This is a genomic window from Leifsonia sp. 10N434, assembly GCF_056394405.1.
In genome coordinates this window covers 1-57,454 of the sequence record NZ_JBFTHV010000006.1, presented here as the reverse complement: position 1 = coordinate 57,454, position 57,454 = coordinate 1, and the positions used below count along the sequence as shown (strand labels likewise).

The 57,454-nt window shown below is 68.2% G+C and carries 51 protein-coding genes (1 of these 51 cut by a window edge); 16 read left to right on the top strand and 35 right to left on the bottom strand.

Annotation, left to right across the window (positions count from 1 at the left end; translation table 11 throughout):
• The 3 genes in view from AC1DB1_RS15290 to AC1DB1_RS15280 are tightly spaced (at most 48 nt apart) and all read left to right on the top strand, a layout consistent with a single transcriptional unit that may run on beyond the window.
• Positions 1-1,019: the 3' portion of an aminotransferase class III-fold pyridoxal phosphate-dependent enzyme gene (locus AC1DB1_RS15290; protein ID WP_271178071.1), read on the top strand. 319 nt of this gene lie to the left of the window's left edge; 1,019 of the gene's 1,338 nt are visible here — the last part of the coding sequence; its start codon lies off the left edge, out of view; the stop codon is at positions 1,017-1,019.
• 16 nt (positions 1,020-1,035) lie between these two features.
• Positions 1,036-1,896, top strand: coding sequence for a hypothetical protein (locus AC1DB1_RS15285; protein WP_477201414.1), 861 nt, complete (start codon positions 1,036-1,038; stop codon positions 1,894-1,896).
• Positions 1,897-1,944: 48 nt separating this feature from the next.
• Positions 1,945-2,703: a lysophospholipid acyltransferase family protein gene (locus AC1DB1_RS15280; protein ID WP_477201413.1), complete on the top strand. Its 759-nt coding sequence runs from the start codon at positions 1,945-1,947 to the stop codon at positions 2,701-2,703.
• 14 nt (positions 2,704-2,717) lie between these two features.
• On the opposite strand, the gene AC1DB1_RS15275 is transcribed toward AC1DB1_RS15280, so the two are convergent.
• Positions 2,718-3,224, bottom strand: coding sequence for a CGNR zinc finger domain-containing protein (locus tag AC1DB1_RS15275; RefSeq protein WP_477201412.1), 507 nt, complete (start codon positions 3,222-3,224; stop codon positions 2,718-2,720).
• A gap of 67 nt (positions 3,225-3,291) precedes the next feature.
• Here AC1DB1_RS15275 and AC1DB1_RS15270 point away from each other — a divergent pair, with 67 nt between their 5' ends.
• A complete protein-coding gene (locus AC1DB1_RS15270; protein WP_477201411.1) occupies positions 3,292-3,564 on the top strand; it encodes a hypothetical protein in 273 nt (90 codons plus the stop codon).
• Positions 3,565-3,655: 91 nt separating this feature from the next.
• Here AC1DB1_RS15270 and AC1DB1_RS15265 read toward each other — a convergent pair whose 3' ends face one another.
• Positions 3,656-4,129 (bottom strand): OsmC family protein, encoded by a 474-nt coding sequence (locus AC1DB1_RS15265; RefSeq protein ID WP_477201410.1) that lies wholly within the window; start codon positions 4,127-4,129, stop codon positions 3,656-3,658.
• A gap of 37 nt (positions 4,130-4,166) precedes the next feature.
• Here AC1DB1_RS15265 and gabT point away from each other — a divergent pair, with 37 nt between their 5' ends.
• Together gabT and AC1DB1_RS15255 are read left to right on the top strand one after the other, a co-directional pair.
• Positions 4,167-5,528, top strand: coding sequence for a 4-aminobutyrate--2-oxoglutarate transaminase (gabT, locus tag AC1DB1_RS15260; RefSeq protein WP_477201409.1), 1,362 nt, complete (start codon positions 4,167-4,169; stop codon positions 5,526-5,528).
• A complete protein-coding gene (locus AC1DB1_RS15255; RefSeq protein ID WP_477201408.1) occupies positions 5,525-6,523 on the top strand; it encodes an asparaginase in 999 nt (332 codons plus the stop codon). The genes gabT and AC1DB1_RS15255 overlap by 4 nt, the downstream gene beginning before the upstream one ends.
• Before the next feature lie 57 nt (positions 6,524-6,580).
• Here AC1DB1_RS15255 and AC1DB1_RS15250 read toward each other — a convergent pair whose 3' ends face one another.
• From AC1DB1_RS15250 to AC1DB1_RS15235, 4 genes are read right to left on the bottom strand one after another with little or no spacing between them, the layout of a single operon-like run.
• Positions 6,581-7,384 carry an ABC transporter permease gene (locus AC1DB1_RS15250; protein ID WP_477201407.1) on the bottom strand — a complete coding sequence of 268 codons (804 nt, stop codon included), beginning with the start codon at positions 7,382-7,384 and terminating at the stop codon, positions 6,581-6,583.
• Positions 7,381-8,304 carry an ABC transporter permease gene (locus tag AC1DB1_RS15245; RefSeq protein WP_477201406.1) on the bottom strand — a complete coding sequence of 308 codons (924 nt, stop codon included), beginning with the start codon at positions 8,302-8,304 and terminating at the stop codon, positions 7,381-7,383. The genes AC1DB1_RS15250 and AC1DB1_RS15245 overlap by 4 nt, the downstream gene beginning before the upstream one ends.
• Positions 8,305-8,306: 2 nt before the next feature.
• Positions 8,307-9,506 carry an ABC transporter ATP-binding protein gene (locus AC1DB1_RS15240; protein WP_477201405.1) on the bottom strand — a complete coding sequence of 400 codons (1,200 nt, stop codon included), beginning with the start codon at positions 9,504-9,506 and terminating at the stop codon, positions 8,307-8,309.
• The gene (locus AC1DB1_RS15235) at positions 9,506-10,717 is read right to left on the bottom strand and encodes an ABC transporter substrate-binding protein (protein WP_271178060.1); all 1,212 of its coding nucleotides are present in this window, start codon (positions 10,715-10,717) and stop codon (positions 9,506-9,508) included. Before AC1DB1_RS15235 ends, AC1DB1_RS15240 begins: the two co-directional genes overlap by 1 nt.
• 371 nt (positions 10,718-11,088) lie before the next feature.
• Between AC1DB1_RS15235 and ald the strand changes: the two genes are divergently transcribed.
• Positions 11,089-12,204 (top strand): alanine dehydrogenase, encoded by a 1,116-nt coding sequence (ald, locus tag AC1DB1_RS15230; protein WP_477201404.1) that lies wholly within the window; start codon positions 11,089-11,091, stop codon positions 12,202-12,204.
• Positions 12,205-12,244: 40 nt separating this feature from the next.
• Here the strand turns inward: ald and AC1DB1_RS15225 are convergent, their stop codons facing one another.
• From AC1DB1_RS15225 to AC1DB1_RS15180, 10 genes are all read right to left on the bottom strand, one after another.
• Positions 12,245-12,751: a hypothetical protein gene (locus tag AC1DB1_RS15225; protein ID WP_477201403.1), complete on the bottom strand. Its 507-nt coding sequence runs from the start codon at positions 12,749-12,751 to the stop codon at positions 12,245-12,247.
• A gap of 65 nt (positions 12,752-12,816) precedes the next feature.
• Positions 12,817-15,126 carry a transglutaminase-like domain-containing protein gene (locus AC1DB1_RS15220; protein WP_477201402.1) on the bottom strand — a complete coding sequence of 770 codons (2,310 nt, stop codon included), beginning with the start codon at positions 15,124-15,126 and terminating at the stop codon, positions 12,817-12,819.
• A gap of 10 nt (positions 15,127-15,136) precedes the next feature.
• Positions 15,137-16,480: a DUF58 domain-containing protein gene (locus tag AC1DB1_RS15215; protein ID WP_477201401.1), complete on the bottom strand. Its 1,344-nt coding sequence runs from the start codon at positions 16,478-16,480 to the stop codon at positions 15,137-15,139.
• Positions 16,477-17,448 (bottom strand): AAA family ATPase, encoded by a 972-nt coding sequence (locus tag AC1DB1_RS15210; protein ID WP_271178055.1) that lies wholly within the window; start codon positions 17,446-17,448, stop codon positions 16,477-16,479. The genes AC1DB1_RS15215 and AC1DB1_RS15210 overlap by 4 nt, the downstream gene beginning before the upstream one ends.
• Positions 17,449-17,541: 93 nt before the next feature.
• Entirely contained in the window at positions 17,542-23,457 is a 5,916-nt protein-coding gene (locus tag AC1DB1_RS15205; protein ID WP_477201400.1) for an Ig-like domain-containing protein, read from the bottom strand.
• Positions 23,457-24,887 (bottom strand): serine/threonine-protein kinase, encoded by a 1,431-nt coding sequence (locus AC1DB1_RS15200; RefSeq protein ID WP_271178053.1) that lies wholly within the window; start codon positions 24,885-24,887, stop codon positions 23,457-23,459. The genes AC1DB1_RS15205 and AC1DB1_RS15200 overlap by 1 nt, the downstream gene beginning before the upstream one ends.
• Before the next feature lie 189 nt (positions 24,888-25,076).
• Entirely contained in the window at positions 25,077-25,913 is an 837-nt protein-coding gene (locus AC1DB1_RS15195; RefSeq protein WP_477201399.1) for a PP2C family protein-serine/threonine phosphatase, read from the bottom strand.
• A gap of 37 nt (positions 25,914-25,950) precedes the next feature.
• Positions 25,951-27,084 carry an FHA domain-containing protein gene (locus AC1DB1_RS15190; RefSeq protein ID WP_477201398.1) on the bottom strand — a complete coding sequence of 378 codons (1,134 nt, stop codon included), beginning with the start codon at positions 27,082-27,084 and terminating at the stop codon, positions 25,951-25,953.
• A gap of 32 nt (positions 27,085-27,116) precedes the next feature.
• Entirely contained in the window at positions 27,117-28,553 is a 1,437-nt protein-coding gene (locus AC1DB1_RS15185) for an aminobutyraldehyde dehydrogenase (protein WP_477201397.1), read from the bottom strand.
• A 41-nt stretch (positions 28,554-28,594) separates the two neighbouring features.
• Positions 28,595-30,028 (bottom strand): gamma-aminobutyraldehyde dehydrogenase, encoded by a 1,434-nt coding sequence (locus AC1DB1_RS15180; protein WP_477201553.1) that lies wholly within the window; start codon positions 30,026-30,028, stop codon positions 28,595-28,597.
• 100 nt (positions 30,029-30,128) lie between these two features.
• Between AC1DB1_RS15180 and AC1DB1_RS15175 the strand changes: the two genes are divergently transcribed.
• From AC1DB1_RS15175 to AC1DB1_RS15165, 3 genes are all read left to right on the top strand, one after another.
• Entirely contained in the window at positions 30,129-30,611 is a 483-nt protein-coding gene (locus AC1DB1_RS15175; RefSeq protein WP_271178049.1) for an Lrp/AsnC family transcriptional regulator, read from the top strand.
• Positions 30,612-30,613: 2 nt separating this feature from the next.
• Positions 30,614-32,026: an aspartate aminotransferase family protein gene (locus tag AC1DB1_RS15170; protein ID WP_477201396.1), complete on the top strand. Its 1,413-nt coding sequence runs from the start codon at positions 30,614-30,616 to the stop codon at positions 32,024-32,026.
• Between the two features lie 136 nt (positions 32,027-32,162).
• Complete coding sequence (locus tag AC1DB1_RS15165; protein WP_477201395.1) at positions 32,163-33,551, top strand: NAD(P)/FAD-dependent oxidoreductase; 1,389 nt, start codon at positions 32,163-32,165, stop codon at positions 33,549-33,551.
• Positions 33,552-33,636: 85 nt separating this feature from the next.
• On the opposite strand, the gene AC1DB1_RS15160 is transcribed toward AC1DB1_RS15165, so the two are convergent.
• The 4 genes from AC1DB1_RS15160 to AC1DB1_RS15145 form a co-directional block, all read right to left on the bottom strand.
• Positions 33,637-35,622 (bottom strand): ABC transporter ATP-binding protein, encoded by a 1,986-nt coding sequence (locus AC1DB1_RS15160; RefSeq protein ID WP_477201394.1) that lies wholly within the window; start codon positions 35,620-35,622, stop codon positions 33,637-33,639.
• Positions 35,619-37,352, bottom strand: coding sequence for an ABC transporter ATP-binding protein (locus AC1DB1_RS15155; RefSeq protein WP_477201393.1), 1,734 nt, complete (start codon positions 37,350-37,352; stop codon positions 35,619-35,621). Before AC1DB1_RS15155 ends, AC1DB1_RS15160 begins: the two co-directional genes overlap by 4 nt.
• A gap of 8 nt (positions 37,353-37,360) precedes the next feature.
• Positions 37,361-38,146: a TetR/AcrR family transcriptional regulator gene (locus AC1DB1_RS15150; RefSeq protein WP_477201392.1), complete on the bottom strand. Its 786-nt coding sequence runs from the start codon at positions 38,144-38,146 to the stop codon at positions 37,361-37,363.
• 216 nt (positions 38,147-38,362) lie between these two features.
• The gene (locus tag AC1DB1_RS15145) at positions 38,363-39,325 is read right to left on the bottom strand and encodes an aldo/keto reductase (protein ID WP_271178043.1); all 963 of its coding nucleotides are present in this window, start codon (positions 39,323-39,325) and stop codon (positions 38,363-38,365) included.
• Between the two features lie 125 nt (positions 39,326-39,450).
• Between AC1DB1_RS15145 and AC1DB1_RS15140 the strand changes: the two genes are divergently transcribed.
• Positions 39,451-39,948 (top strand): methylated-DNA--[protein]-cysteine S-methyltransferase, encoded by a 498-nt coding sequence (locus AC1DB1_RS15140; protein WP_477201391.1) that lies wholly within the window; start codon positions 39,451-39,453, stop codon positions 39,946-39,948.
• Entirely contained in the window at positions 39,945-40,649 is a 705-nt protein-coding gene (locus tag AC1DB1_RS15135) for a DNA-3-methyladenine glycosylase I (protein WP_309297490.1), read from the top strand. The genes AC1DB1_RS15140 and AC1DB1_RS15135 overlap by 4 nt, the downstream gene beginning before the upstream one ends.
• A 501-nt stretch (positions 40,650-41,150) precedes the next feature.
• Here AC1DB1_RS15135 and AC1DB1_RS15130 read toward each other — a convergent pair.
• From AC1DB1_RS15130 to AC1DB1_RS15070, 13 genes are all read right to left on the bottom strand, one after another.
• Positions 41,151-41,975 carry a YaaA family protein gene (locus tag AC1DB1_RS15130; protein WP_271178041.1) on the bottom strand — a complete coding sequence of 275 codons (825 nt, stop codon included), beginning with the start codon at positions 41,973-41,975 and terminating at the stop codon, positions 41,151-41,153.
• Between the two features lies 1 nt (position 41,976).
• Positions 41,977-42,492 carry a P-loop nucleotide/nucleoside kinase family protein gene (locus AC1DB1_RS15125; RefSeq protein ID WP_271178040.1) on the bottom strand — a complete coding sequence of 172 codons (516 nt, stop codon included), beginning with the start codon at positions 42,490-42,492 and terminating at the stop codon, positions 41,977-41,979.
• Between the two features lie 43 nt (positions 42,493-42,535).
• A complete protein-coding gene (locus AC1DB1_RS15120; protein ID WP_271178039.1) occupies positions 42,536-42,796 on the bottom strand; it encodes a F0F1 ATP synthase subunit epsilon in 261 nt (86 codons plus the stop codon).
• 2 nt (positions 42,797-42,798) lie between these two features.
• Entirely contained in the window at positions 42,799-44,262 is a 1,464-nt protein-coding gene (atpD, locus tag AC1DB1_RS15115; RefSeq protein ID WP_271178038.1) for a F0F1 ATP synthase subunit beta, read from the bottom strand.
• 38 nt (positions 44,263-44,300) lie between these two features.
• Positions 44,301-45,200 carry a F0F1 ATP synthase subunit gamma gene (locus tag AC1DB1_RS15110; protein WP_271178037.1) on the bottom strand — a complete coding sequence of 300 codons (900 nt, stop codon included), beginning with the start codon at positions 45,198-45,200 and terminating at the stop codon, positions 44,301-44,303.
• Between the two features lie 45 nt (positions 45,201-45,245).
• Positions 45,246-46,883, bottom strand: a complete 1,638-nt coding sequence (gene atpA, locus AC1DB1_RS15105; protein ID WP_271178036.1) for a F0F1 ATP synthase subunit alpha — start codon at positions 46,881-46,883, stop codon at positions 45,246-45,248.
• A 67-nt stretch (positions 46,884-46,950) separates the two neighbouring features.
• Positions 46,951-47,745: a F0F1 ATP synthase subunit delta gene (locus tag AC1DB1_RS15100; protein ID WP_477201390.1), complete on the bottom strand. Its 795-nt coding sequence runs from the start codon at positions 47,743-47,745 to the stop codon at positions 46,951-46,953.
• Positions 47,745-48,296: a F0F1 ATP synthase subunit B gene (locus AC1DB1_RS15095; RefSeq protein WP_271178034.1), complete on the bottom strand. Its 552-nt coding sequence runs from the start codon at positions 48,294-48,296 to the stop codon at positions 47,745-47,747. The genes AC1DB1_RS15100 and AC1DB1_RS15095 overlap by 1 nt, the downstream gene beginning before the upstream one ends.
• Before the next feature lie 31 nt (positions 48,297-48,327).
• Positions 48,328-48,549 carry an ATP synthase F0 subunit C gene (gene atpE / locus AC1DB1_RS15090; RefSeq protein ID WP_064111451.1) on the bottom strand — a complete coding sequence of 74 codons (222 nt, stop codon included), beginning with the start codon at positions 48,547-48,549 and terminating at the stop codon, positions 48,328-48,330.
• 51 nt (positions 48,550-48,600) lie between these two features.
• Positions 48,601-49,398 carry a F0F1 ATP synthase subunit A gene (atpB, locus tag AC1DB1_RS15085; RefSeq protein WP_271178033.1) on the bottom strand — a complete coding sequence of 266 codons (798 nt, stop codon included), beginning with the start codon at positions 49,396-49,398 and terminating at the stop codon, positions 48,601-48,603.
• 175 nt (positions 49,399-49,573) lie between these two features.
• The gene (locus AC1DB1_RS15080; protein WP_477201389.1) at positions 49,574-50,083 is read right to left on the bottom strand and encodes a hypothetical protein; all 510 of its coding nucleotides are present in this window, start codon (positions 50,081-50,083) and stop codon (positions 49,574-49,576) included.
• Complete coding sequence (locus AC1DB1_RS15075) at positions 50,080-51,324, bottom strand: MraY family glycosyltransferase (protein WP_271178031.1); 1,245 nt, start codon at positions 51,322-51,324, stop codon at positions 50,080-50,082. Before AC1DB1_RS15075 ends, AC1DB1_RS15080 begins: the two co-directional genes overlap by 4 nt.
• A gap of 3 nt (positions 51,325-51,327) precedes the next feature.
• Complete coding sequence (locus AC1DB1_RS15070; RefSeq protein WP_477201388.1) at positions 51,328-52,056, bottom strand: L-threonylcarbamoyladenylate synthase; 729 nt, start codon at positions 52,054-52,056, stop codon at positions 51,328-51,330.
• A 62-nt stretch (positions 52,057-52,118) separates the two neighbouring features.
• On the opposite strand from AC1DB1_RS15070, the gene AC1DB1_RS15065 reads away from it, so the two are divergent.
• Both AC1DB1_RS15065 and AC1DB1_RS15060 read left to right on the top strand, forming a co-directional pair.
• Complete coding sequence (locus tag AC1DB1_RS15065) at positions 52,119-52,751, top strand: HAD-IA family hydrolase (RefSeq protein ID WP_271178029.1); 633 nt, start codon at positions 52,119-52,121, stop codon at positions 52,749-52,751.
• A complete protein-coding gene (locus AC1DB1_RS15060; RefSeq protein ID WP_477201387.1) occupies positions 52,751-53,365 on the top strand; it encodes an HAD-IA family hydrolase in 615 nt (204 codons plus the stop codon). Before AC1DB1_RS15065 ends, AC1DB1_RS15060 begins: the two co-directional genes overlap by 1 nt.
• Before the next feature lie 68 nt (positions 53,366-53,433).
• Here the strand turns inward: AC1DB1_RS15060 and AC1DB1_RS15055 are convergent, their stop codons facing one another.
• Both AC1DB1_RS15055 and AC1DB1_RS15050 read right to left on the bottom strand, forming a co-directional pair.
• Complete coding sequence (locus AC1DB1_RS15055; RefSeq protein WP_271178027.1) at positions 53,434-54,258, bottom strand: ABC transporter permease; 825 nt, start codon at positions 54,256-54,258, stop codon at positions 53,434-53,436.
• Positions 54,255-55,181, bottom strand: a complete 927-nt coding sequence (locus AC1DB1_RS15050; RefSeq protein WP_477201386.1) for an ATP-binding cassette domain-containing protein — start codon at positions 55,179-55,181, stop codon at positions 54,255-54,257. The genes AC1DB1_RS15055 and AC1DB1_RS15050 overlap by 4 nt, the downstream gene beginning before the upstream one ends.
• Before the next feature lie 169 nt (positions 55,182-55,350).
• On the opposite strand from AC1DB1_RS15050, the gene AC1DB1_RS15045 reads away from it, so the two are divergent.
• Together AC1DB1_RS15045 and AC1DB1_RS15040 are read left to right on the top strand one after the other, a co-directional pair.
• Positions 55,351-56,364 (top strand): TetR/AcrR family transcriptional regulator, encoded by a 1,014-nt coding sequence (locus AC1DB1_RS15045; protein WP_477201385.1) that lies wholly within the window; start codon positions 55,351-55,353, stop codon positions 56,362-56,364.
• 213 nt (positions 56,365-56,577) lie between these two features.
• Positions 56,578-57,454 (top strand): DUF222 domain-containing protein (locus AC1DB1_RS15040; protein ID WP_477201384.1); only part of this gene is annotated, 877 nt, incomplete at its 3' end.

The window sequence follows — 57,454 nt, the reverse complement described above, 5'->3', positions numbered from 1 at the left end:
TGGCCGAGAAGCTCGCCGAGATCACCCCCGGCGACTTCGACAAGCACAGCATCCTGGTCAACTCGGGAGCAGAGGCGGTCGAGAACGCCGTCAAGATCGCTCGCAAGTTCACGGGCCGGCGGGCGATCGCCACGCTCGACCACGCGTTCCACGGCCGCACCAACCTCACCATGGCGATGACCTACCGCCCGTGGCCGGAGCGCGCGGGAATGGGTCCGTTCCCCGGTGAGATCTACAGCGTGCCGATCAGCTACCCCTTCCGCGACCCGGAGGGGATGACCGGCGAAGAGGCCGCCGAGCGCACCATCGACTACATCAACACCCACATCGGCGCCACCGAGCTCGCCGCCCTGTTCGTCGAGCCGATCCAGGGCGACGGCGGCATCATCATCCCGGCTCCCGGCTACTTCAAGCGGCTCTCCGAGTTCTGCACCGAGAACGGCATCGTGTTCGTCGCCGACGAGATCCAGGCGGGCATCGGACGCACCGGCACCTGGTACTCCATCGAGCACCACGGCGTCGTCCCCGACCTGGTCACGAGCGCCAAGGGCATCGCCGGCGGCTTCCCGCTGGCCGCCGTGACCGGCCGCGCCGAGATCATGGACGCCGTTCAGCCGGGCGGCATCGGCGGCACGTTCGGCGGCAACCCCGTCTCGACGGCGGCCGCACTCGCCGTGTTCGACGTGTTCGAGCAGGAGAACCTGCTCGAGGAGGCCAAGCGCGTCGAGAAGGCCCTGTGGGCCCGGATCGGCGACTGGGCCGAGAAGTTCCCCGTGGTCGGCGAGGTGCGCGGCAAGGGCGCGATGTTCGGCATCGAGCTCGTGAAGCCGGGCACCAAGACCCCCAACCCGGATGCCCTCAAGGCCGTGCTCGCCCACGCCACGGCCAACGGTGTCATCCCGCTCGACGCGGGCAGCTGGGACAGCGTGCTCCGTCTGCTGCCGTCCGTCATCATCAGCGACGAGCTGATCGACGACGCGGCGACCGTTCTCGAAGAGGCGCTCGCGCGCGTCAGCTGAGCGCGGCGTCGAAAGAATGCGGATCAGGCGCTGGCGGCTGCTCGTCGGGGTCGTGGCGGTCGCCACGGCCCTGTCCGTGCTCCCCGCGATCGGTGTGAGCGCCGACGAGAAGGCGTCGTTCGACCCGGGCGACATCATCAGCGACGACAGCTTCTTCAATCCGAACGCGATGACAGAGGCCGATATCCAGCAGTTCCTCGACGACCGGACCTGCACTCCGAAGGACGGGGTGCCCTGCCTCGCCCGCTACCGGATGGACACGCCGGACACCCCGGCGTCGAAGGACCGCTGCACGGCGATCCGCGGCGAACGGGATGAGCGTGCGAGCAGCATCATCGCCCGCGTCGCGGCGGCCTGCACGATCAGCCCCCGGGTGCTGCTGGTGCTGCTGCAGAAGGAGCAGTCGCTGCTGACCGCGCCCAGCGCATCCGGTTATCAGAAGGCCACCGGCTACGCCTGCCCGGACACCGCGGCCTGCGACCGCAAATACTTCGGATTCTTCAACCAGGTGTACCGGGCGGCCTGGCAGTTCAGGGAGTACACGGTGCATCCCACCGACTGGCGGTATCAGGTCGGCGAGAACCGCATCCAGTTCCATCCCGACGCGACGTGCGGCACGAGCCGCGTCACGGTGGCCAACCAGGCGACGGCGAACCTCTACAACTACACGCCGTATCAGCCGAACGCGCAGACGCTGGCGCGTCCGGCCGGCAAGGGCGGCGCCTGCGCGACCTACGGCAACCTGAACTTCTCGCGCCTCTACAACCAGTGGTTCGGCTCGCCGCTCGCCGTGCGCTTCGCCGGCTGGCTGCCCTCGTGCCTCACCTACGTGGGCGGGTTCGGTTGCCCTCCGATCGCGCCATTCGGCCGGATGTGAGCGCGCACATACCCACCAGGGAATACGCACGCGACTAGTCTCGTACGCGTGACGAAGACCGAACCCGACGAGGGGCCGAACGCAGTGAAGCGTCCGGGCTTCACGTATCTGTTCGGGCGCACCGTCGTCGGCGCCATCGCCCGGCTCGTTTACCGGCCGACCGTCATCGGGCGCAAGAACGTGCCGCGCGAGGGGGCGATCATCCTCGCGAGCAACCACCTGTCGTTCATCGACAGCATCGTCATCCCGCTGATGGCGCCCCGCCGGGTGCAGTTCCTGGCGAAGTCGCACTACTTCGAGGGCACGGGCTTCAAGGGCTGGCTCTCGCGCTCCTTCTTCACCGCGATCGGCGCTGTCGGCGTCGAGCGCGGAGCCGGTCAAGCGGCGCAGGACGCCCTCGACCAGTCGAAGCGCATCCTCGACACCGGCGCTGCCTTCGCGCTCTATCCCGAAGGAACGCGCTCGCTCGACGGCCGCCTCTACAAGGGGCGGACCGGCGTCGGCTGGCTCGCGCTCACGACGGGCGCCAAGGTCGTGCCCGTCGGCCTCATCGGCACCGACCAGCTGCAGCCCGTGGGAACCAAGATCCCGCGGGTCAGGAAGTTCACCGTGGCATTCGGCGAGCCCATCGACGTCAGCCGCTACGGGCCGGCAGAGTCCGGTCGCGCTCGGCGTCAGGCCACCGACGAGATCATGGCCGCCATCCACGGCCTCACGGGCCAGGAGCTCGCGGAGAAGTACAACGAGGCTCCCCCGGCCGGCGCGGTCGAGCGCGTGAAGCGCGCCCTGCGTCCCGAGCGGCTCTAGCGGGTCTAGCGGGCTTAGCGGGCCGCTGCGTCTCGCTGCTGGTCCACCGGTTCGGCGTCGTCCTGCTTGGCGCGGTAGGTGCGCGCCTTCTGCCTGTTGCCGCAGACGCCCATGCTGCACCAGGTGCGGGAGCCGTTGCGGGACACGTCGTAGAACGCCCAGCGGCAGTCTTCCGCCCCGCACAGCTTCACGCGCCCGAACCGGCCCTGGATGCTGAGGATCAGGGACGAGGCGACCGCGGCCTCCGCTGCCGTGTGGGCCGCGAGTCCGACGCTGCGCTCTCCGCAGGTCGTCTCCAGCCCGACGGACGGGAGGTCGGCCTCTTCACCGTCGACGACGGCTCGCAGAGCATCCCGCACGCGCTTCGCCTCGGTGCGGTCGCCCGCATCCACCCCGTGCTGCTCGGCCCAGGCGCCGAATCCCGGGGCATCGTCGATCGCGTCGATGCCGTCTTCCACGTCGAGCGTGTTGAGGAAATCGACGAGCAGGTCGGCGCCCAGCTCGGGAGCATTCGTACGCATGTAACCATTGTAACTCAATAGCGGGTTACGGTAAGCTCTAACCATCAAAACAAGTTAGGTGGTTATCATGCATCCGCTCACACTGTGGCTGACGAGCATCGCCGAACTGGGCGAGCGCGAGCGCGACCGTGCGATGGAGCGCCGTCAGCGCGAGTCGCGCGACGACGAACTCACTCCCCTGGCCCGCGACGGCCGCTGGGCAGCCGCCATGCACCGCTGGGCAGAACGCTCCGCCTCGCCGGAGGTCGCGGCTCCCGCCGCCACGGCGCAAGCTCCGCTGGCGCCGATCTCCGCTGCCCCGATCTCCACGGTGCCCACGGCGCGTCTAGGCTGCGCCTGACCCACGCCCACAACAATCGAGTCCGGGAGAAATCGCCGCCGCCGCGAGGCGGACCGCGATTTCTCCCGGACTCGATTGCGTCGGCCGCCGGTCAGGCGAGGACGAGGATCTCGGGGGCGTGCTCGACGGGGAAGTTCATCGACGCGGCGATGAAGCACTTCTCGGCCGCGGGGGCGTGCAGCGCCGCGGCGAGCTCCGCCTGAGCGGGGTCAGCGACCGTGACTCTCGGGCTCAGCAGGACGCTGGTGAAATGGCCGCCGCCGTTCGAGGTCTGCTCCATGACCCCGGTCGCCGCATCCGTGTATCCGACGACCACGACGCCGGCCCGCGCCGCCTCGGCGAGGTAGCTCAGCATGTGGCACTGGCTGAGGGCGGCGAGCAGCAGCTCCTCGGGGTTCCAGCGGTCACGGTCGCCAAAGAAGACGCGGTCGGCCGACCCCTCGATCGGATGCTTGCCCTCCACCGAGACCACGTGGTCGCGCCCGTAGTCCTTGTAGCCGCTCGTGCCGCTGCCGCGGTTCCCTGTCCACTGAAGGTCGATCGCATAGCGGTGGTCGAGGTTCATTCTTCGATTCTCGCACCCCGGCTAAACTCGAGTCATCATGACTGACACTGTGAGCACCGCTGCGCCCGTTTTCTCCGTCGCGCAGGAACGTCGAATCGTCACCGCCATCCCCGGCCCGAAGTCGCAGGAACTGCACGCGCGACGCCTGGCCGTCGTGCCCGGCGGGGTGTCCTCGACCCTGCCGGTGTACATCGCCAAGGCGAACGGCGCCGTGCTCGTCGACGTCGACGGCAACCAGTTCGTCGACTTCGGCGCCGGCATCGGGGTCACGACGGTCGGCCACACCGAGACCGCCGTCGTCGAGGCCGCCGCGAGCCAGTTGCAGGACGTCATCCACACCCTCTTCACCATCACTCCGTACGAGGAGTACGTGCGGGTCGCCGAGCTGCTCGCCGAGCACACCCCCGGCGATCACGCCAAGAAGACCGTGCTCGTCAACTCGGGCGCCGAGGCGGTCGAGAACGGCGTCAAGATCGCCCGCAAGCACACCGGTCGTCGCGCCGTCGCCGTGCTGGACCACGCGTACCACGGTCGTACGAACCTCACGATGGCCATGAACTTCAAGGCCATGCCGTACGCCACCGGCTTCGGTCCGTTCGCCGGCGATGTGTACCACGCACCGAGCTCCTACCCGTACCGCGATGGGCTGAGCGGCGCGGAGGCGGCCGCACGCACGATCGGCTACCTCGAGAAGGTCATCGGCGCATCCGACCTCGCGTGCCTCGTCGTGGAGCCCATCCAGGGCGAGGGCGGCTTCATGGTCCCGGCCGACGGCTACCTCCCGGCCCTCCAGGAGTGGTGCACCGCCAACGGCGTCGTGTTCATCGCCGACGAGATCCAGAGCGGGATGGCCCGCACCGGCGCCTACTACGCCAGCGAGCACTTCGGTCTCGTCCCCGACCTCGTGCTGAGCGCGAAGGGCATCGCCGGTGGCCTGCCGCTCGCCGCCGTCACGGGACGCGCCGAGATCATGGACTCCGCCCAGCCCGGCGGTCTCGGTGGCACGTTCGGCGGCAACCCGGTCGCCGCGGCGGCCGCCATCGCCGTGTTCGAGGAGATCGAGAAGAGCTCGCTGCTCGACGAGGGCGCACGCATCGAGAAGGCGCTGAAGCCGGCGCTCTTCGAACTTCAGAAGAAGTACGACATCATCGGCGACGTGCGCGGGATCGGAGCGATGCTCGCCATCGAGCTCGTGCAGCCCGGCACCGCCTCCACGACCAAGGAGCCGAACGCCGCCGCCGTCTCGGCCATCGCCGCGTACGCGGCCGAGCAGGGGCTGCTGGTGCTCACCGCCGGAACCTGGGGCAACGTGCTCCGGTTCCTGCCCAGCCTCGCGGTCTCCGACGAACTGATCGCCGACGCCGTCTCGGTGCTCGACGACGCCTTCGCCGCCCTGTGAGCGCCGCCGTCTTCAGCGCCGCCGACGCCGTCGAGCTCGCGGTCGTCGAGCGCAGCGGTTTCGTCGAGTCGCGTCACGTCGGCTCGGCGATCGTGCTCGGACCCGACGGCTCCGTCGCCCGCTCGCTCGGGGCGCCGTCGGCGCCGGTCTTCCCGCGCTCCAGCATGAAGCCGTTCCAGGCCATCGCGATCATGGGTTCCGGGGTCTCACTCGATGGCGCCGCCGCGGTGCTGGCCACCGCGAGCCACGCCGGCACCCCCGCCCACCTCTCGGTCGTCCGCGGACTGCTCGCCCAGGCCCAGCTGCCGGAGAGCACGCTCAAGTGCCCGAGCGACTGGCCGCTCGACTCGGCGTCGCGCGACGACGTCATCCGGGCGGCCGAGCACCGGCAGCCGATCTACATGAACTGCTCCGGCAAGCATGCGGCGATGCTGCTGGCCTGCGTCGTGAACGGCTGGCCCACCGAGAGCTACCTCGACCCGCAGCATCCGATGCAGCAGCAGGTGCGCGACGTCGTCGAGCGCCTCACCGGAGACAAGGTCGTGGCGACCGGCGTCGACGGATGCGGTGCTCCCGTCCACGCGATGGCGCTCTCGACGCTCGCCCGTGGCATCCAGCGCATCGCCACCGCCTCCGACGGTTCGCCCTTCGCCCTGTACCGCAACGCCGCGCTGCTGAAGAATGCCGTGCTGGCCAACGGCTGGGCGATCGACGGCCCCGGCCGCGCGAACACCGTGGTGATCGACGAGCTCGGCGTCTTCGCCAAGCTCGGGGCCGAGGGTGTCATGGTCATGGCCGCGCCCGACGGCACCACCGTCGCACTCAAGGTCCTCGACGGCAGCCTGCGTGCGGCGACCATCGTCGCCCTTTCGCTGCTGGCCGACGCCGGCGCCGTCGACCGCAGCGCCGTCGACGCGGTCGCACCGAAGCTCGACCTCGCCGTGCTCGGCGGCGGCGAGCCGGTCGGAGAGATTCGCGCGACCTACGCCGCCTGACGGACCCGACCGCAACGGCCCGGCACTGAACGTGCCGGGCCGTGCGGTTTCGGGGGTCTACCGGATGCGCGCGAGCCGTTTCGCGCGGGCCGCCGAACTGAGCTGCGTGATCAGCACGACCAGGATCGTGATGATGAAGACAGCCGACGCGATCACGTTCGCCTGCGCCGGGATGCCGCGCGACGCCGCGATGTAGATGTACATCGGGAAGGTCGTCACCGCCCCCGCGTTGAAGTTCGTGATGATGAAGTCGTCGAAACTCAGCGAGAACGACAGCAGCGCCGCCGCCAGGATGCCCGGCAGCAGCAGCGGGAAGGTGATGCGCCAGAACACCGCGATCGGCGAACCGTAGAGGTCGCGTCCCGCCTCCTCGAGTGCCGGGTCGAGGCTGGCGACGCGCGCCTTCACCGTCACGACGACGAAGCTGATGCAGAACATCACGTGGGCGATGACGATCGTGCCGAAGCCCTTGTTCACGCCGAGGCTGAGGAACTGGGCGGCCAGACCGGCGCCGAGCACGACCTCGGGGCTCGCCATCGGCAGGAACAGCAGCAGGCTCGTCTGCGAGCGGAACCGGAACCGGTACCGCATGAGCGCGATCGCGATCATGGTGCCGAGGACGGTCGCGATCACCGTGGCGATGATGCCGATGATGATGCTGGCCGCGAACGCGTCGCAGATCCCGGCCGCGTCGCACACGTTCGTCCAGTTGTGCCAGGTGAACCCGCGCCACGCGATGTTGTTCTTGAGAGACGCGTTGAACGAGAAGATGAACGTGTAGATGATCGGGATCATCAGGAACGTCAACGCCAGGAAGGCGTAGATGCCGAGACCGAGACCCTTGAACCGGAAGCCTTTCACAGCAGGTCCTCCGTTCCGCTGCGCTTCACGTAGAAGCCCACGATCACCAGGATGACCGCCATCAGCACCACGGACATCGCGGCCGCGGTCGGGTAGTTCTGCAGCACCAGGAAGTTGCTCTCGATGACGTTACCGATCATCGACGTGTCCGCACCGCCGAGGAAGTCCTGCGACGCGTTGATGTAGTCGCCGGCCGCCGGGATGAAGGTCAGCAGGGTGCCCGAGACGATGCCGGGCAGCGACAGAGGCAGCGTGATCTTGCGGAAGGTGGTCCACGAGCTCGCGTACAGGTCTGATCCGGCCTCGAGGTACCGGGTGTCCAGGCGCTCGAGGGTCGTATACAGCGGCAGAGTCATGAACGGGATGAAGTTGTAGGTCAGACCGAAGATGACCGAGAACGCGGTTCCGGTGACGTGCGCATCCGGTGGCAGGATCGAGAGCGCCTTCAGCGTGCTGGTGAAGAACGAGTCGTCGGAGAGCAGCTGCTTCCAGGCCAGGGTGCGCAGCAGGAAGCTGATGAAGAAGGGGGCGATGACCAGGGTCATCAGCAGGTTCTGCACCAACGGGAAGCGCCGCACCTTGACACCGATGAAGTACGCCAGCGGATAGCTGATCAGCAGGGCGGCCGCGGTGGCGATGGTCGCATACACGAACGACCGGATGATCTGCGGCCAGTACTCGGCGATCGACTCGGTGTAGTTCTCCCACCGGAACGCCGCCTGATACTGACCGATGTCGCCGTCGACCACGGGGGCCTGGAACGAGGTGATGATCAGCGAGATGAGCGGCGTGAGGAAGAACAGCACCAGGTAGAGCACGCCGGGCAGCAGGAGCACGAGTGCGATCCCGCTCCGGCGACGCTGCGTCGGCTCCTGCTCCGTTCCGGGCGGGGCGGCGGTCGTGAAGGCGGCGAGGGCCATCCTCAGGCCCCCTCGAGCTCCGAGAGCAGGCGTTCCTTGGCCTGCGTGGCGATCATGTCCGTGTCGGTGTCGTCGGAGAAGCGCCCGTCGGCCGGCGGCTCGTCGGCGAGCACGAAGGTGTGCTGCGCATCCCAGGCGACCCACACCTCGGTTCCGAGCGCGACGACCGGGCCCGACGCCATGTTCTGGGCGAAGACGACGACGCTGCCGAGACCGGGGATCGCGATGATGTACTGCGTGCTCACTCCGCTGAACGAGACGTCGATCACGCGGCCGGGGCCGAGCTGGTTGCGGCCGGCCGGGACGGCCTCCGCAGTTTCGTGCAGGGTCAGCTTCTCGGGGCGGACGCCCACCGTCACCGAGCCCGTCGTGCGCTGCGCACGCGCCTTCGGAACGGAGATGCGATGGCCGGCCACCTCGACACCGATCGTGTCGCCGCCGCCGTCGAGCACCGGTCCGACGAAGAGGTTGGACTGTCCGAGGAAGTTGGCGACGAACACCGTTGCCGGCAGCTCGTACAGCACCTCGGGCGCGCCCATCTGCTCGATCGAGCCCTTGTTCATCACCGCGACGGTGTCGGCCATGGTCATGGCCTCCTCCTGGTCGTGGGTCACGTGCACGAACGTCAGGCCGACCTCGGTCTGGATCGACTTGAGTTCGAGCTGCATCTGGCGGCGAAGCTTCAGGTCGAGCGCGCCGAGCGGCTCATCGAGCAGCAGCAGGGCCGGGCGGTTGACCACGGCCCTCGCGAGCGCGACGCGCTGCTGCTGACCGCCGGAGAGCGACGCGGGGCGGCGCGCGGCGAGATGGTCGAGCTCGACCAGTCGCAGGGCCTCGTGCGCCTTGGCTACCGGATCGCTGATCCTGCGCCGCCGCAGCCCGAAGGCGACGTTCTCGAGGATCGTCATGTGCGGGAAGAGCGCATAGCTCTGGAACACGGTGTTGACCGGCCGCTGGAACGGCTTCGTGTTCGTCACGTCCTTGCCGCCGATCAGGATGGAGCCCTCCGTCGGCTCCTCGAGTCCTGCCACCAGTCGCAGCGTTGTCGTCTTGCCGCATCCGGACGGCCCGAGCAGGGCGAAGAACGACCCGGCCGGAATGGTGAGGTCGAGGTTCTCGATCGCCGTGAACCCCGGAAAACGCTTCTTGATCCCGACCAGCTGCAGGTCGGCGCCGGACTCGGCGAACACTCCCCTGGCCATCAGGCGCCCAGGATGACTTTCTGGAACGCCGTCTGATACTTCTGCTCCTCGGCCGGGGTGAGGGTGCGGAAGATGTGCGCGTTCGCCAGCGTGGAGTCATCCGGGAAGATGAGTTGGTTGTCCGCGAGGTCGGGGTCGATCTTGACCGCCGCCTCCTTCGCGCCCACCACCGGCGTGATGTAGTTCACCCAGGCGGCGACCTCGGCGGCCACCTCGGGCTCGTAGTAGTAGTTGATCAGCTCTTCGGCGTTCGACTTGCGGGTCGAGCCGATCGGGATGACGAAGTTGTCGCTCCAGAGGGTTCCGCCCGCCTCCGGCAGGATGAACTCCCAGTTGTCGCCGGCCTCGGCGTTGAGCTGGGTGATGTCGCCCGACCAGCAGATCGCGGCGAGCGTGTCGCCGCTCTTGAGGTCGTTGAGGTACGAGTTGCCCTTGATGTTGCGGATCTGGCCGTCGCTGACCTCTTTGGTGATCTTGTCGATGGCCTTGTTGTAGTCGTCGTCGCTGAACTTCTTCGAGATGTCGACGCCCTGCTGCAGCATGAGCAGGCCCATGGTGTCGCGCATCTCGCTGAGCACGCCCACCTTGCCCTTGAGCTCCGGCTTCCAGAGATCGTCGACCGACTTCAGGCCGCCGGGGACCTTGCTCTTGTTCCAGCAGATGCCCGCGAACCCGCTCTGCCAGGGCAGCGACTTCTTGCGACCGGGGTCGAAGTCCGCGTCCTGCAGCGCCGGCGTCAGGTTCTTCTTGTTGGGGATCTTCGCCTCGTCGAACGACTGCACATAGCCGAACCGGATGAGACGCGCGATCATCCAGTCGGTGAGGCAGACCGTGTCGGCGCCGATGTCCTTGCCCAGTGCGAGCTGGTCTTTGACCTTCGCGTAGTAGGTGTTGTTGTCGTCGACGGCGACGTCGTACTTCACCGAGATGCCCGTCTTCTTCTCGAAGGCCTCGAGCGTCGGGTACTTGCCCGCGTCGTCCTGGTCGAGGTAGGCCTGCCAGTTGGCCCAGGTCATGGACTTGTTCGACGACGACTGGTCTTTGGCCGCGGTGGGCTTGCTGGACGCGCCACCGGTCGAGCAGGCAGCGAGGGCGAGGGCCGCCGCACTCGCTCCGGCGCCGGCCAGAATGCTGCGTCGCGTCACCTGCGACTGCGCAACCTGTACGAGCTTCTGGATCATCGGGTCTTGCGGAAGCTGCCTGGGTTTCACTGTGGTGCTCCTTCGGGGTCGAACACGATCACACAACATTCGCTCTGACGAGGGCCCGCGCCGTCGCGGTGGGATGATCCTGGCATACGACGAAGCGATGCGCAGCAGTTAGGGAGCAAATCGGCCATTTGGAAACACAATCTTTACGAAATCCGTTCCGTTCCGCCCATTCCGCGCGGGAAACCGCAGAACGGGCGGTCCACTGGGCGGCAGTACCGATCTCCACTGCCGAGTGCGCTGGCGAAATCGACGATTTCGTCACACAGAATTTACGAAATCAGCAGCCGATTGCACGAAATCCGGTCGAAATCGTCGGTCGGTTGCGGCTAGGGTGAGGTGCGAACCACCCACGTCGACGTGTTAGGAGCCTCATGAAGGTCGCGATCCCCCGCGAAATCAAGAACAACGAGTTCCGGGTGGCGATCACACCGGCCGGGGTCCACGATCTGGTGGCGAACGGTCACGAGGTGTTCGTCGAGACGGAGGCCGGGGTCGGCTCGTCCATCCCCGACGAGCTCTATGTCTCCGCCGGCGCGACGATCCTGCCGGATGCCGCGAGCACCTGGCAGATCGCGGATCTCGTTCTGAAGGTCAAGGAGCCGATCGAGAGCGAATACGGCTACTTCCGTCCCGGTCTCGTGCTGTTCACCTATCTGCATCTCGCCGCGGAGGAGTCGCTCACCCGCGCCCTCATCGACGCTCAGGTCACCGCGATCGCCTACGAGACGGTGCAGCTTCCGAACCGCGCCCTCCCCCTGCTCGCTCCGATGAGCGAGGTGGCCGGCCGGCTCGCGCCGATCGTCGGCGCCAACACGATGCTGAAGCCGAACGGCGGCCCCGGGCTGCTGGTGCCCGGCGTCCCGGGAACCCACCCCGCCGTCGTCACCGTGCTCGGCGGCGGTGTCGCGGGCACGAACGCCATCGGCGTCGCCGTCGGCCTCGGCGCCGAGGTCACCGTGCTCGACACCAACATCGCGCGGCTGCGTGAGCTCGACGCTCTGTACGCGGGCCGCATCAAGACCATCGCCTCGAACAGCTTCGAGATCGACAAGGCGGTCGTCGCCTCCGACCTCGTGATCGGTTCGGTGCTGGTGCCCGGCGCGAAGGCGCCCAAGCTGGTCAGCAACGAGCTGGTGTCGCGCATGAAGCCAGGGAGCGTACTCGTCGACATCGCGGTCGACCAGGGCGGCTGCTTCGCCGACTCGCACCCCACGACGCACGCGGACCCCACGTTCACCGTGCACCAGTCGCTGTTCTACTGCGTCGCGAATATGCCCGGCGCGGTCCCGCACACCTCGACCTACGCGCTCACGAACGCCACGCTCCCGTATGCGCGCGCGATCGCGAACCGCGGCTGGCGTGACGCGCTCGCGGCGGACCCGTCACTCGCACTCGGGCTCAACACCCACGCGGGCCGGGTCACCAATGCCGCGGTGGCCGACGCGCACGGCCTCACGGCGGCGACCCTGGAGTCAGCGCTCTCCTGAGCGGCTCAGCCGGGACGCCCGGGCGTCCGTCGCCCGTTCGTCAGCTGACGTCGAACCACTGATCGCCGATCTCGACCCGCGTCCCGCGCGTCACCCGGTACCGGCGTCCGGCATCGCATTGGCGCGCCTCTGCACCGAGCGGCCGGGCGACCGTGCCGTTGCCGGAGTATCGGTCGCAGATCCAGAGCTCCCCCGCCTCGATCCCGAACTCGAGATGCGTCTTCGAGACCGATCGCGTCGGGTCGTTCACTGCGACGAGCTGATCGACCTGCTCGCCCGGCTGGGTGATCGGGCGTCGGCCGATGAGGCCGGACCCGCCGACCTCGATGCTGTCGCCGGTCGAGAAGCTGAGCGTGTAACGCGCCGGCGGGGCTGCGACGGGCGGCGCCGATTCGATCGGCACGATCGTCATCGCCTGGGTCTCCGGCAGGCCGTCGTCGTCGAGGAAACGACCGGCGACGGCCGGCTTCGGCAACGGCTCGACGATGGTCGTGTCCGACGGCCGCGAGTCCGCGATCGACGGCGGGCGCACACGCGTCGCCGTCACGGAGCTTCCACACGATGGGCAGAACAGCGTGCCCTCGGCCAATTCGCTGCCACACACCCGACAGGTCACGGTCTGCCTTTCTTTCTGTTGGTACCCCACCCACGGTAGCCGAGGGATCGCAGGGAGATCGCAGCGACGAACCGTTTCCAGCGGGTCTCCCGCTTGGCCAGCGCATGTCGCAGATCGTCGACGGCACGCCAGACGGAGTCGGCCTCGGCCGGCGACGGAGCCGTCGGGCTGAACACCGCGCGGTCGGCGACGCCGGCGAGGGCCGCAGCCCGGGAGCCGCCGATCGTCGTCGCCATCTCACGGCGGGTCGCCGCCGGCGGAGGATCGTAGCCGTGGTCGAGGGCGGCGTCCGCGAACTCGCGCCAGCCGCCGGAGATCCGCTCCAGCGCCGTCGGGGCCGACCGCCGCAGCGTGCGACGCCGCCATTTGGCTCCGATCACCGCGAGGAACGGCGCGGCGAGCACCGCGAGCACCAGCAGCACCCAGCCGACGATGACGAGCACGCCGAGGATGGTGTCGAGAACGGGATTGGGGGGTTGCTGATCCGACGTGTCGACCTGCGCCTGCGGCGGCTCCTCGCGCTGGGTGGGCGTGTCGTCGACCGGGGGCTGCACGTTGGTCTGGGGGCGCGAGATCTGGGTGGGCTGATCCGGCTTCTTCGGAGGCACGGGCCGCACCGGCGGCGTGGGATCGACGGTGACCCAGCCGCTCTGCCTGGTCTGCACCTCGATCCATGCTGAGACGTCCGACCCGGTGAGGGTCGCCGACTGTCCGGCGGCGGTGACCTCCGGGGCGACGAAGCCGATGACGACGCGCGCCGGGAAGCCGAGCTGCCTCGCCATCAGCGCCGCGGTCACCGCGTACTGCTCCTGGTCGCCGAGCATCGGGATGTCGGTCAGCAGCTCCGTGATGCGGTCGGCGCCGTGGCCCGAGCGGCTCGGCGGCTCGTCCGGAGCGATCCCGTGGCTGATGTAGCCGTTCTCGGCGAGGCCCTTCAGCGCGGCAGCGAGACGGGCGCCGGTGCCGGTCACTCCTGCGGTGTACTTCTGCAGGGTCTGCTGCAACTCGTCGGGGACGACCGTCGGCTTCGGCACCTCCGCGCTGCCGGGGGTGGTCTTCGCCAGCTGATCGCCGGTGAACTGCGGCTTCACGACGGTGTCCAGCGTGTAGCTGTCGCCGGCGCGGAGCCCGCGGGTCACCGCGGCGGTCCCGGTCACGTCGTTGTAGAAGAACGAGTCGGTGAGGTCGCTCGCGTCGGACCCGGCGAACGTCACCTGCTCCAGCTGGCCGCTGCCGGGCACCCAGGGGCCGGTGTAGCCGCGCACCGTGACGTCGAGGCGGTCGGCGGTGCCGCCGGCCCTGGGCTGATCGAGCCGGTACGGCATCCTGGTGAACGATCCGGACGCGCTGGTGACGTCGTCGTTGCCCACCGAGTACGTCACGCCGTCGTAGGTGTCGAGAGTCGCGATCCGGATGCGCCGGTCGGCGGGGATGCCCCGAACGGTCAGCATGGGCTCCTCGGCCTTCGCCGGCTCGAGATAGGCACGGAATCCGCTCAGCGGGCTCGGATAGGCGCGCGGGTCGAACGGCTGCTCGACAGCGGTGCGCACCACCTGCCGGTCGTTGTGCGCGGGCAGCAGCAGGCTCGCAGCGGTGCCCGCGACGCCCGCGACCACCAGGATGACCGCAGCCCCGGCGACCGTGCGCGCGCCGACGAAGCGACGCTCGCGCGGCGACTCGACCGCCATCCCGCTCTGTTCGGCGAGGCTCCTGATCGCCTCCGACCGCCGTTGCCAGCGCAGCCACATCGTCCAGGCCAGCAGCACGGTCAGCAGAGTGAGGCTGAGCCAGAGCGGCACGGGCGCGGTCGCCGAGCCGAGCAGCACCCCGGCGAGCAGCAGCACCATGGGCGGGATGGCGCCGAGCTCTCCGTGCCGAGCGCGCAGGCCGATGGACGCCGAGACGACGATCGAGAGCAGTGTCAGGATGAACGCCGGCACCAGCAGCGCCTGGTACGACCCGACGGGCAAAGAGATCGTGACGAGCTGCTTCCAGCTGAGCCAGGTCGCCTGCACCAGGTCGACGAAGCCCGGCCAGGTCGGAAGCAGGCCGCCGGCCGAGGCCTGCCCTGGCACCGCGAGCTGCACGCCGGCGCCGAGGAACACGACGACCACGAGGAGGGCGATCACGATGCTCGGCCACCGGAACACGGCCCCGAGCACGGCGATCGCACCGCCCAGTAGCAGGGTCCCGCCCAGCATCACGACGAACGCGGCCGACTGGTAGACGCCCCAGAACGACCAGGCGGCGAGCGCTGTGGCCGCGAGGGAGAACAGCATCGTCACGACCGCGGGTCGCACGCGCATCCGGTTCATCTCAGGCCGCCATCCGCTTGGCGAGGCTCTTCTGCAGGTCTTCGAGGAACCCGATGGTGAGCACGCTCAGCTCCGTGACGCGGCGGAGAGAGGGAACCGCTCCGGCCGAGCAGACGACGGCGACGACATCCACGCCGAGCGGGAAGTGCAGGGAGGCCGCGCGCAGCTGGGCGGCGGTGACGCTCGAACCGCAGATCAGGAAGGCGATCGAGATTCCGGCGGCGCCCTCGGAGGCGACACGGGCGAGCTCTGTGATGCGCAGTGCGGTCTGCGCCAGCTCGACGCCCGCGAGGTCGTCGAGGAGCCGGCCGCGGTTGACGGTGCTCACCCGCCGCACGCTGTGCACCGCCCGCTTCGCGAAGTCGGGCGTGAGAGCGCTCGCGACCACCGATAGGGTGCGCGAGTCCGTGAGCGCGCGGACACCGAGGGAGCCGGTGGCACTCACGGCGAGTTCGAACTCCTCCTCATCCGCGTAGTCCGACGCCGACAGGCTGAGCGCGACCAGCAGGTGGCTGCGCCGGGTCTCCTCGAACTGCCGCACCATGTAGCTGCCGGTCTTGGCCGTGCTCTTCCAGTGGATGTTGCGTCGCTCGTCGCCGGGGACGTACTCGCGCAGTGCGTGGAAGGCGACGTCGCTCGCGGTGAGGTCGCGCGTCGGTGCGCCCTCGAGGTCGCGCACGAAGCCCGTGCTCATGCTCGGGATGGCGATCGTGCGCGGATGAACGAAGAGATCGAGCGACTCGGCCCAGACCACCTCGCGTCGCAGCAGTCCGACTGGGTCGGCGCGAACGGTCCGCACCGGTCCGATCGGCACGATGCCGCGACGCGTGGTCGGCACCAGGAAGACATCGGTGTGCTCGTCGCCGCGTCCCAGCGACGGCGAGGCGAACTCCGCGAGGCCGTGACCGACGGGCACCTCGACGCGCACACCGGGGAGCCGCCGCCTGGTGGGGTTCCTGACGGTCACCTCGCCCGGCGCCTTGTCGCCGACCACGACTCTGTTCGCGGGCAGAGCCAGATGCACCTGATAGGCGTTGCGACCGGCCAGGTAGACCGTGGCGACGACGAGCATCGCGACGGCCGTCCAGCCGATCACCACGGCCTCGGTCCAGCCGAACAGGTAGCCGGAGAGAAGGGCGAGCACGGCGACGGCGATCATCGACCAGCCGAGGGCGGTGATCAGGCCGCTCAGCCAGCGCCAACCGGTGGCGACCGCCGACCACAGCACGCGCGTCGAACGCACCAGCCACACGATGGCGTCCGCCAGCCTCCCGTCGCGGGTGCCGACGATACGTGCGCGTGCGTTGGTGAGCTCGACCTGGGTTCGACTGACGGTGTTCGTCACACGGCGGGCCGATCAGTCGGCGGCGGTGTCTCGATGAGGATCTGGGCCACGACGCTCGAGGTGGTGACACCCTCGAACTCCGCCTCGGGGTCGAGCACGAGGCGGTGCGCGAGCACCGGCTCCGCGAGGGCCTTCACGTCGTCGGGCGTCACGTAGTAGCGGCCCAGCGACGCGGCCATCGTCTTCGACGCGCGCAGGAGCGCGAGCGCGCCGCGCACGCTCACGCCGAGGCGCACCTCGTCGGCCGTGCGGGTGGCGTCGACCAGCCGGGAGACGTAGTCGTTGATGCTGGCATCGACGTGCACGGTGCGCGCCATCGTGCCCATCTCCACGACCGTCGTCGCCCCGATGACCTCCGGCACGATCACTTCGTGCGCCTTGCGGTCGGAGCCTTCGAGGATGCGCAGGGTGGCCTCGTGGTCGGGGTAGCCGATCGAGGCCTTCATGAGGAAGCGGTCGAGCTGCGCCTCCGGCAGCCGGTAGGTGCCCGCCTGCTCGATCGGGTTCTGGGTCGCGATCACCATGAAGGGGGCGCCCACCATGTGGCGCACGCCGTCGACGGTGACCTGCCCCTCTTCCATGACCTCGAGCAGGGCGGACTGCGTCTTCGGGCTCGCCCGGTTGATCTCGTCGGCCAGCACGATGTTCGCGAACACCGGTCCGCGGTGGAACTCGAACGCCCCGCTGCGCTGGTCGAAGATGTTGACGCCGGTGATGTCGCCGGGCAGCAGATCGGGCGTGAACTGCACGCGGTTGCTCGTGCCGCGCACGCTCTCCGCGATGGCGCGGGCGAGGGAGGTCTTGCCGGTCCCGGGGAAGTCCTCGAGCAGTAGGTGGCCCTCGCTGAACAGCGCCGTGAGCGCCAGCCGGATGATGTGGCTCTTGCCGAGCAGCACGACATCGATGTTCGACACGAGACGGTCGAACACACCGGAGAACCAGGTGGCCTGCTCAGGGGTCATGGTCATGCTCTGGTTTCTCTCCGTCGTCTGCGTGAACGTCTCCACACTCACCTCACTCGTCAAGGTTGCTGTCCATCAGTATGCCGGGTCGGCGGCCCGTCACCCTGTCGGTCCGTAGTCGCGCGTGTAGGTCTGCCCGTTCGCCCCGACGGAGATCCGGAGCACCGGCTGCACGCCGTCCGGGACGACGCAGCTCGCCGTGCTGCCGGCGGCCGGCATCGGATACTGCACGCCGTCGCCGCAGGTGTAGGTGACCGAGTCGTACGAACCCGTCGGCCACCCGGTCCAGGTGAACGTTCCGAGGTTCGTGACGGGGTCGGGGGCGAAGTTGAAGCCGTCGATGTTCGCGCTGGCCGCAACTCCCAGATGCTGGCTGTACGTATCGCCCTGCGGGCTGCAGAGCCGTGACCCGCCCTCGTAGACCTCGCAGATCCGGTCGATCCGCAGGGTGAGATCCACTCCGTAGTGGCTGTTCGTGCCGCTCAGCACACCGTTCGTGGCGTTCAGGGAGCCGGCCTCGCTGCTGCCGTCGGCGCCGAGCAGGTGGTAGAACACCTGGGTCGTTCCGCTTCCGCTCCCCGCGGCGTAGGCCAGGTTCTCGAGGTTGAAGTCCCAGATGCCGGTGCCGTTGGCCACCAGCTGCCCGGAGACGGTGGCGCCGGTGGCCATCGCGGGCGCTCGGCGCGGGGTCGCGCTGACGACGGCGCTCGGCGTGCAGCCCTGTCCGTTGTAGGCGTAGACGATGAACGAGTAGTTGTGGTTCGCGCTCAGATTCGAGAACGACATCGAACTGCCGTCGGTGCCGGTCAGCCCCGAGCCGACCTGAAGCTGAGGGTTTCCGCTCTCGACACCCGTGACGGTACACGAGGGTGCAGTTCCGCCCTCGTAGTAGCCGGCGAAGTAGCGCGAGATCGACGCGCCGTTGTCCGAGAAGACGCCGGGCCAGCTGAGGGTGGCCGTGGTTCCGTCCGTCATGCTCGGCGTCGCCACCGGCGCGGTGCCCGTCTGCTGGGGCGGCCCGGCAGGCACGCCGCTCCCCTGCGTCTGGTTCCATGTCGTGCGGCCAGCGTAGAAGTCGTTGCGCGACGAGATCGCGTAGCCGATGGACGCACCGTTGGCGATGCCCGCATCCGTGACGTTCAGCGAGTAGGCGGTGCCGACCGCGTCCCCGCGTGCGACCGAGAGCGACGAGGTCACGCCGCCGACCGAGACCAGGTACGAGGTGATCGGGCTCGAACCCGGGACGGTCGCCGGCTTGGTCCAGGTGAAGCGCAGCCCGTGGTCGAGCGGCTGGGCGGAGACACCGCTCGGCGCGGCCGGGATGACGTCGGACCACACGCTCTCGGCGTACGGCGTCGGATCCGACAGCCCGAGCGCGTTGCGTGCGGAGACGGCGACGGTCACGGCGTTGTCAGGACCGTTGCCCGGCGTCGGGATGGCGCAGGTGGTGGTGGTGCACGTGGTCGTCGAGACCAGCTGGCCGGTGGCGCTGCGGGTGACGTTGACGTCGAAGCCCGTGATCGGCGAGTTGTTGAACGCGCCGGGGATCCAGGAGAAGGTGAGCGAGCGGTCGGCGAAGTTCAGCACCTGCACGTTCGACACCGGCGCAGGGCGGTCCTGCACGGAGATCGCGACCGTTCCCCACGCGTACCGGTCGGGATCGCCCGTCGCGTCGGCGACCTCGTACTGGAGGGTCGTGTCCGCCGGCTCGGCGTCGGCGGCGACCGTGACGCTCAGGGTGGACTTGTCCGCGCTCGGTGTGATGACGACACCGGCCGGCACGTTACCGCTGCCCAGGCCGCGCACGCCGATCACGCGCAGCGGCTTTCCGGGGAACGGATTCGTCGCCTCGTCGTTCGCCAGCACATCGACGACGGTGGTCTTGCCGCGCGGCGCGATGACCTTGTCGGCCGCCGGGCTCGCGATCGGGCGCGTCGACGGCACGACGTTGAGGTCGATGCGCCCGGCCTGTCCGGTGTTGACCGCGTCCTTCACCCCGATCGCGATCGAGGGATGCGCGCCCTTCGCCGTTCCCTCGTCGACCGAGATCGTGAGCTTCTGCCCAGTGAGCGTCGCGCTGGCGCCGACCGGTTTCGGGTCCTGAATGGTGAACTCGAGCTCGCCGCGATCCTTCTCGTACGGGTAGCTGGTCAGCTTGGCGAGGTCGACTGTCTTCGACTGGCCCGGCTCGAAGTCGATCAGCGCCCCTGTGAACACCGGTGGCTGGTTCTGCCGCGCCGTCACCGTGATCGGCAGCACGATCGTCGCGACGTTGCCCTTCGGATCGGTCGCCGACGACCCGTCGGTCACCTGGAACGAGATGGACGCCGGCCCGAAGTAGCGTGAGCTGCTCGTGAACTGCAGCGTGTCGTCGTTCACGACCAGGTCGTCGCCATTGGCGTGCGTCGCGCGCACGGTCGCGGCGTCCGTCAGTCGTACCGAGCGGTTGCCGACGGCGACGATGTAGTCGTTCAGATGGATGGTGAGCGTCTTCTCACTGGCCACCTGGAGCCGGGTCGTGCCGCGTTTCACCTGCGGCAGGGCGTCGTCGTAGCCGGGCACCCGCACGAACGCGTAGCCGGAGATCGACGCGTCTTCCGGATTGGAGACCTTGAACGGGATGATCTGGCTCTTCGCCGTGACCGCGACCCGGATGCGCTTGCCGGCCGTCACCTCGGCATTGTGACCGTAGCCGGGCACGACCTGGAGGTCGAGCGTCGACACCGGACCGTCGGCGAAGAACACGTTCGCGAGCACGTTGACGTTCACGTGGTCTTTGCCGAGGATGTCGGAGAGCCCGAGCACCGTGTCGTCGGCGACAGGGCGCGCAAGCGGGGCATCTGCGCTCACCGTGACCCTGATGAAGTTCTCGCTCGATCCGCCCCGCTCGTTCTGGATCGTGTAGAGGAAGCTGTACGTGGCCTCGGCCTTGGGCGCCGTGACCACCACGAGGTCGCCCTTGATCGTCGCCTTGGCCTTGCCGTCGAGCGACCGCACCTGGGTCACGCCGAGCGGGCTGCCGTCGGGGTCGCTGTCGTTCGCGAGCACCTGGATGGAGAGCGTCTTGCCCGGTCGCACCTTCACGTCGTCCTCGACCGCGACCGGGTTGCGCGCGCCGTCGACCCGCGACGCGATGCCGACGCGCACCGTGCCGGTCGCCCTGGCGCCGAGCGCGTCGACCACGGCGTAGGTGAAGGTGTCGGTCCCCGCGGCGTAGTCGCCCGCCTGGTAGTCCATCCAGTCGGGTCCGGATGCGATGACGGCGCCCTTCTGCGGGTTGGTCTCCTGCCCGATGAACTGCACCGAGTCGCCATCCGGGTCGATCCCGGAGAGCGGGACGGTCACCCGCACCACGTCGCCCGCGAGGACGCGGGAGGTCACCGTCTTGGGAACGGGCGGATTGTTCGTCGCCTCGTCGCGCTCGCGCACCGAGAGCGTGACGTCGGCGGTCGCCCATTGGCCGTCCTCGCCCACCACCCGGTAGGCGGCCGTGAAGTTGCCCGGTTTCGACGGCGCCAGGTAGCGGAGCGAGTCACCGCTCGCGAACAGCAGACCGGCGCCCGCCGGCAGCGGCGTGGCCAGCTTCGGGTCGAGGGTCAGCTTGTCGCCGTCCGGCTGCACGTCGTTGGCGAGCACCGGGATGTCCACGACGTCGCCCACCCGCACCGAGACCGCGTCGGGCGCGGCGATCGGCGGCTGGTGCACGGTCAGGGGAGGCAGCTGTACGACCGTGACCGTTCCGACGGCCTCGGCGAGACCGTTGCTGAGCCGGTAGTGGAAGTCGATCGGTCCGTCGAGCGGACGGTTCAGCGTCACGCGGAGGGTGCGCTGACCGAGGATCTCGACGCGCACACCGGCCGCCACCGGCGGCGGCGTGACGCCCGTGACCAGGAGGACGCCGCCGGACGGGTCGATGTCCGTGGAGAGCACATCGACGTCCTGGGTCGTCTGCTCGCGGATGAAGGCGGTGTGCGGCACGGCGATCGGCGCCGTCTTCGCCCCCGGAGGCGCCTTGACGTCGATGCGCACGGTGCCCGTCGTCGTGATCACGCCGTCCGTCACCGTGTACTCGATATTGTGCGATCCGACCTGGGCGCTGTCGAACCGGAAGCTCCCGCCCTGGTAGTCGGGCGTGAGCGTCGCGTCAGCCTTCGTCGGGACATTGCTCAGTCGCACGGTGCCGGTGCCGCCGCGCACGTGCGCGAGCGGCTGCACGGTCACCTCCTGATCCTGGTACGCCAGCACGGCGAACGGATCGGCGATGATCGGCACCTGGCCGGGCGGCCGCACGGTGACGGCGAGGCTGCCCGTGCCCTGGGCACGGGCGTCCGAGACGATCAACGAGACGTCCTTGAGGCTGCCGCCCTGCGCGTGGTCGGAGAAGGCCACCTGACCCTGAGGGGTGAAGGTCACCGTGTCTGGCGCGGCGACGGTCGCGCCGGCGAGGAAGAACGAGTCGCCATCCGGGTCGTAGCAGTCGCCGAGCACCTGGCTGCTCACCCGTCCTCCCGACTGCACGACGGCCTTCGCCGTCCTCGCGCAGACCGGGGGCGAGTTCTCGGTCGGCGTGCGCACCGAGACGACCACGTGGGCCGAGGCCGTTCCGCCTCGGCCGTCGGAGATGGTGTAGTCGAAGGCGATCGATCCGTGTGCGGTGTCCGGCAGCGTGATCTGCAGCTGCTGGTTGCTGTTCGTCAGCTCGATCGTGCCCTGCTCGGCCGGGATCGCGGTGAAGGAGTCGATGACCAGCACGTCACCGTTGGGGTCGTAGTCGTTGAGGAGCACGGGGAGCGGAGTGACGCGTCCCGGCCGTGCTCCGAACGCATCGGCGACCGCGACGGGCGGCTGCTGCTGCTTCTGATACTGCGGCGCCGTGTCCTGCTTGCGCTGGTCGACGAGCTCCTTCGTGGTGTTCTTGGTGACGAGTTCGTCCCAGTTGTCGATGCGGGCGTTCCCGCTCTGCACCGCCCAGGCGACGCCCGACTTCGTGTCGTTCACCACGACGCGGTCGCCGTTCGCCCGGAAGGTCAGTGCTGCGGCGCTCGGCACCTGGCTGAGCGTTCCCGGCTCGTCCGATCCGCCCCCGGTACAGGTGCGCCAGGTCTCCCCGCCCGTCCACGCCGTGTACGTGCAGTTCCCGACCGTCGCCGGGGCGGCGGGCGCACCGGTGGCCGCCGTGAATGGTTTGGACGGCTTGCTCCCGTCGAGCGGCACGCGGACGGCGCCGGAGGTCGTGGCCAGCCAGACCGCGCCGTCGGAGACGCCGGACTGCTGCAGCACGGCGGTCTCCCCCGTGGCGATCAGCGACGAGAGGTCGACGGAGCGACCGGGCAGGTAGAGCATCCGCTGGTCGGGATCGAACACCGCCCAGGTGGTCCCGGCCACTGTGATGGCATCGTTGGCGCCGTCACCGCGCGCGGGGACGGCCACCGACGTCGTCGCCGGCTCGTCTCCGCTCGTGTCGATGCGGGTGAGCTTGTTCGTGCCGGGGAGGAACGCGTAGAGCACACCGTTGCGATCCATCGTCGTGACCGCCTCGCCGCCCAGGTCGATCGTTGCCGCTGAGCCCGCGTTGAAGTCGCCGAGCTGCTTCACGGTGGTGAGCCAGAGCTGGCCGGTGGTCTCCGAGACGAGGGCCACATGGTCGCCGGCGAGGTGCACCTGGGGATCGCGCGGCGGAAGGGCGACGCTCTTGCCCGCCTCGCTGGTGGCCGGATCGACGACGGCGACGGTGTTCGTCTCCTTGTCGATGAGAAGCACGTTCGCGCCGTCCTGCGCGACATCGAGAGCCTCCCCCGTTCCCGAGACGACCGAATTGAGCTTGTCGATCTCGGTGTTCGCGCGGCCGAGGGACTTCTTGGCGTCACTCGCCACCCACACCGCCGCGTCGTTGAGGTCCATCCGCTGCGCGCTGTAGCCACCGGAGACGACCGCCAGCGTGGTGAGGAGCGCGACGACGGCCGTGCCGCTCGTCGCTGTGGCGACGAGCGATTTGTGGGCGGCGAGCCAGGACATCACTGCCCGGCCGCCCTCTCCACGCATTTCTGGCCGCTCGGCTGCCCCGTCTTGCCGTCGCGGTTGACCGTCACCGTCACGCAGACGGTCTCGCCGGGCTTCGCGTCCACACGGAACTCCGTCGCGTGCTGCACGCTCGGCGGCTGGTCACCGACCGCCACCTGGTACGTGTCGTCGGCCTGGAGACCGGGATCGGACCAGGTGAACACGATCGTCTCGCTCGACACACGCCCGGAGAGGTCGCGCACCGTGGGGATCTCGGAGTTCGCCGACACCTTCACGAGCACCAGCACCGCCGTGATCGCGAGGGCGACCACGAGCACCGAGCAGACGACGACCGAGAGCACCAGCGCCCTCGACCAGCGCGCGGGAGGCGCGGCGGCGACCACGCCGGGAGAGCTGCCGAGGCTCTCGCGCACCACCGTGCGGGTGGGCGCCCGCGTGACCGTCTGCGATGAGGACTGCCGGCGCCGGCGACGGCCCCCGGCCGGGTCGACGGAGACGACGCCCTTGATGCGGGTGCGATCCTCCGGGTCGTCGGCGGTGGCGAGCGCCCAGTCGTCCATCGCCACCTCGATCGGCGTCTGCGGCAGGCCCAGCTCGGTCTCGACGCCCTGCAGTTCGCGGATGAACTCCAGCACGGTGCGCTGCCGAGCGGAGGGCTTCTTCGACATGGCGCGCATCAGCACCTGCTCGAGGCGCGGGGGCACATCCGGTCGACCGATCGGCTGCGGCCGGCCCTTGGTGATGCGCTGGATGAGCTCCGACGAGGTGTTCTCGCGCCCGGCGAGCTCGAACGGCGAGCGACCGGCCAGCAGGGAGTAGATCGTGGCGCCGAGGGCCCAGACCTCGCTCGCGATGGTCCCGCTCGTCTCATCGAGCAGCACCTCGGGAGCCGACCACGGGATGGAGAGACCGATCGCCTCGGTGACGTCGGCCTCGCCGAGCGTCGCGGCGATGCCGAAGTCGCTGAGCACGGGATGCCCGTACGCCGTCGTCAGGATGTTGGAGGGCTTGATGTCGCGGTGCAGCACGCCCGCCCGGTGCGCCGTCTCGACCGCGCTCGCGATGCGCACGCCGACGCTGAGCGCCTCGGGAACCGAGAGCGGCTCGGTGCGGTAGCGCTGGCCGATGGCGGCGGAGCACAGCTCCATCACCAGGTACGGCCGCCCATCGGCCGAGACGCTCGCCTGATAGACGGTGAGGATCGACGGGTGGGTGCTGAGCTGGGCCATCAGGTTGGCCTCGGCCTGGAACATCTGCTTCACATGGCTGGTGACCACTTCGGCCAACATGACCTTGACGGCGACCTGGCGACGCGGCATGTTCTGCTCGTAGAGGAAGACGTCGGCGAATCCGCCGGAGCCGAGAACGCGCACGTAGGAGAAGCCGGGGAGATTCGGCGGTTGTGAGGGCAGGCGCCGCGCCATATCGCCTCCCGGTTCGACTCGTGCACCCGCAGATGCTGGTTTCGTGGTCTCAGGTCCGCCTCGCGCCGCCGCACGGGCCCCTCGGCAATCGTTCCCCTATTCTAGGCAGCGCTCCCTGGGCATCCGGGCTCTGGGCCCGGACTGGGGGCACCACGGAGACCCCCAACTCGGGGGCCATGAAGGGTCGTCTCAGTGCCGGCGTGCCGCGCGACGCGCGACGCCGAGACGGTGCGAACCGCTCTCCGGGGTGGCGAGCACATCGACGACGACCACGGTCACATTGTCGCGGCCGCCGTTGCCGAGAGCGGCGTCCATGAGCTGCTGGGCGGCGTCGAGCGGCGACGACCCCTCGCCGAGGAAGTGCCGGATGCCGTGCTCGGTCAGCTCCTTGGTGAGTCCGTCGGAGCAGACCAGAAGGCGGGACCCGGCGACGATCGGGAGCAGGAAGTAATCGGGGACGGGGTCTTCGTTGAAGCCGACGGCGCGGGTGATCACGTTGCTGTGCGGATGGACCTCCGCCTCGGCGGGCGTGATCGCACCGGCGTCGAGCAGCTCCTGCACGATCGAGTGGTCGAGCGTGAGCTGCTCGAGGGTGCCGTCGCGGTAGCTGTACACCCGGGAGTCCCCGATGTTGAACACGAGCCAGTACGGGTTGCCGTCGACCAGGGTGAGCGCGATGCCGGTGACCGTCGTGCCGGTGCCGAGGTCGGTGTGCCCGACGCCCCGGCCCATGTCGTCGACGGCCGCCCGCAGTGCCGAGGTCAGCGCCTCCTCGTCGACGAAGTCCACCCGCACCCGCTCCGCGAGCCTGGTCACGACAGCGGCGCTGGCGAAGTCGCCCGCCGTGTGGCCGCCCATCCCGTCGGCGACGGCGAAGATCGGCGACCGGGCGACGAGGCTGTCTTCGTTGACGGACCGCCGGTAGCCCTTGTCGCTGAGCGCCGCCCACGCCAGGCTGATGCGCGCGTCGGGGTCACCAGGCACGACCACGGTGTGGCGTCTGTTGCTGCGACCGATCTGGGTCACTCGCGTCCTCTTCTTGTCGAGTCAGGCGAATCGTCGATCACGGTTCGTCCCTGGCGGCAGTGATCTCGATGATATTACCGTCGCCGATCTCGACCTGCGTGCCGGGCAGCACCACCACGGACTCGCCCGGACGCACCCGTGAAGCCTCTCCGCCGGCCGGAGTCACGGTCGTGCCGTTCGTGGAGCGCAGGTCGGTGACGACCACGGCGTCCCCCACCTGCTCGATCTGCACGTGGGTCGACGACACCTCGTGCGCGGGCGAGACGACCGCGACGAGCCGCGGTTCCTCCCCGCTCGAGACACGGAGCATGGCCGGTCGCCGGCCGACGAGCACGGGCCGGTCGAGGGTCAGGATGTCCCCCGATCCGATGCGGACGGCGAAGCGGCCCGGCGCCCGCACCTCGACATCCGGATGGTCGGCGACGGTGTCGTCGACGACCCCGGACTGCGCTTCCCCGTTCGGCGTGTCGGATGGCGCTTCGATGTCGAAAGCGCCGGGGAGCTCGTGCGCGACGGGCTCGATCGCCTCCACCGGAGGCACCTCGCCATCGGCGGCAGGGAGCGCGCCGGCGTGGTCGAAGAGGCTCGCCCCGCGCGGGCGGATCACCGTGTCGTCGCTCGGCACGGCCTCCGTGACGGCGGCTCGCGCGGAACCCGGTGACGCCGGTGCGGAGGCGATCGGGCTGAGCGACCACGCCAGCAGCTCCCCGTCGACGACGCCGCTGCCGAGCGGCAGCGATCCGGCGCTCGCCCGCGCGACCGGCGCGGTCGGGAGATCGTCGCCGCCAAGGACCAGGCCGGTCACGGACCGGAACTCCGCGAGCACCCACGGCTGAACGCCCGCCGCCCCGAATCGGCGCGATCCGCCGACAGAGAAGACGTCGATCACGGCGGCGCCGCGCACGACGGCCGTCACCAGAACCTCGTTCTTCGCGTTCGGCTCCGCGAGCTCGGCGACCGCGAACGACCGCACCGCATCCGGACCGGTCAGCGGGAACGCCCCGACGACCGACTCGATGGTCGCCAGCTCCGAACCGGCGAGCCACCAGACGGCGTCGAGGATCTCATCGGAGACCGTGCTGTCGAAGACCGCGACGAAGCGCAGTCCCGCGACGAACAGCCACCGGGACGGCGCGCCGGCCGGCGCGTACCTGGTGAAGCCGGGAGCCACGTTTCGGTATCCTCCCGAACTCAGACGATGGGTTACGAGCCGATGTAGCTCATCACATGCTTGATCCGAGTGTAATCTTCGAACCCGTAGGCGGAGAGGTCCTTGCCATAGCCCGAGTGCTTGAACCCGCCGTGCGGCATCTCGGCGACCAGCGGGATGTGCGTGTTGATCCAGACGCAGCCGAAGTCGAGCGACTTGGCCATCCGCATCGCGACGGAGTGGTTCTGCGTCCACACCGACGAGGCCAGCCCGTACTGCACGCCGTTGGCGAACCGCAGCGCCTGCGCCTCGTCCGTGAACTTCTGCGCCGTGATCACGGGGCCGAAGATCTCGTTCTGCACCGCCTCGTCGTCCTGCACCAGGCTGTCGATGATCGTGGCCTCGTGGAAGTAGCCGCGGTCACCCTGCCGGTGACCGCCGAGGGCGACGTTCGCATGGTCGGGGAGGCGGTCGATGAACCCCTGCACCCGCACCAGTTGGTCGGCGCTCGACAGGGCGCCGAAGAGGATGTCCTCGTCGTTCGGTGCGCCGGTCTTGGCATTGTCACGTGCGTACTCGGCGAGCGCGGCGACGAACTCGTCGTGCACACCCTCCTGCACGAGAACGCGGGTGGCCGCCGTGCAGTCCTGGCCGGCGTTGTAGAAGCCGGCCGTCGCGATCCCCTCGGCCGCCGCGGCGATGTCGGCGTCGTTGAAGACGATCACCGGCGCCTTGCCGCCCAGCTCGAGGTGCGTGCGCTTGAGGTCGAGGGCCGCCGCCGCGGCGACCTCCATGCCGGCGCGCACCGATCCGGTGATCGAGACCATCTGCGGGGTCGGGTCCGATACCAGCGCCCGGCCGGTGTCGCGGTTGCCGGTGACGACGTTGAAGACGCCCGGTGGGAAGAACTCGGAGGCGATCTCCGCCATCAGCAGGGTCGAGGCCGGCGTCGAATCGCTCGGCTTCAGCACGACCGTGTTCCCGGCGGCGATCGCCGGCGCGATCTTCCAGATCGCCATCATCATCGGATAGTTCCAGGGAGTGACCTGGCCGATCACGCCCACCGGTTCGCGGCGCACGAACGAGGTGTGGTCCTTCATGTACTCACCCGCCGACTTGCCCTCGAGGTTGCGGGCGGCGCCGGCGAAGAAGCGCACCTGGTCGACCATCGGCTCGACCTCGTCGGCCACGATGCCGCCGCGCGGCTTACCCGTGTTGCTCACCTCGACGTCCGCCAGCTCCTCGGCGTTCCGCTCCAGCGCATCCGCGAACCGGAACAGTGCCAGCTGGCGCTCCGACGGCGTGGTGTCCCCCCAGGTCGCGAACGCCCCGGACGCGGCGCGGAAGGCGTCGGCCACGTCTTTCTCCGTGGAGACCGGGGTGGTGGCGATGACCTCCTCTGTCGCGGGGTCGATGATGTCGAGCCGCTCCGTCGCGGTCGATTCGACGTAGTCGCCGCCCACGAAATTCTTCAGTTCCCGGATGCTCATGGCCGTCCCTTTCTGCGTGTTCCGTTGCGTTCGCGCACAAGCTACCCGATGTAGCTCATGACGTGCTTGATGCGGGTGTAGTCCTCGAACCCGTACATCGACAGGTCCTTGCCGTAACCCGAGTGCTTGAATCCGCCGTGCGGCATCTCCGCGACGATCGGGATGTGCGTGTTGATCCAGACGCAGCCGAAGTCGAGGTTCTTGGCGAACCGCATCGCGCGGCCGTGGTCGGTCGTCCAGACGGACGACGCCAGCCCGTACTGCACACCGTTCGCCCAGCGCAGCGCTTCCGCCTCGTCGCTGAACTTCTGCACGGTCTGCACCGGACCGAAGATCTCGTTCTGCACGGCCTCGTCGTCCTGACGGAGCCCCGAGACGATCGTCGCCTCGTAGAAGTAGCCGCGGTCGCCCTGGCGGTGGCCGCCGAGCGCGACGTTCGCGTGATCGGGCAGCCGGTCGATGAAGCCGCTGACCTGCGCGAGCTGGGCGGCGTTGTTGACCGGGCCGAACAGGATGCCGTCCTCATCCGGCGCGCCCGTCTTCGCGTTCGCCCGGGCGTACGCGGCGAGCGCGGCGACGAACTCGTCGTGGATGCCATCCTGCACGAGCAGCCGGGTCGCGGCGGTGCAGTCCTGGCCGGCGTTGAAGTATCCGGCCGCCACGATGCCCTCGACGGCCTGCTGGATGTCCGCGTCGTCGAAGACGATCACGGGCGCCTTGCCGCCGAGCTCGAGGTGGACGCGCTTGAGGTCGAAGGACGCCGCCCGTGCCACCTCCATGCCCGCACGCACGGATCCCGTGATCGAGATCATCTGCGGGATCGGGTTGTCGGTCATCGCGGCACCCGTCGTTCGGTCGCCGGTGACGACGTTCAGCACACCGGCCGGCAGGAACTCGGCGGCGACCTCGGCCAGCAGCAGGGTGGACAGGGGCGTGGTGTCCGACGGCTTGAGAACGGTGGTGTTGCCGGCGGCGAGCGCGGGCGCGAACTTCCAGACCGCCATGTTGAGCGGATAGTTCCAGGGGGTGACCTGGCCGACGACGCCGATCGGCTCGCGGCGGATGAACGAGGTGTGATCCCGCATGTACTCGCCGGCCGAGCGGCCCTCGAGGTTGCGCGCCGCACCGGCGAAGAACCGGATCTGGTCGACCGACAGCAGGATCTCGTCGTCGACGAGGGTCGCGCGCGGCTTGCCCGTGTCCTGCGACTCGGCGTCGGCGAACTCCTCGGCGCGCTGCTCCATCGCGTCGGCGATCCGGAACAGGGCCAGCTGGCGCTCCCCCGGAGTCGTCTCGCCCCACTCCGCGAACGCATCCTGGGCGGCGCCGTAGGCATCGGCGACGTCGTCGGCCGTCGACACCGGAGAGGTGGCGTACACCTCTTCTGTCGCGGGATCGATCAGCGGGATGCGCTCGCTCGCGCGGGAGTCGACGAAAGCGCCGTTGACGAAGTTGCGGAGTTCACGCGTGGGCATCCCAGAGGTCATGCCGGGAGTCTACTGATTTCGATAGCGAAAAGGACAGATTCGTGCGGATTCCCTTGCTCAGCGGCCTTTGCACTGACAGAATCGCTCCATGACCACCCCTCGGGCAGCGAACTCCGCCAAACCCATGCAGATCGACGACGTCTCGAAAGCGATCATCGAGCAGCTGCAGGTCGATGGACGGCGATCGTACGCCGAGATCGGCAAAGCCGTCGGTCTCAGCGAGGCTGCTGTGCGCCAGCGCGTGCAGAAGCTGACCGAGTCGGGAGTCATGCAGATCGTCGCCGTCACCGACCCGATGCAGCTCGGCTTCTACCGCCAGGCCATGATCGGCGTGCGGGTGACCGGCGACACGCGGCTGGTGGCCGACAAGCTGGCAGCCATGCCGGCCGTCGACTACGTGGTCCTCACGGCGGGGACGTTCGACATCCTCGCGGAGGTGGTCTGCGAGAACGACCTCGATCTGATCACGATGCTCAACTCCGAGATCCGGACCCTCGACGGCGTGCTGTCGACCGAGACGTTCGTCTATCTCAAACTCCACAAGCAGTTCTACAACTGGGGAACACGATAACGATGACAACCGTAGAAACGTTCGGCGAACCCATCACATCCAACGAGGCGGACCTGCAGGCCAAGGCCCGCGACCACCTGTGGATGCACTTCGCCCGGCAGTCGGTGATGGAAGACGGCCACGGCGTGCCGATCATCACCAAGGGCGAGGGCCACCACATCTGGGATTCCCACGGCAAGCGCTACATCGACGGCCTCTCCGGGCTCTTCGTGGTCAACGCCGGTCACGGTCGCAAGCGTCTCGCGCAGGCCGCAGCCAAGCAGGCCGAGGAGCTGGCCTTCTTCCCGATCTGGTCGTACGCGCATCCGAACGCCATCGAGCTGGCCGACCGGCTCGCGCACTACGCGCCCGGCGACCTCAACCGGGTGTTCTTCTCCACCGGCGGCGGCGAAGCCGTCGAGACGGCCTTCAAGCTCGCCAAGTACTACTGGAAGCTGCAGGGCCGGCCCACCAAGCACAAGGTGCTCTCCCGTGCTGTCGCCTACCACGGCACCCCGCAGGGCGCACTCGCCATCACCGGCATCCCGGCCATGAAAGAGATGTTCGAGCCGCTGACGCCGGGCGGCTTCCGCGTGCCGAACACCAACTTCTACCGCGCGGGCGAGATGGGTGCCCCGACCGACGACATCGAGGCGTTCGGCGTCTGGGCGGCGAACCGCATCGAGGAGATGATCCAGTTCGAAGGTCCGGAGACGGTCGCGGCGATCTTCCTCGAGCCGGTCCAGAACTCGGGTGGCTGCTTCCCGCCTCCCCCCGGCTACTTCCAGCGCGTGCGTGAGATCTGCGACAAGTACGACGTTCTCATGGTCAGCGACGAGGTGATCTGCGCCTTCGGCCGCATCGGTCACATGTTCGCCTGCGACGAGTACGGCTACATACCCGACATGATCACCTGCGCCAAGGCGATGACGAGCGGCTACTCGCCGATCGGCGCCACCATCATCAGCGACAAGCTGTACGAGCCGTTCAAGCACGGCAACACGTCGTTCTACCACGGCTACACCTTCGGAGGACATCCGGTCTCGGCCGCCGTGGCGATGGAGAACCTCGACATCTTCGAGGAGGAGAAGCTCAACGAGCGGGTCCGCGAGAACTCGCCGCTGTTCCGCGCCGAGCTCGAGAAGCTGCTGGCGCTCCCGATCGTCGGCGATGTCCGCGGCGACGGGTATTTCTTCGGGATAGAACTCGTCAAGGACAAGGCGACGAAGGAGACGTTCGACGACGACGAGTCGGAGCGCCTGCTGCGCGGCTTCCTGTCGAAGGCGCTGTTCGATGCCGGCCTGTACTGCCGGGCAGACGATCGAGGCGACCCCGTCGTGCAGCTCGCTCCGCCGCTCACCATCGGGCCGGAGGAGTTCACCGAGATCCGCCAGATCCTCGAGTCGGTCCTCACCGAGGCGTCCAACCACCTCTGATCGCCCGCACCATCGAGTCCGAAGCTCCTGCGTCGAAATCGCCCGATTCGACGCAGGAGCTTCGGGCTCGTTGTTTTCTCCGCAGTGACGACGGGCATGAGCGCACACTCGTGCGCGCACGGGTGAGGAGTGACGGATGAGTTCGGTGCAGCAGAGCTACTGGTTCGATTCGATCAGCGAGGCCGAGCACGGGTTCCGGCCGCGGCCGGGGCTCACGAGCGACGTGGAGGTCGACGTCGCGATCGTGGGCGCGGGGCTGACCGGTCTGTGGACCGCGTACTACCTGCAGCAGCACGACCCCTCACTGCGGATCGCGGTGCTGGAGAAGGAGGTCGCCGGCTTCGGCGCCTCCGGTCGCAACGGCGGCTGGTGCTCGGCGCTCTTCCCGAAGTCCGCCTCGGCGTTGGAGGCCAGGTACGGTCTCGACGGCGCCGTCGCACAGCGCCGGGCGATGGTCGACACCGTGGACGAGGTCGGTCGCGTCGCCGAGGCCGAGGGCATCGACTGCGACTACGTGCGCGGAGGGACGGTGACCTTCGCACGCTCGCGCGCGCAGCTCGCCGCTGCTCGGGCCGAGTACGCCGAGTCGGAGCGCTACGGCGTCGACCGGGTGTCGCTTCTCGGCACAGAGTCGGTGCGCTCCCGCTACGGCGTGCCGGATGCCGTGGCCGCGACCTTCACGCCGGCGTGCGCCCGCGTGCATCCGGCCAAGCTGGTGCGGGGACTCGCCCGCGTGGTCGAGCGCGCCGGCGCAACGATCTACGAGGGCACCGAAGTGGTCTCCTGGGCCGACGGAGTCGTGTCGGCGATCGCGGGCGGCATCGCCCGCACCGTGAGGGCGGGCACGGTCGTGAACGCCACCGAGGGCTACGGCGCGGCGATCAAGCAGGTCGGCCGGCGCATCCTGCCGCTGTACTCGCTGATGATCGCGACCGAACCGCTCAGCGACGAGACGTGGGACCGGATCGGCATCGAGCACGGTCAGACCTTCGCCGACTTCCGCCACCTGATCATCTACGGTCAGCGCACCGCCGACAACCGCTTCGCCTTCGGAGGGCGGGGAGCGGTCTACCACCTGGGCAGCACGATCAGTCCCGCCTACGAACAGGTGGCCCGCGTGCGCGAGCACCTGCGCCACGCGCTCGCCGCGCTGTTCCCGGATGCGGCGGGCGCACGGATCACCCACCACTGGGGCGGCCCCCTCGGCGTCCCCCGCGACTGGCACGCGAGCGTCGGCCTCGACCGGACTCGACGGGAGGCCTGGGCCGGCGGCTACGTCGGCGACGGCCTCAGCACGACCAACCTCGCCGGGCGCACCCTCGCCGACCTGCTCACCGGGACCACCAGCGAGCTCACCCGGCTCCCCTGGGTCGGGCACCGGTCGCCGCGCTGGGAGCCGGAGCCGCTGCGCTACGCCGGCGCCAACGCCGGGCTGCTCGGTGCGGAGGCAGCCGACCTCGAGGAGCGGCTGACGGGCACCCCCTCGATCGTCGCCCGCCTGCTGGCGCCGCTCACCGGGCACTGACCGAACGCACGGAACCCCCGGCCCGGTGAGCCGAGGGTTCCGTGCGTCGTCGCGTCAGGCGTCGTGGTCTCGTGTCCTCGTGGCCTCAGGCTTCGTCGGAGACGGGCGCGGCGAACTGCGCGTTGTACAGCGTGTAGTACGCGCCGCCTGCTGCGAGCAGTTCGGCATGCGTGCCCTGCTCCACGATCCGTCCGGCCTCCATCACCAGGATCAGGTCGGCGTCGCGGATGGTCGACAGCCGGTGCGCGATCACGAAGCTGGTGCGGTCGCTGCGCAGCGCCGCCATCGCCTTCTGCACCAAGACCTCGGTGCGGGTGTCCACCGAACTCGTCGCCTCGTCGAGGATGAGCACGCTGGGCCGCGCCAGGAACGCCCTGGCGATGGTCAGCAGCTGCTTCTCCCCCGCCGAGACGTTGCCGCCCTCATCGTCGAGCACCGTGTCGTAGCCGTCGGGGAGCGAGTGTACGAAGCGGTCGACGTACGTCGCCTTGGCCGCGTCGAGGATCTCCTCCTCCGTCGCATCCGGACGCCCGTACGCGATGTTCTCGCGGATCGTCCCGTTGAACAGCCAGGTGTCCTGGAGCACCATGCCCATCCGGCTGCGCAGGTCGCGCCGGGTCATCGACGCGATGTCGACGCCGTCGAGCGTGATCCGCCCCGAGTCCAGCTCGTAGAACCGCATCATGAGGTTGACCAGTGTCGTCTTGCCCGCTCCCGTCGGGCCGACGATCGCGACCGTCTGACCCGGCTGGGCGACGAGCGAGAGGTCCTCGATCAACGGCTTGTCCTCGACGTACCGGAACGACACGTCCTCGAACGCCAGCAGTCCCTTGGTGCCCTGCGGGCTCTCGGGCTCGGCCGGGTCCGCCGACTGCTCGTCGGCATCGAGCAGCTCGAACACGCGCTCCGAGCTCGCCACACCGGACTGCAGCAGGTTGGCCATCGACCCGAGCTGGGTGAGGGGCTGGGTGAACTGCCGCGAGTACTGGATGAACGCGGTCACGTCACCGAGCTGCATCACGCCGCTGGCCACCTGAAGGCCGCCGACGACAGCGATCACGACGTACATCAGGTTCCCGACGAACATCATGGCCGGCATGATGATGCCAGAGATGAACTGCGCGCCGAAGCTCGCCTCGTACATCTCCTCGTTCTTGAGCCGGAACTGCTCCTCGACCTCGCGGTGACGGCCGAAGACCTTCACGAGGGCGTGGCCGGTGAAGGCCTCCTCGATCTGGCCGTTGAGCTCTCCGGTGTGCTTCCACTGCGCCACGAACAGCTTCTGCGAGCGCTTCGCGATCACGGTCGTGATGATGAGCGTGAGCGGGATCGTGATGAGCGCGATCACGGCGAGCAACGGGGAGATGATGAACATCATCACGATGACGCCGATCACCGTGAGCAGCGAGGTGAGCAGCTGGCTCATCGTCTGCTGGAGGGTCTGCGAGATGTTGTCGATGTCGTTCGTCACACGACTGAGGAGCTCACCGCGCTGCATCCCGTCGAAGTACTTCAGCGGCAGACGGTGGAGCTTGGCCTCGACGTCCTGGCGCAGGCGGTAGACCGTGCGCTGCGTGATGCCGTTGAGCACATAGGCCTGCAGGTAGCTGAACAGCGACGACGCGATGTAGAGCGCGAGCACCCACATGAGCACCATGCCGACAGCGGTGAAGTCGATGCCGGCACCCGGAGTGAACGTGGTTCCGCTCAGCAGGTCCGCGATCTGGGTCTGCCCGGAGGCCCGCGCACCGGCGATCACCTGCGCCTGGGTCATCCCGCTCGGAAACTGGAGCGAGATCGCGCCGGCGAAGACCAGGTTGATGGCGTTGCCGAGCAGCTTCGGCCCGAGCACGGCGAAGACCACGCTGATCACGGCGAGCAGGGTCACGAAGGTGAGCCCGATCGCCTCGGGGCGCAGGCGGCCGGCGAGACGCTTGGCGGAAGGACCGAAGTTCATCGACTTCTCGACCGGTCCGCCCATCCCGCCGAACGGGCCCCCACCACCGGGACCGCGGCGAGGCGGTGCCGGCCGGACCGGTGCGGCTTCCTGGGTTTCGGTGTCGTCGCTCATGCTGCTTCCTCCGCGGTGAGCTGCGACGAGACGATCTCTGCGTACGTCTCGTTGTTCTGCAGGAGTTCTTCGTGGGTGCCGCGTCCGACCACACGGCCGTCGTCGACCACGATGATCTGGTCGGAGTCGATGATCGTCGAGACGCGCTGGGCGACGATGATCATCGTGGCCTCGGCGACGTCGCGGGCGAGAGCCGCCCGGAGCCGGGCGTCCGTCGCGGTGTCCAGTGCGGAGAACGAGTCGTCGAAGACGTAGATCTCCGGGCGCTTGACCAGGGCTCTGGCGATGGCGAGACGTTGGCGCTGGCCGCCCGAGACGTTGGTGCCTCCCTGAGCGATCGGGGCGTCGAGTCCCTGGTCCATCCGCTCGACGAAGTCCTTCGCCTGGGCCACCTCGAGGGCGTGCCACAGCTGCTCGTCGGTGGCGTCCGGCTTGCCGTACCGGAGGTTGCTGGCGACCGTGCCCGAGAAGAGGTAGGGCTTCTGGGGCACGAGGCCGATGCGCGACCAGAGCAGGTCGGGATCGAGTTCTGCCACGTCGACGCCGTCGACCAGCACGATGCCGCTCGTCGCGTCGAACAGGCGCGGCACCAGGTTGATCAGCGTCGTCTTGCCTGCGCCGGTGCTGCCGATGATCGCGGTGGTCTTGCCGGTCTCCGCGAGGAAGGTGATGTCGCTGAGCACGGGCTGCTCGGCACCGGGATACGAGAAGCTCACATCGACGAACTCGACGGTGCCGTGGGATTCCAGCTGCATGATCGGGTTGTCCGAGGCGTGCACCGACGACTCCGTGTTCAGCACCTCGCTGATGCGTTCGGCGCAGACCGCCGCGCGCGGCACGAGGACCGCCATGAAGGTCGCCATCATCACGGCCATCAGGATCTGCATCAGGTACTGGAGGAACGCCGTGAGGGTACCGATCTGCATGGAACCGTCCTCGATGCGGAAGCTGCCGAACCAGATCACGGCGACGCTCGAGACGTTGAGCACGAGCATGACGATCGGGAACATCAAAGCGAACAGACGGCCGGCGCGCAGCGCGGTGTCGGTGACCTCGTCATTGGCCGTGCGGAACCGGCTCGTCTCGATGTCCTCGCGCACGAACGCCCGCACCACCCGGATGCCGGTGAGCTGCTCGCGCAGCACGCGGTTCACCCGGTCGATCCGCTCCTGCATCTTGCGGAACAACGGGACCATGCGCGTGATGATCAGGCCGACGGCGACCAGCAGGATGGGGACGCTCACCGCGATGAGCCAGGAGAGCTGGATGTCCTGCTGCATGGCGAGGATGATGCCGCCGATCGCCAGGATCGGTGCGGAGACGAGCAGCGTGCAGGTCATCAGCACGAGCATCTGCACCTGCTGCACATCGTTCGTGTTGCGGGTGATGAGCGACGGGGCGCCGAACTTCGTCACTTCGCGCTCGGAGTACTCGCCGACCTTGTGGAAGATCGAGCCGCGCAGGTCACGGCCGACCCGCATCGCGACCTTGGCGCCGAAGTAGACGGCCGTGATCGAACATCCGACCTGCACGAGCGTCACGCCGAGCATCCCGAGCCCGACCCACAGGATGTAGTTCGTGTCACCCTTGGCGATGCCGTTGTCGGTGATGTCGGCGTTCAGGGTGGGTAGCCAGAGCGACAGCAGCGACTGCGCGAGCTGGAACACCACCACGCCGATGAGCAGTGGCCAGTGCGGCCGGAGGAACCGGCCGAGGAGTTTGAGAAGCATGTGGTCCCTTAGTGTGCGGTGGTTTCGGTGGTGCTGACGGATGCGGTGGTGCCGGCGGATGCGGTGGTGCCGGCGGATGCGGTGGCGCTGACGTCCGCGGTGGCGCTGACGTCTGCCGTGGCGTCTGTGAGGGCTGTGAGGGCTGTGAGGTCTGCCTCGCCGATGGCGGAATCGATGACGGCGTCGGCGGGCTCCGCCCTCGGGGTGACGACGGCGAACGGCTTGCCCGCGACACCGATGAGGGTGATGTCGGCGAGCTCGTCGACCCCGAACTCGATGCCCTCGTTCAGCGCAGGGAAGGCCGAGGCGAAGCTGATCATACGCAGGATGTAGGCGATGCGATCCGGCGGCCAGTTCAGCTGGTCGGCATCCGGGGCGAGAATACGCGCGATGATCGCCGCGAACTCGTGCCGTTCCTGCTTGACCGGAGGTCGCTCAGGGCCGATCACGGCCATGATGCGCATAACACTCTCGAACCGCTCGCGCAGCAGGTAGATGATCGCCCGCACCTTGTGCTGCAGCGGGAGCACCGGGTCGATGGAGCGCAACGCCTCGCGAAGCGGCTCGGGGTCGAGGTACTTCTCGATGGCGGCCTGCACGAGCGTCTCCTTGTCGCCGAAGGCACGGAAGATCGTGCCCTCGGCGATCCCGGCCGCCTCGGCGATCTGCTTCGAGGTCACGCCGCGGCCGTGCACGAGCAACAGCGGGATGACGGCATCGATGATCATCGCCTGCCGGTCTTCCACGGAAAGCGGTTGGGCGCGCCGCGGCCGCTCCTTCTCTTCGTTCTCCACGCGAGCACTCTAGTCGGAGTGAGTGCTCACTCACAAGAACGTTTCCGTTCGCTCAGGGCGAACTCGGGACCGCATCGGCTCCGCTCCCACTGCCGCTTCGCGGACATCCGCACAATCGAGTCGGGGATTAATCACGCCCCTGCGCCGAGAGGTGCGATTAATCCCCGACTCGATTGATCCGGCGGTCCAGATCAGGTCAGGTCAGAGCAGCGCGAGTCAGGAGAAGATCGCAGTGATGGCGGCGATCTCCTCGGGCGTGGCGCGCCACGACGTCGCCGCCTCGGCGTTCTGCACAATCTGCTCCGGCTTCGTGGCGCCGGCGATGACGCTCGTGAGGCCGGGCTGCGCCAGCAACCAAGCGAAGGTCGCCTCGAGCATCGTCACGCCGCGCTCGTCGCAGAACGCCTGGTATTCCTCGATGACGTCCCACGGCGCGTTGTCGACCAGGTGCTTGCGGATCATCATGATCCGACTGTCCGACGGGCCACCCTCGCGGGAGAACTTGCCGGTGAACAGGCCGTTGTAGAGGGGGAAGTACGGAAGGAAGCCCATCCCGTACGCGTTCACCGCCGGAAGCACCTCCTTCTCCGCGTCGCGCACCAGCAGGCTGTACTCGTTCTGGGACGAGATGAACTTGGGGTGGCCGTGGAGCTCGGCTGTGAACTCCGCCTCGGCGATCTGCCAGCCGGCGAGGTTGGAGTGGCCGATGTACCGGATCTTGCCCTCGGTGATCAGGTCGTCGAGCGTCGCGAGCGTCTCCTCGATCGGCGTCGCGGGGTCGGGCTGGTGCAGCTGGTAGAGGTCGATCCAGTCCGTGCGCAGCCGTCGCAGCGACGACTCGACCGCGAGCCGGATGTACCGGCGCGACCCGCGGACGCCCCAGTCGGGCCCGTTCACCCCTGCCATGTCCATGCCGAACTTGCTGGCCAGCACGATCCGGTCGCGCTTGCCCTCGAGGGCCTTGCCCATCAGCGTCTCCGAGAGCCCGCGTTCTGCACCGTAGATGTCCGCCGTGTCGAAGAACGTGACGCCCGCGTCGATCGCGGCGTCGATCACCGCGTCCGTTCCTGCCTGCGATTCGGATGCGGTGCCGACGCGTCCGAAGTTGTTGCAGCCGAGGCCGATGGTCGAGACGACGAGTCCCGAGTCTCCGAGCGTGCGGTAGTCGATTTCTGCCATGTTCCGAGTCTATTTCGGCGCACCCGCGGACGGTGACCGTCCTCCACAGCACGACGAGCGTAGAGGTTGTCCCCAATGTCCGATTTCCGCGAGTGGATGTCGGATGGGCCCCCTACAGTCGAACCATGAGCACTTCCTTCGCCTATCTCACGCGCATGAGCAGCCCCATCGGCCGCCTCGAACTCACCAGCGATGGCCAGGCCATCACGTCGCTCTCGATCGAGCGCGACGGCCACCTTCCCCTCGAGGAGCACCAGGAACGCAGCAACGACGTGCTCGAGCGCGCCGTGAAGCAGCTCGATGAGTACTTCGCCGGCGATCGCAAGAACTTCGAGCTCCCGGTCAGCTTCGGCGGTTCCGCATTCCAGCGCTCCGTCTGGGAGAGACTCGGTTCCCTCGAGTACGGGCAGCTCACGTCGTACGGCGAGCTCGGGCTCGAACTCGGCCGCCCGACGGCCGGTCGCGCGATCGGCGGCGCGGTGGGCGCCAACCCGATCCCGATCATCATCGGCTGTCATCGAGTGCTGTCGTCCACCGGCAAGATCACGGGCTACAGCGGAGGCGAGGGCATCCCCACGAAACTGTGGCTCCTCACGCACGAAGGGATCATGCTGGCGGCATGAGCGCACCCATCGACGACAGCTCGCCCGCCTCCCCCGAAACGACGACCGGCTCACTCGAGGGCCCGGCCACCACCACCACCGCCACCTCCCCCGATTCGACCGATGCACCGGATGCCGCCGCCACACCACGCGCCTCCGTGATCGTCGGCGACGACGGGCTCGCGCGCTGCTCCTGGGCCGCGACCGATCCCGAGTACCGCCGGTACCACGATGAGGAATGGGGTCGCGAACAACACGATCCGCGCGCGCTCTACGAGAAGCTGTGCCTCGAGGGCTTCCAGGCGGGCCTCTCCTGGATCACGATTCTGCGGCGCCGCCCGGCGTTCCGCGAAGACTTCTACGGTTTCGACGTGGAGCGGGTCGCCGCGATGACCGAAGCCGACGTCGAACGCCTGCTGCAGGATGCCCGCATCATCCGACATCGCGGCAAGATCGAGGCGACGATCGCCAACGCGCGCGCCACGCTCGCCCTCGATCGACCGCTCGAAGAACTGATGTGGAGCTTCGCTCCCCCGGCCGCAACGACGCCGCGCCCGCGAGGCTGGGGCGACGTCCCCGCCGTCACCGTGGAATCGACCGCGCTCAGCAAGGAGTTGCGCCGCAACGGCTTCCGCTTCGTGGGGCCGACGACCATGTACGCGCTGATGCAGTCCACCGGCATGGTCGACGACCACTTCGAGGGATGCTTCCGGGCCGAGTGATCTCGCGCCGAGCCGCGCCGCGCCGCGCCGCAGTGTGCAGGGTGCAGTGGACTCCGGCCGGCCCCTACTGCGCCGACCCGCCAGAAAAGGCGGGCCGACGCAAAGAGGGTCGGGCCGACGACGGCACTCATTCGGAACGCTGGATTCTCGCTCGCAAGGTCCCCTCCGCACGTGCCCGACCGCAGGCGGAACAGAGACCTCACGCATCCGAACGTTCACAATCGGCGTGAGGGGATTCACGCCGGGTTACCGTGACGTCGGCCCGACAGATCGGCGGGGGTGAGCGCATCTCAACGTCGAGAGCGCCAAACCCACCTCGGCTGGATGCTCCTCCTCTGGCTCGCATTGCCCGATACGAAGCTGTGAGAGCTTCACCTGGTGTGAGCTTATCTCACTTTTGCCGGGTGCACTACCGATTCACGCAAAGACTTGCGCGCCTGCAGTCTTGGGCGGCAGCCCAATTCGGGGGGTCCCCGAGACCGTCGCCGCGACCGGCCGGGATCAGCGCAGAGCCGCCATCAGGGAGCCGCGCTCTCCCGTGACCTCGGGCACGACGAGCTCCAGGTCGCCGACCCCGCCGGCGGAGGCCGGACCACCCGTCGAGAGGCTCAGATCGTAACCCTCCGAGCGCGCCCAGTCGAGCAACTCCGCTGTGCCCGCGAAGTCGATCCCGCACTGGACGAGCGCACGGGCGAACAGCCCCTTCGCCTGCTTGTTGAAGTGATTGAGCGCCCTGGTGTTGCCGGACTCGTCCCGGGCGAGCACCCGCACATAGTGCACGTGCTCGCGCACCGGGGTCGGGCCGAGGGCGGCATACCCCTCCGAGCGCAGATCCAGGATCAGGCCGGGGCGAGCGGCGAGCAGGCCACCGACGACGGGCGCCCACCGCTTCTTCAGGGTGGGAGCGCCGCGCTCGAGCGACAGCCGCGAGTCGAACGAGAGGCGATAGGCGGGGATCAGATCGTCGGCACGCACCAGCCCCAACAACGCCGAATGCACCGCGAGTGACGAGTGCGCGAATGCGCGGGACTCCTCGGACAGCGAGGGGGCGTCGAGGGCGTCGTACAGCACCCCTGTGTAGCGCTCCAGCGCCGGCATCGTCGCGGAGCTGCGGATCGCGCGGTTGCGGTCGACCTCGCCGGCCTGCTTCGGGCCCAGCTTGAGGGCCCGGATGCTCGCCTCGCGGTTGCGGGACAGCTTCGCCACGGCCGCGAGCACCTCGCGTCGCACGCGGGACAGCTCGCCGAAGCCGAGGCCGTCGAGGGCGAGCGGCTCTCCCGCTCCTCCGTCACGCTTGGTCTCGGAGGGCGGTAGAAGGATGAGCACGCTAGCCCTCCAGGAAGGCCAGCGCGATCTCGACGTTCTCGCCGAGCGGCGCCGCCGTGTCGATGGTGACGCGGGGAAGCGACGCGCACGCGCCCTTCCACTCGGCGTACTCGTCGATGCTCTGCTCGACGGCGTAGACGCTCGGCACGACCCGGCGTTTGGAGAGTCGCTCGTTGTGGAGTTCCTCGTCAGAGCAGACGACCTCGATCACGCGCAGCTTCACGTCCGACCGCGCGGCCAGGTCGCGCCACTGCAGACGGGCCGGCTCCACGGCGTTCACCGCGTCGACGATCACCGAGTGACCGGCGAGCAGCACCTGCTCGGCCATGGTCTCCGCAACCAGATAGGCCGCGAGCCCGGTGGGCTGGTCCGAGTCGATCCCGGCCTTGAGGATGGACGCCTCGATCGGATCCACCGATACGGTGGTGGCGCCCATACGGGCACCGAGGATCTCGGCGAGCGTCGACTTGCCCGAGCCGGGGAGCCCGGCCATGGCGATCAGAACGGGGACGCGCACGTCCCCGAACTGTCGATCGATCGGCCCTGCCGCGTCCGCCAACTCAGACCAGCTCTGCCTGACGCGCCACCACGGTGACGGTGTTGTTCTCGACGGAGAGGAAGCCGTCGTCGGCCTGCGCCTTGATCGACTCCCCTCCGTTCAGGGTCACGCGCACCTCGCCGGAGGCGAGGATGGCCAGCAGCGGTTCGTGGCCGGGGAGGATACCGATCTCACCCTCGACCGTCTTCGCGACGACCATGTTCGCCTCGCCCGACCACACTTCGTGGTCGGCGGCGACGACGCTGACGTTGAGGACAGCCATTATCAGCCGTTCTCCTTCTGGATCTGAGCCCACTTCTCTTCGACGTCCGAGATCGAACCGACGTTGAAGAACGCCTGCTCGGCCACGTGGTCGTACTCGCCCTTGGCGATCGCGTCGAACGACTCGATGGTGTCCTTCAGCGGAACGGTCGATCCCTCGACGCCCGTGAACTTCTTCGCCATGTAGGTGTTCTGCGAGAGGAACTGCTGGATGCGGCGCGCACGCGACACCGTGATCTTGTCCTCTTCCGAGAGCTCGTCGACACCGAGGATGGCGATGATCTCCTGCAGTTCCTTGTTCTTCTGGAGGATCTGCTTGACCGTGGTCGCCACGCGGTAGTGGTCCTCGCCCAAGTAGCGGGGATCGAGGATGCGGCTGGTCGAGGTCAGCGGGTCGACGGCCGGGTACAGGCCCTTCGACGCGATCTCACGCGACAGCTCGGTGGTGGCGTCGAGGTGGGCGAACGTGGTCGCCGGCGCCGGGTCGGTGTAGTCGTCGGCGGGGACGTAGATCGCCTGCAGCGAGGTGATCGAGTGACCACGCGTCGAGGTGATGCGCTCCTGCAGAACGCCCATCTCGTCGGCGAGGTTCGGCTGGTAGCCCACCGCGGACGGCATGCGGCCGAGCAGCGTCGAGACCTCCGAGCCGGCCTGCGTGAAGCGGAAGATGTTGTCGATGAAGAGCAGCACATCCTGCTTCTGCACATCGCGGAAGTACTCCGCCATGGTCAGGGCCGACAGTGCGACGCGCAGACGCGTTCCCGGCGGCTCGTCCATCTGGCCGAAGACGAGGGCGGTCTTGTCGAAGACGCCCGCCTCCTCCATCTCGTGGATCAGGTCGTTGCCCTCACGGGTACGCTCGCCGACACCGGCGAAGACAGAGACACCACCGTGGTCCTGGGCGACGCGCTGGATCATCTCCTGGATGAGCACGGTCTTGCCGACACCGGCACCGCCGAACAGGCCGATCTTGCCACCCTGCACGTACGGGGTCAGCAAGTCGATGACCTTGATGCCGGTCTCGAAGAGCTGGGTCTTCGACTCGAGCTGGTCGAACTTCGGGGGCTCGCGGTGGATGCCCCAGCGCTCGGTGATCTCGACGGTCTCGCCGGGCTCGAGGTTCAGGATGTCACCGGTGACGTTGAACACCTTGCCCTTGGTCACATCGCCGACCGGCACCGTGATGGGGCCGCCGGTGTCGCGCACCTCGCCGCCGCGGACGAGTCCGTCGGTCGGCTTCAGGGCGATGGCGCGCACGAGGTCGTCACCGAGGTGCTGAGCGACCTCGAGGGTGATCTCGGTCGACTGCTCACCGATGGTGATCGTGGTCTTGAGGGCGTTGTAGATACCCGGGATCGAGTCGTGCGGGAACTCGATGTCGACGACCGGGCCGGTGACGCGGGCGATGCGCCCCACGCCGGCGGGCTGCTCGGTCGAAGCCTGGGCTTCGGCGGTTGCGGTAGTCATGTGTCTTCTCTTCTCGTTCTACTAAACGTGGGACCCGGTCACTTGGCGGAGGACAGTGCGTCCGCGCCGCCGACGATCTCGGAAATCTGCTGGGTGATCTCGGACTGACGAGCGTTGTTCGCCAGGCGGGTGTAGTCGGTGATGAGCTTGTCTGCGTTGTCGCTCGCAGCCTTCATCGCCTTCTGCGTCGCGGCGTGCTTCGACGCAGCCGACTGCAGCATCGCGTTGAAGATGCGGCTCTCGATGTACACCGGGAGCAGCGAGTCGAGAACGGTGCCGACATCCGGCTCGAACTCGTACAGCGGCAGCACCTGCTTGTTGTCGGGCTCCTCGACGCCTTCGACGACCTCCAGAGGGAGGAGTCGCACGACCTCGGGCTCCTGCGTCAGCATGCTGATGAAGCGGTTGTAGATCACGTGGATCTCATCGACTCCGCCGTCGGATGCATCGCGCAGGAACGACTCGAGGATCGCGTCCGCGATCTCCTTCGCCTGCTCGAATTCCGGGGCATCCGTGCCGCCGGTCCACACCCGCTCGAACGCGCGACGACGGAAGCTGAAGTATCCGCTCGCCTTGCGTCCGATCAGGAAGTAGACGACATCCTTGCCCTGGCTGCGCAGCAGCTCAGCGAGCCGCTCCGACTCCTTCAGCACGTTCGAGTTGAACGCCCCGGCGAGTCCGCGGTCCGAAGAGAAGATGACGATCGCAGCGCGCTCGATCTTCTCCGGCTCGGTGGTGAGGACGTGCTCGACGTTCGAGTACGTCGCCACGGCCGAGACCGCGCGCGTGATGGCCCGGGCGTACGGCGTGGATGCAGCGACCCTCGCCTGCGCCTTCTGGATGCGTGAGGCGGAGATCAGCTCCATGGCCCGAGTGATCTTCTTGGTCGTCTGGGCAGACTTGATCTTCTGCCGGTAGACCCGAAGTTGCGCTCCCATGTATCTCCTACATACCTATCTGCTGTGCCGACGGAATGCCGTGGCTCAGCGCTTCGCCTTGACGATCTGCTCCTGGTTGACATCTTCCTGAGCGATGGCCTCGAACTCTTCGCGCCCGACCGAGGCGAGGGGCTTGCCCTCACCGGTCTGGAACTCGAGCTTGAACTTGTCGATCTCCGAACCCAGCGTGTCGACCGTCTCGTCGGAGAGGACGTTGGTCTCGCGCAGAACGTCGAGGACGTTCGAGTTGCGGCGCAGGTGGTCGAGCAGTTCGGACTCGAAGCGCAGGATGTCTTCGACAGGGACCTCGTCGAGCTTGCCGTTGGTTCCGGCCCAGATCGAGACGACCTGCTCCTCGACGGGGAACGGCGAGTACTGCGGCTGCTTGAGCAGCTCGGTCAGGCGGGCGCCACGAGCGAGCTGACGGCGGCTGGCCTGGTCGAGGTCGGAGGCGAACATCGCGAACGCCTCGAGCGAGCGGTACTGGGCCAGCTCGAGCTTGAGCGTTCCCGAGACCTTCTTGATCGACTTGACCTGAGCGTCGCCACCGACACGCGAGACCGAGATTCCCACGTCGACCGCCGGACGCTGGTTGGCGTTGAAGAGGTCGGACTGCAGGAAGATCTGGCCGTCGGTGATCGAGATCACGTTGGTCGGGATGTACGCCGAGACGTCGTTCGCCTTCGTCTCGATGATCGGCAGACCGGTCATCGATCCGGCGCCCAGCTCGTCGGACAGCTTGGCGCAACGCTCCAGCAGACGGGAGTGCAGGTAGAACACGTCACCGGGGTACGCCTCGCGTCCCGGCGGACGACGCAGCAGCAGCGAAACGGCGCGGTAGGCCTCCGCCTGCTTCGACAGGTCGTCGAAGATGATCAGGACGTGCTTGCCGCTGTACATCCAGTGCTGGCCGATGGCCGAGCCGGTGTACGGCGCGAGGTACTTGAAGCCGGCGGGGTCGGAGGCCGGAGCCGCGACGATGGTGGTGTACTCCATCGCGCCGGCGTCTTCGAGGGCACCCTTCACCGAGGCGATGGTGGAGCCCTTCTGACCGATCGCGACGTAGATGCAGCGGACCTGCTTGTTCTCGTCGCCCGACTCCCAGTTGGCCTTCTGGTTGATGATCGTGTCGATCGCGATCGCCGTCTTGCCGGTCTGGCGGTCACCGATGATCAGCTGGCGCTGGCCACGGCCGACGGGGATCATGGCGTCGATCGCCTTGATGCCGGTCTGCAGGGGCTCGTGCACACTCTTGCGCTGCATGACGCCGGGCGCCTGCAGCTCGAGCTCGCGGCGGCCTTCGGTCGCGATCTCGCCGAGACCGTCGATCGGGTTGCCGAGCGGGTCGACGACGCGGCCGAGGTAGCCGTCACCGACGGGCACCGAGAGGACCTCGCCCGTGCGGGTCACCTCCATGCCTTCGACGATCCCGTCGAACTCACCGAGGATGACGACACCGATCTCGTTCTCGTCCAGGTTCTGGGCCAGGCCCGCGACACCGTTGGAGAAGCGGATGAGCTCGTTCGCCATCACGCCGGGGAGACCCTCGACGTGCGCGATGCCGTCGGACGCGTCGATGACGTGCCCGATCTCGGTGGTGTCCGCCTTGGACGGCTCGTAGTTGGAGACGAAGTCCTTCAGCGCATCCCGAATCTCATCGGGGCTGATCGTTAGTTCTGCCATCGTTGTTCCCTATCTGTGCGGGACTTGGACGTCCCTCAATGCCTGTGTTCGGCAGGAGACCGTGCGGTCAGCCCACCAACTGAAGTCGTAAATCGTGAATGCGCGAAGCGATGCTGCCGTCGATCACATCGTCGCCGATCTGCACGCGCAGGCCACCCAGCAGGGTGGCGTCGACGATCTGGTTGATCTTCAGCCGAGTGCCGTACCGCTGGGAGAGGACGGACTCGAGACGCTTCCCCTGCGCGGCGGGAAGCGACGCGGCGGTGTAGACGGTCGCGACCGTGAGCTCGGACTGGGCCGCAACGGTGTTGGCGGCTGCGCGGAGCGCTTCACGGATGCTGCGTCCACGCGGCTGCAGCACGAGCTGGCGCACGATCGCCGCGGTCTGCGGGGAGGCCTTGCCCTCCAGCAGCCGGTCGACGAGCGCGGCCTTGGCTGCCGGATCGGCCAGCTTGCTGCGCAGCGCGAGTTCGAGCCCTGCGTTGGAGGTCACGGCGCCTCCGAACGTGAAGAGCTCCGACGCGATGTCGATGTCGGCGGGTGCGGACTTCGCGATGGCGCGGATCCCGAGCTCCTCGATCGCGGCGAGCACGTCGGTCGCATTCGACCACCGCTCACGCGCGACCGCGACCAGCAGGCCGAGCGCCGGCTTCGACACCTTCGGGCCGAAGACGCTCGTCACGAGCGCCGCCTTACCTGCCGGGTCGGCCGAAGGGTCGCTGATGACCGAGCGGAGCTGGGCGGAGTCGGCGACGACTCGTCCTGCGGCGAACAGGTCTTCAGCCGTCGCCAGATCGGCCTTGGTCTCCGCGTCGAGAGCCGACACGGACCGGGCCAATGCTTCTCTGGTGGCGCTTCCCATTACTTGCTCGATCCTGCCTTCTCGCTGGCTTCGAGGTCGGCCAGGAACCGGTCGACGATCGCCTGCGAACGCTTGTCGTCATTGAGGGCTTCTCCGACGACGCCGGAGGCCAGGTCGATCGCGAGCGATCCGACCTCACCGCGCAGCGACACGACGGCCGCCTGGCGCTCGGCCTCGATCTGCGTCTGAGCCTGAGCGGTCACGCGCGCGGCCTCGGCCACGGCGTTGTCCTTGGCCTCGGCGACGATCTTCGCGCCATCGGTGCGGGCCTGCTCGCGGATCTTGGCAGCTTCGGTGCGCGCGTCGGCGAGCTGGGCGGTGTACTCCTCGAGGAGTGCCTCCGCCTTGTGCTGCGCCTCGTCGGCCTTCGCGATGTTGCCTTCGATCGCCTCTGCACGCTCATCGAGCAGCTTCTTCATGCGCGGAAGCACGAGCTTCCAGAAGAAGACGAAGATGATGATGAAACAGATCAGCGAACCGACGATGTCGTACCACTCAGGGATGAGCGGATTAGGCGATTCTGTAGCAGCTTTCACCACGGAGTGGATCATGCTTCCTCCTTACTGACTGAGAAAAGAGGACTTAGACGAAGATGAAGTAGGTCGCGATACCGATGAACGCCAGCGCCTCGGTGAAGGCGATACCGATGTACATCAGAACCTGGAGACGACCGGCGAGCTCGGGCTGACGAGCGACACCCTCGATCGTCTTGCCGACGACGATACCCACACCGATGGCGGGGCCGATGGCGGCGAGGCCGTATCCGACAGTGGCAATGTTGCCGTTGATAGCAGCGATGTCCACGTTATGTGTTTCCTTCCGTGATGGCGGTCAGCGCGGGCGCGCTGACCGTTGTTAGTGTTCCTCGGCGACTGCGAGCTGAATGTAGACAGCCGTGAGCAGTGCGAAGACGTAGGCCTGCAGTACTGCGACCAGGATTTCGAAGAGCGTGAAGACGAATCCGAACGCGAGCGTGCCGAATCCGAAGAGCGTCCACCAGCTCCCGGCCGTGAAGAAGAAGAACGCTGTCGCGCTGAAGAACAGCACGAGGAGGAGGTGGCCGACGACCATGTTCATGAGAAGTCGGAGCGTCAGCGTGATCGGGCGCAGGATGAAGGTCGAGACGAACTCGATCGGCGTCACGATGATGTAGAGGGCCTTCGGCACGCCGGGCGGGAAGAGCGCGTTGCGGAAGAAGTTCGACGGGCTCTTCTTGATGCCGGCGTAGATGAACACCACGTAGGCGACGACCGCGAGCACCAGCGGAACGCCGATGACCGAGGTTCCCGCGATGTTCAGGAACGGGATGATTCCCGTGAGGTTCATGAACAGCACCATGAAGAAGATGGTGGTGATCAGCGGAAGGAAGCGCTTGCCGTCCTTCTTGCCGAGCAGGTCTTCTGCGATGTTCACTCGCGTGAAGTCGAGACCCATCTCCACGACCGACTGGAAGCGGCCGGGAACGATCTTCATGCGGCGGGTGCCGAGCCAGAAGACCAGGATGATGGCGAGCACCGCGATGAACCGGATGACCATGATCCGGTTGACCTCGAAGCCACCGATGGAAAAAATTGCGGGCGGGAAGAACTCATCGATCGACGGACCGTGGAAGCTACCGTCATCGGAGCTTGCGGTCTGGACCAGCAGGTTCACAGCGTTAGCTAACAGCGCTATCTCCTGTTTCGGGGCGTCGAGCTAAAGCTCTCGCGACGACGAACATGTGAACACCTTCACAATCGCACCGGCAGAATTCGCTCGGGCAGGTGTGGGGTGGGGGAACTTCGATAACTCTACAAGAGATTTTGCAGGGTAACGAATCGGATACGGCTTACGGCTTTTCCCCAGGCAGTTGCGCATCGCTGACATACGGGATGCGCGATCGGAACACGACCACCATGTCGACGACGAGCGATCCGATGACGCCCACGATCAGGCTCAGGAAGAGCACGATCGGGTTGATCCAGGGCTGGTCGCGCAGCACGACGGCGAGCACGATGAACAGCGCGAACTTGAGCAGCCAGCCGCCGAGCACGATGCCGAAGAACAGCCCGACGAAGAGGTCGCTCCCGATGAAGCGATTGGCGATGAGGATGCTGAGCGCGGTGATGCTGAGGAAGACGACCGCCATCAGCGTGCCGATGAGCGCGCTCGTGACGCCGATCCAGCCGGCGAACACTCCCCCGAGCACCGCCCCCACCACGGCGATCACGATCGCGAGGATCGCGCCGTACTTCAGCACGTCCTTGAAGACGGCCGTCGAGGTGGGCTGTGCAGGCGTAGCCGGGCGCGCCGGCTTTGGCTGGCCGGCCGAAGGCGTTCCGCTCTCGTGGTCGGTCATGGGATCTCCTTGGTGCTGGGCGGGGTGGTCTCGAGTTCTGGCTTCTCGCTGGCGGCGTCGAGCTGGTCGTAGTGCGCCGTCGCATCCGCTTCGTGGGTGCCGGCCGGTGCGAGCTCGGCGGCCGCTTCGTTCGCCTTGCGCCGGCTCAACGGCGCGAGGGTGAACGCCGTGCAGATAACGAGACCGACGGCGACGAAGACGATGGCCATCCAGTAGGGGTCGAAGAAGAACAGCAGGCAGCCGATCGACAGCACAGCGGTCCACGCGTAGAAGATGAGCACGGCATGCAGGTGGCTGTGCCCCATGTCGAGCAGGCGGTGGTGCAGGTGCTTGCGGTCGGCGCTGAACGGCGACTTCCCCGCCCGCAGGCGCCGGATGACCGCGAGCCCGAAGTCGAGCAGCGGAACGATGAGCACGGCGAACGGCAGGATGATCGGGATGAAGGCCGGCACCAGCGACGAGCGGCCGAGCGTCGGCAGCACCTCGGGATTGATCGTGCCGGTGACGGAGATCGCCGAGGTGGCCATCAGCAGTCCGATCAGCAGGGCGCCGGCATCCCCCATGAACATCTTGGCCGGATGCCAGTTGAGGGGAAGGAACCCGGCGCACGCCCCCACCAGGATGGCCGCGATCACGCCGGCCAGGCTGAAGTAGTTCTGCGGGCTGATTTCGCGCTGCAGGAGGTAGGTGTAGACGAGGAAGGTGCCGTTGGCGATCAGGGCGACACCGGCGACCAGGCCGTCGAGCCCGTCGATGAAGTTGATGGCGTTCATCACGAGGACGATCGCGAAGAGCGTGATGATGATGCTCATCACGGGCGAGCCGACGGTGAGACCGCCGATCGGCAGCGAATAGATCTGCACGCCCAGCCAGGCGACCAGCCCGGCCGCGACGAATTGGCCGGCCAGCTTCGTCATCCAGTCCAGGTCCCAGATGTCGTCGGCGACGCCGATGACGACGATGAGCAGCGACGCGCCCAGGATGGCGAGGATCGGGCCGGAGTCGGAGAAGATCAGCCCGAGCACGCCGAACTGGCTGGAGAGCAGGTAGGCGACGCCGAACGCCACCAGGATGCCGAGGAACATGGCGATGCCGCCGAGCCGCGGGGTGGGGCGCGTATGCACGTCGCGCTCCCGGATCTTGGGGTACAGGCGGTACTTCAGGCTCAGCTTGTAGACGACGAGCGACATCCCGAAGGTGATGACGGCCGAGATCAGGGCGAGGGCGAGGAGGAGGGTCACGACTCACGCATCCGACGGGGTCTCAGTGGATGCCGGCTCCGCTGCGTCGCTCGGCGCCAGCTGGTCGCCGACGATCGCGCGGATCTGCTCCTCTGAGACGACCCCGTGGCGCAGGATGCGCAGCGGGCCCGTTCCCGCCGCGAGCGCCGTGGCGTCGATGATCGTGGACGAGGAGTCCTTGCCCTCGACACGGTCGTACGCCGCGCCGGCCTCTCCCCCGTCGAGATAGACCTGGACCGAGTCGCCGAGCATCGCTTCGGCTTCCGCCGCCGTGCGCGCCGCCGGGCGGCCGGTGAGGTTCGCGGACGAGACCGCGAGCGGGCCTGTCTCCGAGAGCAGTTCGAGCGCGATCGTGTCGCTCGGCATGCGCAGGGCGACGGTTCCGCGGGTCTCCCCCAGATCCCAGACGAGCGACGGCTGGGCCGGGAGGACGACGGTGAGGCCGCCCGGCCAGAATTCCTGGACGAGGTCGGTGACCGCCTGAGGAACCTCCTCGGCGAGCGCCGCCAGGGTCGGGATACCGGGGATCAGCACCGGGGGCGGCGACTGCCGTCCGCGCCCTTTCGCGTCGAGCAGGCGCTGCACGGCGGCGGGGTCGAACGCGTCGGCGGCCACTCCGTACACGGTGTCCGTGGGGATGACGACGAGCTCGCCGCGGCCGATGGCGGCGCGCGCGAGCCGCATGCCGGTGAGGAGTTCGGAGTCGACCGAGCAGTCGTAGATGGTTGCCATGTCGGCACAATGATAGTTGAGCGATCAGGGGGTTCCCTGTCGGTGGGTCGATACTGGAGGCGATGGATGTCTACTTCTTCGACTGCGACAAGACCCTCTACGACTACGACTTCCACGAGCGCCTGCCGAAGCTCGCCCAGCTCGGCGGCGTCAGCCAGTACCGACTGGCGTCGACCTGGTGGGCGGGCGGGCATGAGCGCGCGGCCGAGATCGGCGAGTACGCCACCACCGAGGAGTACCTCGAAGCCTTCGCCGAGGTGACGGGGGCGAAGCTGACGCTCGAACAGTGGCAGCAGGCCCGCAAGGCCGCGATGACGCCGATCACGGGCTCGATCGCCGCCCTGCATGAGGCAGCGACGCTCGGCACCGTCTCCCTGCTCTCGAATAACCCCATCCCGTTCAAGGACTCGCTCCCGGTGCTCGCGCCGGAGATCATCGACGTGTTGCAGGGCAACGACCTCGTCTCCGCCGTGCTCGGCGCCCGCAAGCCCGAGCGCCGCATCTACACGCGCGCACTCGGCCGTTTCGGCGTGGTGCCGGGGGACGCCATCCTGTTCGACGACTCGCTCGCGAATGTCGAGGGCGCCCGCGAGGCGGGGATGCACGCGTTCCACTTCACGAAACGCGACGACGGGACCTTCGACACCGAGGGCCTGGTGGAGGCCATCCACGCGTTCGCGGAGCGCGACCGCTGATGCTGTTCGTCTTCGACATGGACAACGTGCTGTACGACTACGACTGGCGGCACCGGATGTCGGCGATGACCGAGCTCACCGGCCTGGAGCTGACCGAGCTGCGCGACCGCTGGTGGAACGCCGAGGGCGAGGGCGCCGCCGAGGCGGGCGCGTTCCCGACGCCGGAGGCGTACCTCGACGCTCTCTCCGCCGCCCTCGAGGTAGACCTGTCGGTGAGCGACTTCCTGCGCGCCCGGGGCGGTGCGATGACGCCCTGGCCGGGATCGCTCGCCGCCGTCGAACGGGCCGCCGAGCTCGGGACGCTCACGCTGCTGACCAACAACGGCCCACTCGTCGAAGCGCATCTCGCCACGCTGGCCCCCGAACTCGTTCCCCTGTTCGGACGCGACCACCTCTTCTCGTCGTCGCACTACGGCGCCCGCAAGCCGGACCCGGTGGTCTTCGAGCGGGTGCTCGAACGCTATGGGGCGGATGCCTCGGAGACGTTCTTCGCCGACGATCTGCCCGAGAACGTGGCCGGCGCGCGGTCCGTCGGGATCTCGGCCCACCTGTTCCGGAATCCGGAAGGGCTGCTGGCGGCGGTCGACGACTTCGCCGTGTCCGTCGCGGCCTGAGCACGGCGGAACGCCGCCCCTCTCCGCAGGAGGCGGGGAGCGACGGCGTCCGACCCGGGATCAGCCGGTCAGCGGCGTCCTGCCTTGCGGCGGAACAGCCAGGCGGCCCAGATGTAGGCGCCGATGGTGATGGCCAGGCACCAGCCGACCGCCCACCACGCGCGGTCGCCGATCTCGGTGCCGAACAGCAGGCCGCGGATGGTCTCGATCACCGGCGTGATCGGCTGGTTGTCGGCGAACCACTGCAGCCATCCGGGCATCGTGTCCGTCGGGACGAAGGCGCTCGACAGATACGGCACGAACAGGAGGGCGAACCCGTAGCCGCTCGCGGCCGCTGCGGTCCGTGCGGCCAGTCCGATGGCCGCGTACAGCCAGGTGATCGCGAGGATGAACAGGGCGATCATCCCGATGGCCCCCAGCCACTGCGCCGGCCCGGCCGTCGGCCGGAACCCGACGAGCAGGGCGACGCCGATCACGACTCCGGTCGCGAGCAGGTTGCGGGCGAGGCTGGCGACGACGTGCCCCGTGATCACCCCGTTCGCGCGCAACGGCATCGTGCGGAAGCGGTCTACGATCCCGTTGCTCATGTCGTCGGCGACATCCACCGCCGTGCTGGAGGAGCCGAAGCCGGCGCAGAGCAGGATGATGCCGGGCACCACGTAGTTCACGTAGTCGCCGCCGCTGTCGATCGCGCCACCGAACACGTAGGTGAAGAGCAGCATGAGCATGATCGGCAGAACGATCGCCATCGTGAGCGCTTCGACGTTGCGGAGCGTGTGCCGGATGCTCCTGCCGACGAACACGGCCGTGCTCGTGAGGGTGGAGACGGCGCGGTCGGCCGGTGCGGCGATCGCGGTGCGGGTGTCGGTGCGGGTGTCCAGTGCGACGCTCATCGGATGACCTCCAGTTCGGAATCGGTGCGGGGTGACCGGTCGGTGAGGGATGTCCGGTCGGTGAGGGCGAGGAACACGTCATCCAGGCTCGGCTTGCGGATGCTCACGCTCGAGCCGGGCACGCCGGCCGCGTCGAGCCGGTCGATGGCTTCGCGCAGGCCGTGGACGGTCCCGTCGGTGGGGAGCTCGCGGACGATCTCGTCGGCCGCGTCGCGCAGCTCGACGACCTCGCCGCCGATCCGCGCCTTCAGTTCGGCCGCGGTCCCTTCGGCGACGACGACGCCGCCGTCGATCACCGCGATTCGGTCGGCCAGCTGGTCGGCCTCCTCGAGGTACTGCGTGGTGAGGAAGATGGTGATCCCCTGCGCTGCGAGTCCCAGGATCATGTTCCACAGGGTCTGCCGGCTGCGGGTGTCGAGCCCCGTCGTCGGCTCGTCGAGGAAGATAACGGGCGGCGTCGCGACCAGGCTGATCGCCAGGTCGAGTCGTCGGCGCATGCCTCCCGAGTACGTCTTCACGCGCTTGCGTGCGGCGTCGGCCAGGTCGAAGCGCTCGATGAGCTCGGCGGCGCGCGCACGCGCATCCGGTGCGTTGTAGCCGGAGAGCCGTGCCATCATGCGCAGGTTCTCCTCGCCGGTGAGCACTTCGTCGACGGCCGCTGACTGCCCGGTGAGGCTGATCGCGCGCTTCACGCCCTCCGGATCGCGGACGACGTCGTGGCCGGCGACGCTGGCCGTACCCGCGTCGGGGTGCACGAGGGTGGACAGGATGTTGATGAGCGTCGTCTTGCCTGCGCCGTTCGGCCCGAGGAGCGCGAAGACGGTTCCGGCCTGCACACGCAGGCCGATCCCGTCGAGCACGCGCTGATCGCCGAACGACTTGCGGAGGTCGGTGACCTCGATGGCGGTGGTGCTGGCTGCCATGATCGTTCCCTTCTGGTCTGGATTGTGTCGGTTCTGGATGATTCTGGGTGGTTCTGATCTGGGTGGTGCTTCTGCGTATGTCGCAAACTGTTTACGTCGCATACGATTTTGTTTAAGTAATACACAGTTCTAGGATGAGTGTCAACGACCGATCAGAAAGGCGGCCCGAATGGCCGACGCCGTCGAAGAAGCGCTCCCCCGCGCCGTCGCCCTGAGCTGGGGCGTGGCCGAGCGACCGCAGCGCGGACCCAAACGCGAGCTCAGCATCGAGCGCATCATCGAGACGGCGATCGAGATCGCCGACACCGAGGGCCTCGGCGCCGTGTCGATGAGCCGGATCGCCACCGCTCTGGGATTCACGACCATGTCGCTCTACCGCTACGTCACCAGCAAAGACGACGTGCTGCTCCTGATGCAGGACGCGGTCTGCGACATCCCGATCCCGCCCGACGACGAGGTGATCGACTGGCGGGCCGGACTGCGCGCGTGGGCCGCCGCCTCGATCCACGTGCTGCAGGCGCATCCGTGGTTCGCGGACATCCCGATCTCAGGCATGCCGCTGATGCCGAACAACCTCGCCATCCTCGACTGGGGGCTGCGCGTGATGAAGGACCTCCCGCTGAGCGAGCCGGAGAAGATGTCGACGGCGCTGCTGCTGAGCTCGTACGCGCGCGCCGTCGGCGTCGTCGAACGAGACGTGACGCAGGCCCGCGCTCGAGAGGACACGCCGGCTCAGCGAGGAGAGGCCTTCACCGAGGCACTGTCGGAGCTCGTGACCGACGAGCGCTTCCCGTACCTGGCTCCGTTGGTGCGCTCCGGCGTGTACGCGGACGCGGAGGGCGAGGACGAACAGGACGACTTCGCCTACGGCCTCGAGCGCATCCTCGACGGGATCCAGCATTACGTCGACGCCAAGGCCACGGGCGCGCCCGTGGTGGCCTACGAGCCGCGGCCGGAGCCGATCCCGCATGACAAGGCGGTGCGCGAGGCCGCGAAGGCACGGCGGGAGGCGGAGGGGCGGCTGCGCGAGGCGCGCAAACGCGAACGCGAGGCGATCGCCCGGGTTCGTGAGCGCGAGCGGAACGCGGCGGAGAAGGCGAAGGAGCGCGACGCGAAGGCGGCGGAGAAGGCTGCGAAAGAGGCTGAGAAGGCGGCGAAGGAGGCGGAGAGGGCTGCGAAGTGAGTGGGGTGCGTGGGGTGCGTGGGGTGCGTGGGGTGCGCGGCGTGCGATCCCTGAGCGACCGGCCTCCACAGGACACAGGACTCGCGCGTTATCCACAGGATAAATAGCTGATCAAAGCCGGTTTCATGGGCCTCGAATGTCAGTGGTCCGTGATGGACTGGGTCCATGACCAAACCAACACCGGCCGCGGCGCTTCGCGAAGCGCTGCTTCCGGTGACCGCTCCCGAGGCTCTCGGCTGCGACGACCTGCTCGCGGCCGTCGGGACCGTCTGCGACGCGCAAGCCGTGCTCGACGCGGTAAAGCTTCGCATCGCCGCAGAGCTGGTTAGCCGATCGGCGGCCCCGAGTGACTCCGACCCCACGATGCGTGCCGGCCACGCGTCCCCCGCCGCCCTCCTGGCGGAACGGTGGCGAATTGCGATGCCGGCCGCCCGTCGGCTCTGCCTGGTGGGCGACGCCGTCTCGGCGAGCACCGGCCCGGCGGGCGAAGACGTTCCGGCCGCGTTTCCGGCGCTCGCTTCCGCGCTCTGCGCGCCCCTCGATGAGGCTCTCGATTCATCGCAGGGTTCATTGTCCGCGCCCACGCCCACGCCCACGATCGGCGTTGAGCAGGCGGCGGTGATCGTGCGGGAGCTGTCTTTGGCGGCGCCGGCGTGTTCGTCGGATGCGCTGGCGCTGGGTGAGCGGCTGTTGGTCGAGAATGCTCCCGATCTGACGGTGGCGCAGTTGCGGGCGTTGGCGGTCCAGGTGCGGGACCGTCTCGACGATGACGGCATCCTGTCGCGGGAGAAGCGTCGCCGCCAGCGCCGCTCGTTGACGATCTCGACCACCGCCGACGGCATGACCCACGTCGACTGGTATCTCGATCCCGAGTCCGCCGGGTATGTGGTCACCGCGATCGACGCAGCCGTCGGGCGCGACCTGCGCACGGTCCGCTTCCGCGACCCCGACGCCGCCACCAACGTCGCCAACGGTGCCGCACACCCGGATGGTTCGCACGCTTCAAGTGCACCGAGTGAGCCGGTGGAGTCTCGGAGCATGGCGCAACTGCGGTCGGATGCAGCCACCGACATCTTCCGGCACCGCATCA

Excerpts from the sequence above, each read along its gene's own strand:
- AC1DB1_RS15065 (WP_271178029.1), top strand. The coding sequence starts at position 52,119 with ATGGATGTCTACTTCTTCGACTGCGACAAGACCCTCTACGACTACGAC.
- AC1DB1_RS15245 (WP_477201406.1), bottom strand. The coding sequence starts at position 8,304 with ATGGCCCTCGCCGCCTTCACGACCGCCGCCCCGCCCGGAACGGAGCAG.
- AC1DB1_RS15160 (WP_477201394.1), bottom strand. The coding sequence starts at position 35,622 with ATGAGCGACGACACCGAAACCCAGGAAGCCGCACCGGTCCGGCCGGCA.
- AC1DB1_RS15100 (WP_477201390.1), bottom strand. The coding sequence starts at position 47,745 with ATGGGAAGCGCCACCAGAGAAGCATTGGCCCGGTCCGTGTCGGCTCTC.
- AC1DB1_RS15220 (WP_477201402.1), bottom strand. The coding sequence starts at position 15,126 with ATGCGCGTGCGACCCGCGGTCGTGACGATGCTGTTCTCCCTCGCGGCC.
- AC1DB1_RS15200 (WP_271178053.1), bottom strand. The coding sequence starts at position 24,887 with ATGGCGCGGCGCCTGCCCTCACAACCGCCGAATCTCCCCGGCTTCTCC.
- AC1DB1_RS15145 (WP_271178043.1), bottom strand. The coding sequence starts at position 39,325 with ATGGCAGAAATCGACTACCGCACGCTCGGAGACTCGGGACTCGTCGTC.
- AC1DB1_RS15285 (WP_477201414.1), top strand. The coding sequence starts at position 1,036 with ATGCGGATCAGGCGCTGGCGGCTGCTCGTCGGGGTCGTGGCGGTCGCC.
- AC1DB1_RS15060 (WP_477201387.1), top strand. The coding sequence starts at position 52,751 with ATGCTGTTCGTCTTCGACATGGACAACGTGCTGTACGACTACGACTGG.
- AC1DB1_RS15095 (WP_271178034.1), bottom strand. The coding sequence starts at position 48,296 with ATGATCCACTCCGTGGTGAAAGCTGCTACAGAATCGCCTAATCCGCTC.
- atpD (WP_271178038.1), bottom strand. The coding sequence starts at position 44,262 with ATGACTACCGCAACCGCCGAAGCCCAGGCTTCGACCGAGCAGCCCGCC.
- AC1DB1_RS15270 (WP_477201411.1), top strand. The coding sequence starts at position 3,292 with ATGCATCCGCTCACACTGTGGCTGACGAGCATCGCCGAACTGGGCGAG.
- AC1DB1_RS15175 (WP_271178049.1), top strand. The coding sequence starts at position 30,129 with ATGACCACCCCTCGGGCAGCGAACTCCGCCAAACCCATGCAGATCGAC.
- gabT (WP_477201409.1), top strand. The coding sequence starts at position 4,167 with ATGACTGACACTGTGAGCACCGCTGCGCCCGTTTTCTCCGTCGCGCAG.
- AC1DB1_RS15155 (WP_477201393.1), bottom strand. The coding sequence starts at position 37,352 with ATGCTTCTCAAACTCCTCGGCCGGTTCCTCCGGCCGCACTGGCCACTG.
- AC1DB1_RS15140 (WP_477201391.1), top strand. The coding sequence starts at position 39,451 with ATGAGCACTTCCTTCGCCTATCTCACGCGCATGAGCAGCCCCATCGGC.
- ald (WP_477201404.1), top strand. The coding sequence starts at position 11,089 with ATGAAGGTCGCGATCCCCCGCGAAATCAAGAACAACGAGTTCCGGGTG.
- AC1DB1_RS15210 (WP_271178055.1), bottom strand. The coding sequence starts at position 17,448 with ATGACCATGACCCCTGAGCAGGCCACCTGGTTCTCCGGTGTGTTCGAC.
- AC1DB1_RS15055 (WP_271178027.1), bottom strand. The coding sequence starts at position 54,258 with ATGAGCGTCGCACTGGACACCCGCACCGACACCCGCACCGCGATCGCC.
- atpA (WP_271178036.1), bottom strand. The coding sequence starts at position 46,883 with ATGGCAGAACTAACGATCAGCCCCGATGAGATTCGGGATGCGCTGAAG.
- AC1DB1_RS15080 (WP_477201389.1), bottom strand. The coding sequence starts at position 50,083 with ATGACCGACCACGAGAGCGGAACGCCTTCGGCCGGCCAGCCAAAGCCG.
- AC1DB1_RS15265 (WP_477201410.1), bottom strand. The coding sequence starts at position 4,129 with ATGAACCTCGACCACCGCTATGCGATCGACCTTCAGTGGACAGGGAAC.
- AC1DB1_RS15275 (WP_477201412.1), bottom strand. The coding sequence starts at position 3,224 with ATGCGTACGAATGCTCCCGAGCTGGGCGCCGACCTGCTCGTCGATTTC.
- AC1DB1_RS15185 (WP_477201397.1), bottom strand. The coding sequence starts at position 28,553 with ATGAGCATCCGGGAACTGAAGAATTTCGTGGGCGGCGACTACGTCGAA.
- AC1DB1_RS15240 (WP_477201405.1), bottom strand. The coding sequence starts at position 9,506 with ATGGCCAGGGGAGTGTTCGCCGAGTCCGGCGCCGACCTGCAGCTGGTC.
- AC1DB1_RS15205 (WP_477201400.1), bottom strand. The coding sequence starts at position 23,457 with ATGTCCTGGCTCGCCGCCCACAAATCGCTCGTCGCCACAGCGACGAGC.
- AC1DB1_RS15180 (WP_477201553.1), bottom strand. The coding sequence starts at position 30,028 with ATGCCCACGCGTGAACTCCGCAACTTCGTCAACGGCGCTTTCGTCGAC.
- AC1DB1_RS15110 (WP_271178037.1), bottom strand. The coding sequence starts at position 45,200 with ATGGGAGCGCAACTTCGGGTCTACCGGCAGAAGATCAAGTCTGCCCAG.
- AC1DB1_RS15045 (WP_477201385.1), top strand. The coding sequence starts at position 55,351 with ATGGCCGACGCCGTCGAAGAAGCGCTCCCCCGCGCCGTCGCCCTGAGC.
- AC1DB1_RS15070 (WP_477201388.1), bottom strand. The coding sequence starts at position 52,056 with ATGGCAACCATCTACGACTGCTCGGTCGACTCCGAACTCCTCACCGGC.
- AC1DB1_RS15170 (WP_477201396.1), top strand. The coding sequence starts at position 30,614 with ATGACAACCGTAGAAACGTTCGGCGAACCCATCACATCCAACGAGGCG.
- AC1DB1_RS15120 (WP_271178039.1), bottom strand. The coding sequence starts at position 42,796 with ATGGCTGTCCTCAACGTCAGCGTCGTCGCCGCCGACCACGAAGTGTGG.
- AC1DB1_RS15050 (WP_477201386.1), bottom strand. The coding sequence starts at position 55,181 with ATGGCAGCCAGCACCACCGCCATCGAGGTCACCGACCTCCGCAAGTCG.
- AC1DB1_RS15135 (WP_309297490.1), top strand. The coding sequence starts at position 39,945 with ATGAGCGCACCCATCGACGACAGCTCGCCCGCCTCCCCCGAAACGACG.
- AC1DB1_RS15165 (WP_477201395.1), top strand. The coding sequence starts at position 32,163 with ATGAGTTCGGTGCAGCAGAGCTACTGGTTCGATTCGATCAGCGAGGCC.